Genomic DNA, 53008 nt, shown 5'->3' with positions numbered 1-53008 from the left:
CGGCACGAAGGTGCTGCACCACCCCGTGGTCGGCGACCTCACCCTCGACTGGGACACCCTCGCCAGCACCACCGACACCGACCAGCAGCTCGTCGTCCGGTCCGCCGAACCCGGCTCGCCGAGCCACGACGCGCTGCGCATCCTGGCCTCCTGGGCCGACGCCCCGGCCGACAGCCCGGCGGGCTGACGCGGTCCGGGGGCGCGGCCGACGGCCGTCAGGCGGCCGCCGCCGGGCCTCAGTGGCGGGGTGGCGGGTGGTCGGGTTCCGGAGGCGTCGGCCCTGGGGTCCGGAGCTCGCTGATCACCGCCCAGGCCACCGACACCGCCGGTACCGCGACCACCGCGCCCAGCACCCCGCCCAGCACGGCGCCGCCCGTCACCGACAGGGCGATCACCACCGGATGGATCCGCACCGACCAGCCCAGCACCAGCGGATGCAGCAGATGGCCCTCGATCTGGCCGATCACCACGATCAGCCCGAGCACCAGCAGGGCCACCACCGGGCCGCGCGCGGCCAGCGCGACCAGTGCGGCGACGGCCAGCGCGATCGGGGAGCCGATCAGCGGGATGAGGGCGGCGACGAACTCCAGGACGACCAGCGGCAGTGCCAGCGGCACCTGCAGCACGGTCAGGGCGATGCCGACCAGGACGGCGTTGGTCGCCGCGACGATCAGGACGCCCCGGGTGTACCCGGCGAAGGTGCGCCACGCGGTGCGGCCCGCCCGGCCCCACACGGGCCGGGCGCGGACGGGCAGCTGGCGCTCCGCCCAGGCCCACATCCGGTCGCCGGAGTGCAGGAAGAACACGGAGCAGAACACCGCGAGGGCGGCCGCGGTGACCAGTTCGACGACCCGGCCGGCGCTGCTGATGGCGGCACTGATCAGCGTCGAGCGGTGGGCGTCCACGAAGTCGCCGAGTTTCGCCCGGAAGTCGGTGACGGCGCCCTGCCGCAGGTGGAAGGGGGCACCGGAGAGCCAGTCGTCGAGCCGGGCCAGACCGCCGTGCAGCTCGGTGTTCAGCCGGTTCCACTCGCCGGCGACGGTCGTGCCGACCAGTGTCAGGACGCCGGTGACCAGGGCGATCGCCACCAGGAAGGCCAGCAGGACGGCGAGCGGGCGGGGGAGTGCCCGGGCCAGCAGGTCGACGGCGGGGCGCAGCACGGAGGTGATGACCAGCGCCAGGAAGACCGCGACGACCGGCAGTTCGAGGCGGGCCAGCAGCATGACGACCAGGTAGGCGGCTACGCCGATCAGCAGCAGCCGCCAGGTGTAGCCGGCGGCCTTCCGCAGGCCCGGCGGGACGCCGTCGCCCTTCGGTGACGGCCGGGCCGGCGGTGTGCGGACCCGGGGCCGCCTGACTGCGGGCGGCCGGGGCCGCCGGGCCGGTCCGCGGGTGTCCATGCGCGAGGGCCGCCTTTCCTGCGGGGGCCTGCTCGTCCGTCGGGTTTCCCCTCCGGAGCAGGCGCCCGGAACCGGGCGGGCCCGGCGACCGCCAGGGGGCGGTCGCCGGGCCGGGTGGGGTCCGGGTCAGTGCTTCCCGGCGTCCTTGACCTTCTCCACGGCCTGCTTCAGGTCGCTCTTGGCCTGCTCGCCCCGGCCCTTCGCCTCGATGGTGCGGTCACCGGTCGCCTTGCCGGCGGCCTCCTTGATCTTGCCCTCGACCTTCTCACCGGCGTTGCGCAGCTTGTCGTCGGCACCCATCGTGTCGCTCACTCCCTCTCGTGGAGTCCGGCTCTCTCGTGGACTCGGGCGTCGCTCGCCCCGACCGGCGTCTGCCCGGTTCGCCCGGTTCCACACCCGGTGGTGCGGGGTTCGTCGCGGAACCCGGTGCCGAAGGGTCCGGCGCGGGCCCGGTCGTGCCGGATTCGTCGCGGGCGGGGAGTGTCGCAACGCCCGGCAGGTGTGACCGGGCCGGAGCCGGGCAGGCGCGAACCATGCCCGAGGCGCAGGTGAGAAGGGTGCCCGCCGCCCCCGGGGCGTCGGTTCGGCCGGTTCCCGACGACCGGTCGTCGACCGGCGTCCGCGCGCTCGCCCGTGCCACGCGCCACGATGGTCGGGACGGCCCGCCGCCGTCCGGACCCGACCGGGAGCCAGCCATGCGGAGGCCAGCCGAGCAGCCCACCCGAGGGGCGGGGGAGCGGGTCCGGCACGCCGCCCCCGGTCCCGGCCGGGTGGACGGCGCCGGCCGCCCGACGGCCGACGGCACCGGGCGGATCGTCGCCGGGCCGCCCGCCCCGGGCCTCCGCGACTCCCCGAGCCTCCGCGACTCCCCGGGCTTGCGCGACTCCTCGGGGAGGCCGGGATGAACCGCTCCCCGAGTGGCCCCGTTCCCGACCGGTCCGGCGTTCCGATACCCCCCGGCCGGGGGCCCGCACCCGAGTACTCCGAGCGTCTCCTGCTCGACGGCGGCGAGGGCGCGGTGCGGCGCTGCCGCGAGTTCAGCCGCCGGATCCTGGAGGAGTGGCACTGGCTGCCCGCCGACGACGAGGAGCAGCGTGCGGTGACCGAGGACGTCCTGCTGATGGTCTCGGAACTCGTCACCAACGCCTGTCTGCACGCCCCGGGCGGCCCCCGGGAGCTGCGGCTGAGCTGGAACGGCGAGCGGCTGCGGGTCGAGGTCGTGGACGCCAGCCCGGTGCCGCCGCGGGTCCGGCCGGCCATCGTCCCGGGGCGGCCCGGGGGGCACGGCCTGCGCATCGTGGGCCGGCTCGCGAGGGCCTGGGGTTCGCTGCCCGCGGGCCGCGGGAAACTGGTCTGGCTCGAAGTGCCGTCCCCGCTCGGCCAGCGCGTCCGCGGCGGCTGACCCGGGCGGGGACGGCTGTGTCGTGGCAGCGCCGCGTGCTCCGGGCCCGGACCCGCCGGTAGGCGATCACGCGGCAGGCGGGTGCCGGGACCGCCGCGTGGATGCGTCGCGGAGGTTCCAGCCGGGACCTGGTGCGGACACCGGCCGGTGCTCAGGCCTGCGGCGGGGGAGGCGGGTTGTCGAGGAGGAGGTCGTGGCCGACGTCGGTGAGGGCGTGGCGGACCTGCTTGCCCTCGCGCTGGGTGGCGATCAGGCCGGCCGCGCGCAGGGCGGTGGCATGGGCGGAGGCGGAGGGCGGGGTGACGCCCAGCCGCTGGGCGAGCTCGGTGGTGGAGCAGGCGCTGCCGGCGATGGCGCGCAGGACGCGGGCCCGGGCGGGGCCGAGCACGGCGGCGAGGCCGTCGGCGGCCGGGGTCCGGGCCGCGGGCTCGGCGGCCGGAAGGGCGATCGGGTGCAGCAGCAGGCTCTGGCGGTCCGGCTCGGCCAGCAGGCTGATGCTCCGCTGGACGAAGTAGTTGGGCCGCAGTTCCAGGCCCCGGCCGCCGAGTTCGAAGGAACCCTCCAGCTCGCCGAGGGTGCACTCCAGCACCCCTTCGTCCCGCCAGACGGCCTTCGGGTGGAGCGTGCCGAGCATTTCGCCGATCCCGGAGCGGGCGGCGGTGCGGGCCCGGACGGCGATGTCGGCCTCCAGGGCGCGGCGGATGTCGGGCCAGTCCGGGGCGAGGCAGGCCTGGAACAGCGCCCAGGCGCCGTCGCTGACCTCGCGCAGGCCCCGGCTGCCGTCGTCGCGCAACCGGGCCAGGGCGGCCGGGAGTCCCAGGCGGTCGCCGAAGATCGCGACACCCTCCTCCACGGTCTGCTGCGGGACCGAGAGGAGCGCGTCGAGCTCGTCGGTCAGCTGGCGGCGGACGGCGTCGAGGTCCGCCACCATGAAGTCGGGGATGCCGATCGGGCTCGCGTTGACCACTTCGAGGAAGCGCACGGCCCGGTGGGGCACGTGGCGGCGGGCGTCCCGCCACCAGCGTTCGCTGCGCGACCCGTTGCCCTGGTGAACGCCCAACCGGGCCGAACCGGCCAGCAGATGGTCGAGCGGGGATATGACGAACCGGGTCCTCGCGAGGTCCGCGACCCCGAACCTCAGTGCGATCACGAACCTTCCTCCGGCTCCCCGCAGCCATCCTGACCTGCCGCGTTGTTGACTATTAGGCTCAGAGGCTAATGCATGGCCGTCCGGCCGTCCCCCTTGGCATGCTCTCTCTCGTCGGCGCGACTGAGGCCCGCTCCGGCCCCCACCACGAGGGGAGTGGGGGCCGGAGCACGATCCTCGACCGGGCGTTCGCCGAGCCGAGCGCCCGGTGTCGCCCGGCGGAGCGGCCACGGCGGCCAAGGCGGCCGCGCCGGCCGTGGTCTGACGGCCCGCCCGGGCGCAGAGGGCGTTTGCGAAGTCCCCCCGGGTCCGCGGCCTCGCAACCGCCCCTAGAAGGCCGATGAAGATCTGGGTCTGTGAAAAGAACCGCTGGACCGACCCGTCCTTGGCCGGAAACGTCCACCGGTGTGATGCGTCGGCTGCCCCGTGCCCGCTGCGTCGTAGTGCGACGCAGCGGGCACGGGGCACGCGTGGGCGGGACGGCCTACTTGTTGAACATGACGGAGCGGAACTTGAGGTTCGCGCCGCCCTTGCCACCGCCCGCCTTCAGGGTGAAGGACTCGCCGTCGCAGTCGCTGTCGGTGAACACCGTCGCGATGGAGCTGGTCCGGTTGCGCGGGGAGTGCGCGGGCGTGGCCGGCTCGGCGACCTCGTCCAGGTTGATGCACACCCGGCCCTGCGGGTCCTTCAGGCTGCCGTCGATGGTCTTGCCGCCGCTCTCGTAGGTGTAGACGAACTGGCCGGTCGCGGCGGTGGCCGACGTCGGCAGGCTGACGGTGAGGGTGAGCCCGGTCAGGGCAACGGCGAGGCAGGTACGAAAGCGCATCACGGACGTCCTTGGAGTCGGGAGCGGGGGTGTACCCACGATCTCGCGTTCGGTGAGCCGCGAGGGCCTGGATGCTGCTCTGTCGCCCGTCCGGGTCGCGTCGGTTACGCCAGGTGGCGGTGCCCGGTCGCCGGTATCGAGGCTCTCCGCCCGGTCGAGGTCCCGGGTACAGGCAGTTGATTTCGGCTGCTGACGCGCCCCGACCCGGCCCGCCGCGCCGCTGTCCGGCGCAATGCCTGCCCAATCCGGGCGTTGGGTGTCAGCATCGCTGGGTTGTGGGTACGGCCAGGTGAGGAGCTGCTGCGGTGACGGTGAGCGATGCCCCGGCGAGGCGGCGTCTCGGCGGCCGGGCGGGCGATCAGTGCTGGCTGCTGACGGGTCCGGGGCTGCTGGAGAACGGCATCGTCGGCGACCTCGCCGCGGCTCTTGAGGAGGCATTGCCCGGCCGGTTCGCGGTGTGGCGCACCGATGAGCTGCTGCTCGGGATCGAGGGCGGGAAGCTGACGCTGCGGGATCTGGGCGGCTACCTGCTGGAGGCGCCGGGTGTGGTCTACGCCCGGCTGGCGTCCCCGAGCCTGAGCACCGACCGGGAGGGCACGCTGCTGCGTCATCTGGTGGCGATGGGCACGGTGCTGCTCAACCCGTTGGAGGCGGTGCTGGCGGGGGTGAACAAGTTCTGGCAGCTGCAGCAGCTGGCCCTGGCGGGTCTTCCCGTTCCCGACAGCCACAGCTACGCGCACGCGGGGCTGGAGGATGTGATCGCGGCGGGGGTTTCGGTGCCGTCGGTGGTGAAGTCGGTGCGCGGCCAGCGCGGCGGGCAGGTGTTCCTGGCCCCCGACGCGCAGATGCTGCTGGAGGTCCACGGCAGCCTCAAGGCGGAGTACCCGTACCTGTTCCAGCGGTACGTCTCCCACTCGCACGGCCGCGACCTGCGGGTGGTGGTGGTCGACGGCCGAGTCGTCGCGGCCCAGGTCCGCTCCGCCGCCGACGGCGGGATGAGGTCTAACCTGGCGCTCGGCGGAACCTCCGTGCTCTGCCCCGGCCTGCACCCCGAGGGTGAGGCACTGGCCGTCCGCGCCGCCCAGGTGCTCGGCCTGGCGGTGGCGGGCGTGGACCTGCTCTTCGAAGCGGACGGCGGGTTCACGATCTGCGAGGTCAACGCCAACGTCGGCTGGCGCGAGCAGATGAGCGAGGTCACCCCGGCCGTCGTGGCCGCCTGCGTGGCCAGGCTGACCCGGGTGTAGCGATGGCCCACCCCCGGGCATCCGCCGCGCCGACCCCACCCGTACGGACATCGGCCTTAGCGCCGCTGCGCCGACGCAACTACCGCCTCCTCGCGATCGGCCAGGCGGTGTCGAACACCGGCACCTGGATGCAGAACATCGCCCAGGGCTGGCTCGTCCTGCGGCTGTCCCACGGCGACGGGACACAGTTGGGCATCACCACCGCCCTGCAACTGCTGCCGATACTGCTCTTCGGCGCCTGCGGCGGATCGCTCGCCGACCGCTTCCCCAAGCGCCGGCTGCTGCTGCTCACCCAGACCGTCCACGGCACGCTCGCCCTCGCCGCGGCCCTGCTCACCGCCACCGGGTCCGCCACCCTGGGCGCCGTCTACGCGCTCTGCCTCGCGCTGGGCCTGACCATGGTCGTCGACAAGCCCACCCTGCAAGCCTTCATCGCCGAAGCGGTCGAGCCCGACGACCTGCCGAGCGCGTTGGCGCTCAACAGCGCGGTGCTCAACCTCGCCCGAGTGGCCGGCCCCGCACTGGCCGGCCCCGTCATCGCCGCCTTCGGCGTCGCGCCGGCCTTCGCCCTCAACTCCCTCTCCTACGCCGTGGTCCTGGCCACCCTGCTGCGCATGGACACCCGCGCGCTGCGCCCGCCACCGGCTTCCGCGGGCGCCGGGCGGCAGGTGCGGGCCGGGCTGCGGTACGTGCGCGAGCGCCCCGAGCTGGGCCTGACACTCGTGCTGGTGGCCCTGGTCGCCGGCGTCGGGATGAACTTCCAGATCACCACCGCGCTGATGGCCACCGAGGTCTTCCACTGCCCGGACGCCGCCTTCGGCATCGGCTCCGCCGCGCTGGCCGTTGGCGCGGTGACCGGCTCGCTGCTCGCGGCCCGCGCGCGCCCCCGCGGCTGGCGGCACACGGCCGGCTACGCGCTCGCCTTCGGGACACTGGAGGCCGCGAGCGGCCTGATGCCCGACTTCCCCACCTTCGCCCTGACGCTGGTGCCGACCGGAGCGGCGCTCCTGCTCTTCATGACGGCCGCCAAGGCCCGACTGCAGCTCGCCGTCGCCCCCGCGCTGCGCGGTCGGGTCATGGGCCTCTACATGCTCGCCTCACTGGGCACCACCCCGCTGGCCGCGCCCGGCATCGGCTGGCTCTGCCAGGCGGCGGGCCCACGCTACGGACTCCTGCTCGGCGGCACCGTCTCCGCGCTCGCCGCCGTCGGGGTGGGCGTGCTGCTCGGCCGACGCCCCAAGTCCCGGCCCACCACGACGGCGGCCCTGCCGGCGTGACCGGCTCCGAGGAGCCGCAGGCCGGCAGAACCGCCGTCATGGTGCGCGTCAGCGCCTCGGGGTCAGGTACGGGAAGCGGTGAAGTCGAGCTTGCCCTCGACCCCGGCGGTGGAGACCTTCCCCGTGATCTTGGTGACCCGGGTGCCGACGGGGCAGAGCGTCCCGTTGGTGACGCCGGTCTCCCCCGCGTAGGTGGGGAAGGTGATCTGCCCGCGCCCCAGGCTGTTGATGCGCAGGACGAAGTTCCCCACCGCCGCACGCGACTCATCTGCCGAAGCCGTCACCTCCGTCCTCACCAGCGTGCTCCCCAGCGCCTGCGGCGCGATCGAGATGGCCCGCGTCGACCCGCCCGGCAAGGTCACACTCCCCTCGAACGCCTTGTCGAGTTCGCCCTCACCGACCCAGTCCGAGACCGCACCGCCACACGTGTTACCAGTGGCAGCGCCCGCCGGCACCGCCAGCACAGCCACACCCAACGCCCCAGCAAGAGCAACAGCACAAACAGAACGAGCACCAGCAGACAGCCGCCGCATCGAAGATCCCATCGTCAGTGGCCCCCCACAGCTACCTTTCGCACCCACACAAGCACCCCCCGTAGCCAGCAGCCACCGGAGCCACCCACAGCTACGCCACGTGCCGCCGACACGCCGCCCGCAGTGTCGGCAGGATCTTCATCGGCCTAGGTGCTCTTCGCCGCGCCGACGGTGCTGAGCGGCGCGGCCAGCGACTCCAGGCTGCGCCGTTCGGCCCGGACCCCGATCGCGGCCTCGACCAGCCCGGCGGCGGTCATCAGGGCGGCGCCGATGCAGAACGCGAGGGTCGTGTCGGACACCTTGCCGCTGCTCACCAGCCCGTTGAACAGCAGCGGCCCGCTGATGCCGCCCACCGCCGTGCCGACGGCGTAGAAGAAGGCGATGCACATCGCCCGGGTCTCCAGCGGGAAGATCTCGCTGACGGTCAGGTAGGCCGAACTCGCCCCGGCGGAGGCCAGGAAGAGCACCGCCGTCCAGCAGGCCGTCATGCTGACCGCGGACAGCGAGCCCTGTTGGAAGAGGGCGGCGGTGCCGAACAGCAGCAGGCCGGAGCCGATGTAGGTGCCGGCGATCATCGGTTTGCGGCCGACCGAGTCGAAGAAGTGGCCGAGCAGCAGCGGGCCCAGGAAGTTGCCGACCGCGATCACCGCGAAGTAGTAGCCGGTGTCGCCCTCCGGCACCTCGAAGTACTTGGTGAGGATGACCGCGTAGCCGAACGTCACCGAGTTGTAGAGGAAGGCCTGGCCGATGAAGAGCGCGAGGCCCAGAACCGTGCGGCGCGGGTAACTGCCCACCACCGTACGGGCGATCGTGATGAAGCCGAGCGGTCCGCGCTCGCGGATGCGGATCGGGTCCCCCTCGACCGGCGGCAGGGCGCGGCCGGTCTCCTCCTCCACGATCCGTTCTGCCTCGGCCACCACCTCCTCCGCCTCCGCGGCGCGCCCGTGGGTGAACAGCCAGCGCGGGCTCTCCGGGACGTGCCGGCGCACCAGCAGGATCACCAGGCCCAGCACCACGCCGATGGCGAAGGCGAGCCGCCACCCGACGTCGGTGGCGAACAGCGCGGTGTTCAACAGCGCGATCGAGGCGAAGGCGCCGAGCGCCGCGCCGATCCAGAAGCTGCCGTTGATGATCAGGTCGATCCGGCCGCGCACCCGGGCCGGGATCAGCTCGTCGATCGCGGAGTTGATCGCCGCGTACTCGCCGCCGATGCCGAAGCCGGTGAAGAAGCGGCAGAGGAAGAAGAACCAGGCGCTCCAGGAGAACGCCGTGACGGCGGTGGCCACCAGGTAGACGGCCAGGGTGAGCATGAAGAGCTTCTTGCGCCCCAGCCGGTCCGTCAGCCAGCCGAAGAACAGGGCGCCGCTGCACGCACCCGCCACGTACACGGCGGCCGCGACGGTGGTCACCTGGGTCGTCGAGATGCTGACGCCGCTGCCCTGCTCGGCGAGCCGGGCCGCCATGTTGCCGACGATCGTGACCTCCAGACCGTCGAGGATCCAGACGGTCCCCAGGCCGATCACGATCCGCCAGTGCCAGCGGGACCACGGCAGCCGGTCGAGTCTGGCCGGCACGTCCGTCTCGATGACCTCGCCACCGGGCGAGTCCCCGGTCTGCGGTGGCTGTTGCGACCTCTTCGCGGACGCCTTCACCGAGTCGGCCATGACACTCTCCTCCTACGCCGGAACGGGACGCCCCCGCGTCTGCCCGGCTCTCCGGCGATCACACGGGCCGACCCGCGTCCGCCGGGACCCGGCCGTACCCCCGGGCCCCGACGCGCCGTTGGCGGCCCTCGACGGGGCCGCCAACGGCGCGTCATGACCGGGCGGTCAGCGCTCCGGGAAGCGGTGCCGCTCCAGCAGGCGGGCGAAGCCGTCCCAGAAGTCCTCGTCGGCCGGCTCCCCGGAGCCGCGGACGGCGACCCCGGCCAGGTCGGTCGGATCGCCGGCCCCGGCTGCGCGGACGAGCCCGGCGCCCGATCCGAGGACCGCCACCGGCTTGCCGTGCCGCAGCGCCTCGGTGACGAACCGTACGGCGTCCGGATCGGCGGTGAGGTCGGGTCCGGTGCCGCCCGGCACGATCACGGCGTCGTAGAGGACGCCGGTGCCGTCCGGTACCACCACGGCGTCGTAGAGGACGGACGCGGTGGTGGGCAGCGGGCGGTCCACCACGAGGCGGCCGCCGTCCCGTGCGGGCAGTTCGCCGCCGTGTGCGGCGAGGGTCTCCACCGTGGCGCCGAGTGCACCCAGGTGCTCGTGCGCGGCCCGCACCTGGTCGGCGTCCGCGCCGGGGCCGACCAGCACGGCGACCTTGCGGGTGCGGATGCCGGAGCCGCGCAGGTGCTCCAGGCTCAGCGCGGGGGAGACCAGCGGCCCGGCCGCGCCGGCGTCCTCCTGCGCCGGGGCGTCCAGCTCCGCCGGCTCCGGCTCGGGCACGCCGATCCGCCGGGCGACCTCCGCGGCCAGGACGGGGTCGACGTGCACGAGGTTGCCGACGGTGCGCCGCCGCACCTCCTCGTCGACCACCTTGCCCAGCTCGAACGCGAAGGCGGCGGTGATGTGTTCCTGCTCCCAGCCGGTCATGCTGCGCCAGAACAGGGTGGCCTGGCTGTAGTGGTCGGCGAAGCTGGGGCTGCGGCGCCGGATCGTCCGGCCGTCGACCCGCTCCTGGTAGTGCTGGAATACCCCCTCCGGCAGCCGGCCGCCGCCCATGGTGAACGGGCAGCCGCCTCCCACGGAGTTGGGCGAGTAACCGTGACCGGGGTGGATGGTCTGCTGGCCGTGGCCGTCGCGGTGGTTGACCCGGACGTCGGCCAGCGGCCGGTTGACCGGCAGCTGCGAGAAGTTGGGGCCGCCCAGGCGGATGAGCTGGGTGTCGAGGTAGGAGAAGTTGCGGCCCTGGAGCAGCGGGTCGTTGGTGAAGTCGATACCGGGGACGATGTTGGCGGTGTGGAAGGCGACCTGCTCGGTCTCGGCGAAGAAGTTCTCCGGATTGCGGTTCAGGACCATCCGCCCGACCGGCCGGACCGGCACGAGCTCCTCCGGCACCAGCTTCGTCGGATCGAGCAGATCGAAGGGGAACGCGAACTCGTCCTGCTCCGGTATCAGTTGGACGCCGAGCTCGTACTCCGGGAAGTCGCCGTCCGCGATCGCCTCCCACAGGTCGCGGCGGTGGAAGTCCGGGTCGCGTCCGGCGGTGAGCTGGGCCTCGTCCCAGACCTGGGAGTGCGTTCCGAGCAGCGGCCGCCAGTGGAACTTCACGAACGTCCCGCGACCGTCGGCGTTCACCAGGCGGAAGGTGTGGACGCCGAAGCCCTGCATCATCCGGTAGCTGCGGGGGATGGCCCGGTCGGACATCGCCCACATGAGCATGTGGGTGGACTCGGGCTGGAGCGAACAGAAGTCCCAGAAGGTGTCGTGGGCGGAGGCGCCGGTGGGGATCTCGTTCGGGGCCTCCGGCTTCACGGCGTGCACGAAGTCGGGGAACTTGGCGGCGTCCTGGATGAAGAACACCGGCATGTTGTTGCCGACCAGGTCGTAGTTGCCGTGGCGGGTGTAGAACTTGGTGGCGAAGCCGCGGACGTCGCGCACGGTGTCGGCGGAGCCGCGCGGGCCCTGGACGGTCGAGAACCGGACGAAGACCGGAGTGCGCCGGCCGGCCTCCTGGAGGAAGTCGGCGCAGGTGAACTCGGCGAGCGACGCGTAGGGTTCGAAGAATCCGTAGGCGCCCGCCCCGCGGGCGTGCACCACCCGCTCGGGGATCCGCTCGTGGTCGAAGTGGGTGAGCTTCTCCCGCAGCTGGAAGTCCTCCAGCAGGGTGGGCCCGCGATCGCCGACCGTCAGCGAGTTGTCGGTGTCGTCGACCCGCACGCCCTGGTCGGTGGTCAGCGCTCCGTTCGGGTCAGGAGCCCGGGCGGCGTCCAGCGCGGCGTCCTTGGCATCGCGCCCGTGCTCCACCGGCGGCCCCGGATTCGGGGTCCCGGTGACGAGGGGCGCGTGAGGGCGGTGCTCGGGAGGTCCGGGGTTGATCGTCATGGCACGCTCTCCGTCCTGGAAGGGGCCGGGCCGCCGCTCTCCGGGCGCCCGGCCTGGGTCGGCGGTGCGGCTGCCCGATGGACGGGAGCGCAAACCGGGCGGCGCGCGTCCGGGCCCCGGCCCGGCGGAGGCTCAGCGGTCCCGGTCCCTCCGGTGGGCGTGACGGCGCAGCACCGAACGGGGCAGGACGAGCCAGCAGACGCAGAACCACGCCAGCGCCGCGCCGCTGAGCACCCAGGCCGCCGGTGAGCTGTCGGTGGCGGTGCGCAGGAGCAGCAGCAGCGCGGACGAGATGGTGAGGGCGAGCAGCACCAGGCCGAGGCCGATGAGCCGCCCGGCGACGTGGATGAGCTCGGGCTTCATGCCGTGGCCGGACATGAAGCGGTGGAACGCCACGGGGGCGATGAGCGTGCCGGTGGCGAAGGCGCCGAGCAGGACGGTGGCCACGTAGAGGTGCTTGTCGAAGTCCGGCAGTGTCGCGAAGCGGGGGGTGAAGGCGGTGGCGAGAAGGAAGCCGAAGAGGATCTGGGCGCCCGTCTGGCAGACCCGCACCTCCTGCAGCATCTCGTTCCACAGGCGGTCGGCACGCTCTTCCGGAGTCTCGTCACGCCCCCGGGCCGGTCGGTCGTGGTCTGCGGTCATCGGCGGGTCCCCTGCGGCGGTCTGGGCCGGGCGCCGACGGGGCGGCGCGGCGCGGCGAACGGGTATCGGCGGCCGGTGTGCCCTCGGCGGGACCGGCGCCGCACCCGTCTGCCCAGTCTGGCGACGGCCAAGCAGGGGCGCCACCGGGCGCGGCGGCCCGGCCCGGGCGGGCGGCGGAAACCCGCCGGGCGGCGCTCACGGGCCAGGAGCGACTGCGTCCGGGCACCGCGGCCGCGGCCTCCACCGGCCGGGTTTCGGCCGGCCCCGACGGGTCAGACGAGAGCGCGGGGCGTTTCTCCCGGTCCCCCCGCCGGCGAGTCGAGCTGCGAACGGAGCCCAGCAGATGAAGGTCTCGGACTACATCCTCGAACGTTTGCGGCAGTGGGACGTCGAGCACGTCTTCGCCTATCCCGGTGACGGCATCAACGGCCTGCTCGCCGCCTGGGGCAGGGCCGACGACAAGCCGCAGTTCGTGCAGGCGCGGCACGAGGAGATGGCCGCCTTCGAGGCCGTCGGCTACGCCAAGTTCTCCGGCCGGACGGGCGTGTGCGCCGCGACCTCCGGCCCGGGCGCGATCCACCTGCTGAACGGCCTCTACGACGCCAAGCTCGACCACGTCCCGGTCGTCGCGATCGTGGGCCAGACCGACCGCAGCGCGATGGGCGGCTCCTACCAGCAGGAGGTCGATCTCCTCTCGCTCTACAAGGACGTCGCCTCCGCCTACTGCGAGATGGTCACCGTCCCCGAACAGCTGCCCAACGTGCTGGACCGGGCGATGCGCATCGCCGCCACCAGCCGCACCGTCACCGCCGTGATCGTCCCGGCCGACGTCCAGGAGCTCGACTACCGGCCGCCGGCCCACGCCTTCAAGATGGTGCCCTCCAGCCTCGGTGTCGGCCGGTACGCGCCGGTGCCGTCGGACGCGGACCTCGCCCGCTGCGCCGAGATCCTCAACTCCGGCGAGAAGGTGGCCGTCCTGGTCGGCCAGGGTGCGCGGCGGGCGCGCGCCGAGGTCGAGCAGGTCGCCGGGATCCTCGGCGCCGGGGTGGCGAAGGCGCTCCTCGGCAAGGACGTGCTGCCGGACACGCTGCCCTACGTGACCGGCTCGATCGGCCTGCTGGGGACGCGGCCGTCCTACGAGCTGATGCGCGACTGCGACACCCTGCTGGTGATCGGCTCCAGCTTCCCGTACACCCAGTTCCTCCCCGAGTTCGGCAAGGCCAGGGCCGTGCAGATCGACGTCGACCCGTCGATGGTGGGCCTGCGCTACCCGTTCGAGCTGAACGTGGTGGGCGACGCGACGGAGACCCTCAAGCGCCTCATCCCCCTGCTGGACCAGAAGACGGACCGGTCCTGGCGGGAGACGGTCGAGGAGAACACCGCCCGCTGGTGGGAGGTCATGGAGCGGCGCGCCGCCGTCTCCGCCGACCCGCTCAACCCCGAGCACGTGGTGCACGCCCTCGACGCCCTGCTGCCGGAGAACGCCATGATCGCCGCGGACTCCGGGTCCGCCGCCAACTGGTACGCCCGCCACCTGCGGATGCGCGGGACGATGCGCGGGTCCCTGTCGGGCACCCTCGCCACCATGGGCCCCGGGGTCCCGTACCTGATCGGTGCGAAGTTCGCCCACCCGGACCGCCCCGCCATCGCCATCGTCGGGGACGGCGCGATGCAGATGAACGGCCTCGCCGAACTGATCACCGTCGCGAAGTACTACCAGCAGTGGTCGGACCCGCGGCTGATCGTCGCCGTCCTCAACAACCAGGACCTCAACCAGGTCACCTGGGAGATGCGGGCCATGCAGGGGGCCCCGCAGTTCGAGCCCTCCCAGCACCTGCCGGACGTGCGGTACGCCGACTTCGCCGTCCAGCTGGGCCTCTACGGCACCCGGGTGGAGAAGCCCGAGGACGTCGAGCCGGTGTGGCGCCAGGCGCTCGCCTCGGAGCGGCCGTACGTCATCGACTTCCGCACCGACCCGGCCGTGCCGCCGATCCCGCCGCACGCCTCGCTCGACCAGATCACCGCCGCCGCCTCGGCGGTCCTCAAGGGCGACAGCGACCGCGGGTCCATGGTCAAGCAGGGCCTCAAGGCGAAGATCCAGGAGTTCCTGCCCGGCAGCGGCAAGGAGTGAGCGCGATGACCAAGGCCCCGGCCGCGCGGCAGCTGCCCGGGCTCGTGCCCCGCGCGGTGCACGACGTACGCCACGGCCGCTTCGAGCGGTCCCTGTCGCTGCTGATGTCGGGCGGCGCCCTGGTGACGGCCGCCGAGATCTACCTGGGACGACCTGTCCGGGCTGGCCCTGGTCCGCGACGCCCTCACCGCCGACGTCGCCGCGGGGGAGCACGGCCCCGACCTCGCCCCCGCGTACACCACCACCGGCGCCGCCATCCCGGACCGGCGCACCCTGGACCTGCCGGGCTACCCGGGCGGCTTCGACGCGGCGGGCAACCACGTCAACCGGCAGTTCCAGCTCGACGCCCTCGGCGAGTGCCTGCTCCTCCTCGCCGCCGCCCGCCACGGCCGGCTGGACACCGACGGCGTCCAGGCCGCCCGGATCGCCGCCGACGCCATCGCCCACCGCCACACCGAGCCCGACGCCGGGATCTGGGCCGGGCCCACCCGCTGATTGCGCAGGCCGTCCCTGTCTGCGACAGCCTGCGCGTGGTAGGCGCGAGGACGGGGACGACGGCGTGGAGGCCACCATGGCTGAGGACCGGGACCGGGACCGGGACGCGACCCCGGGCACGGCGGGCACAGCGGGCGCGACCGTGGCGCCCGGGCGCCGCAGCGCCGCCTCGGTCGCCCTGGAGGTCTGGAAGCAGGGCCGCTCGGTGGAACTCCTGCAGCGCTCGATGGCCTTCGCCGCGCTGTTCTTCGTCACGCTGGTGCCGCTGCTGATCGTGATCGCCGCGGCCCCGCCCACCCGGAACAGCGGAATCAGCCAGTGGATCACCGACGGCCTGGGCCTGACCGGCCGCGGCGCGCAGGCCACCCGCGGCCTGTTCGCCTCCCGCGGCCAGATCCTCAGCACCACCACCGGCTTCGGCCTCGCCGCCCTGACGGTCTTCGGCATCTCCCTGATGGCCTCCGTCCAGACCGTCTACGAGCGCATCTGGCAGCTCGAACGCGGCCCCTGGCACGCCGTCTGGCGCCAGGCCCTCGGCCTGGCCGGACTGACCGCCTACATCCTCATCGCCGCCTGGAGCGGCAGCCCGTGGCAGGGCAGCGCGGCCCAGCCCGCGCTGCGCCTGGCCGCCACCGTGCTCGGCGGCGTCCTGCTGTTCTGGTGGCTGCAGCGCCTGCTGCTCGGCGCACGCGTCCCCTGGCTGTGGCTGCTCCCCGGCGCGCTGGCCACCATGGCCGCCCTGACCGGGCTGCGGTACTTCTCCCGGCTGGTCCTCGCCCCGCTGCTGGTCTCCAACGCGGTCTCGTACGGGACGGTCGGCGCGGTCCTGGTGGTGCAGTCCTGGCTGATCGGCGTGGGCTACACCATCTACGGCGGGGCGCTCGCCGGCCACGCGATCATGAGGAGGCGGGCGAGCCTGGCGTCCGACGGCGCCGTGCCGGCGGACCGCTGACGGGTGAGCGCCGACCGGCGACCGTTCCGGGGAGCCCCGGTACGCGTGGGATCGGCGGGAGCGGGCACACGCCCGCACAGCCGAGGCCGTCCGGCGGCCCGGCCCCTCGCCACCCGTACTCCCGACCCTTCCCGGTCACGTCCAGCCGAGGTGAGAACCCCTTGACCAACATCTCGCGCCTGCCCGGCGCCTTCGACCACCGTTGGAACTGGCAGCTCGCCGCCGCGTGCCGCTCCGTCGACACCGCGTTGTTCTTCCACCCGTTCGGTGAACGCGGCCAGGCACACGACGACCGGGAGGAGCAGGCGAAGCGGATATGCCGGGGTTGCCCCGTCCGCGAAGAGTGCCTCCGGCACGCCCTGGAGGTGCGTGAGCCGTACGGTGTCTGGGGCGGTCTGTCGGAGACGGAGCGCGCCGACCTGCTCGGCCCCGTCCGCTCCCCGCAGGCCGCGTGACCGGCACGCCGGAGCCGGGCCCCGGGACCGCCCGGGTGACCTCCTGATTGAGCGCCCGCGATCGGGGCAGGCGCGCCGGTGTACGGAATGCCCGATCCTGTCGATTCGGAAGGAGACCGTTGTGAGCAAGGTGAAGGAGTCCATCGACGTGGACGTCCCGCTGCACAGCGCCTACAACCAGTGGACGCAGTTCGAGGACTTTCCGCGTTTCATGGAGGGCGTGGAGGAGGTCCGCCAGACCGACGACCGGCACTCGCACTGGACGACGAAGGTCGCGGGTGCGCGCCGCGAGTTCGACACCGAGATCGTCGACCAACTCCCCGACGAGCGGATCTCCTGGCGCACCGTCGGCGGTGACGTCCAGCAGATGGGAGTCGTGACCTTCCAGCGCCTCGACGACTCCCACACCCGGGTGAGCCTGGCCATGGACTTCCACCCGAAGGGCATGGCCGAGAAGGCCGGTGACCTGCTCGGTGTCCTGGACCGGCAGGTCAAGGGCGATCTGAAGCGGTTCAAGGGCTTCATCGAGGAACAGGGCCGCGAGAGCGGAGGCTGGCGCGGCCGGCTCTCCCCCGAGGGCACCGGCGGTCAGGGCACCGGAGGTCAGGGCTCCGGCGGGCCCACGGCACTCGGCGACGCGCCGCCGCGCGAGCGGCCCCAGGCGCGGATGACCGGTGAGGGCGCACCGCCCCTGCCGGCGGACCCGGACGACATGCGACACGGCTGACCCGCCCCGATGCCCGGGCCCCGGCGCCCCGAACCACGGCGCCGGGGCCCGGGCATCGCCGGTCCGTGCCGCCACCGTCACCCGGAAGGACAGGTAGACCCATGACCGAGTACGGCTACTTCCTCTCCTGCGAGGAGTTCACCCCGGCCCAACTGCTCGACCAGGCCCGGCTCGCGGCCGAGGCCGGCTTCACCCGGCTGGCCGTCTCCGACCACTTCCACCCGTGGAACGACGCCCAGGGCAGCAGTCCGTTCGTCTGGTCGGTGATCGGCGCCCTCTCGCAGACCGTCGACCTGCCGGTCACCACCCTCGTGACGTGTCCGACGGTCCGCCTGCACCCGGCGGTCACGGCGCAGGCCGCCGCCACCTCCGCCGTCCTGCTGGGCGGGCGCTTCACGCTGGGCGTCGGTACCGGCGAGGCGCTCAACGAGCACGTGCACGGGGATCGTTGGCCCTCGTTCGACGAACGGGCCGAGATGCTGGAGGAGGCCCTGGAGGTGATGCGCAAGCTGTTCACCGGCGAGCAGGTGTCCCACCGCGGCCGGCACTACACCGTCGACAACGCCCGCCTCTACACCGTCCCCGCCGAGGCACCGCCGGTCTACGTCTCCGGCTTCGGGCCGAACGCCGCCGCCCTCGCGGGCCGGATCGGGGACGGCTTCGTCACCATGACCCCCGACCGCGACCTGGTCGGCGCGTTCCGTGCGGGCGGCGGCGCCGGCAAGCCGGTGATCGGCGGCGTGAAGGTCTGCTGGAACGACGACCGGGACAAGGCCGTCGACCTGGTGCACCGGCTCTGGCCGACCGAACTGCTGCCCGGCGAGCTCGCCCAACTCCTCCCCACCCCGGCCCACTTCGAGCAGGCCAGCGAACTGGTCACCCCCGAGATGGTGGCCGAGGCGGTGACCTGCGGCAACGACGTGGACGAGCACGTCGCGACGCTGCGGTCCTACGTCGACGCGGGTTTCGACGAGGTCTACGTCGGCCAGATCGGCCCCGACAACGAGGCCTTCTTCGACCACTACCGCCGCGAGGTCCTGCCGGCCCTCCCGCGCTGACGGGCCCGCACCGCGCCGGGGGCGCTGACGGACCGGTCCGTCAGCGCCCCCGGCCGAGCGCGCTGTCCGCCAGCCCCGCCAGCAGCGCCGCCACGTCCTCATGGACCTCCAGCGCCCCGGCGGCCCGCAGGTCCCGTTCGCTCCAGCCGCCGGACAGGACGGCGACGCACGGCACCTCGGCGGTCGCCGCGGCCTGCACGTCCCACGGGGTGTCCCCGACGAAGACCGCCTCCTCGGGCCGCGCGCCGGCCTTGTCGAGCGCCGCCCGGACGAGGTCGGGGGCGGGCTTGCTCGCGTCGACGTCGTCCGCACCGGTGACGGCGGCCACCACGTCGTCCGCGTCGAGGACTTCGCGCATCACTGCGAGGTCCCGCCCGGAGGCCGAACTCGCCAGCACCACCGTCCACCCCCGGGCGGCGACCGCGCGCAACAGCGCGGCCGCCCCGTCGAAGGGCCGCAGCACGGGCCAGAAGCGGGCGTAGAGCGCCTGGTGGGCCGCGCTCAGGTCACCGTCCCCGGACCGGTCCCGGTCCCGGCCGAGGACGTGGTCGAGCAGCTGGTCGCCCCCCATGCCGATCGACGCGTGGATGCGCGCCATCGCCGGGGTGTGCCCGTACTGCGCCAGCGCCTCGGCCCAGGCGAGGGTGTGCAGGTAGTTCGTGTCGAGGAGGGTGCCATCGACGTCGAACAGCGCTGTCGGTGCCATCGGGCGCCTCCTGTCCGTCACGGTTCGCTCCGCCGCCGACGCTACGGCGGCCCCGGGCCGAACGCGACCGGGCCGGGCGCGTTTGACCTGCGCGGCGCCGGACAGGCGACGGTCATGACTGCATCGAGGCGCACCGATCGGGCCGTGGTGGTGACCGGCGCGAGTGCCGGAATCGGGCGCGCCTGCGTCCGGGCCTTCGCCGAGCGGGGCGACCGGCTCGCGCTGGTCGCCCGCGGCCGGGCGGGCCTGGAAGCGGCGGCCGCGCAGGCCCGGGAGGCCGGTGCGACGGTGATCACGATCGAGGCCGACACCGCCGACCCCGACGCCGTCGAGACCGCCGCCGAGCGCGTCGAGAACGAACTCGGCCCCATCGACGTGTGGGTGAACGACGCCTTCACCTCCGTGTTCGCGCCCTTCACCGAGATCACCCCGGAGGAGTTCCGCCGCGTCACCGACGGGCGCGCGGGGCACGGCGCCGCGGCGCTCGTGGCGTCCCCCGGCGCGTCCCTCGGCCCGAGCCGTCCCGCCCGCCCGCTTCGGTGAGCCCGGGACGGTGGCCGGGCGACGGGTGGGCCCGCGTGCCGTCGCCCGTGTCCGCGCACGGCGGGTGATAGGCAGAGGGGCATGACCCTCTCACACCCCGCCGCCCGGAGCGACGGTGCACGCGGGCGGTTCGAGCGGCTCGCCGAGGCCGCCTCCAACCTCACCAGCTCCCCGGCGTTCTCCGTGTTCTGCGTCCTGCTGGTGGCCGCCTTCGTCGCGGTCCACGCGGCCGGACTGTCGACGGAGTGGCAGATCCTCGTCGGCGACACCATGACCGCGATCACCCTGCTCCTGCTGGCGCTGCTCAAGAACGCCGAGCGCCGCGCCGAACACGCCATCCAGCGCAAGCTCGACGCGATCGCCGCCGCCCTGCTCGAACAGCACGAGGGCCACGAGGGCGAGGCCCACCTGGCGCTCCGCGAGGCCATCCGGATGGAGGAGCGGCTCTGAACCCCCGCCCGGTCCGGGCGGCCACCGCGCCCCCGGCCCGGCCCGCCCGCCGGGCGGAGCCCCGCAGCGAGGGGCACCATGGGAGGAGTACCGCCGTTCGGCCCGGGCGCCCGCGACGCGGTCGCGAGGCACGCGAGCGCCGACCCGACAGACCCTCGCCCCTGGAGGTCACGTGAGGTCACCTCAACTCCTGGCCCAGCCCCTGGGCGTCTACCTGAACGACCACCTCACCGGAGCGTTCGGCGGCGCCGCACTCGCGCGCCGGATGGCCGACTCCCATGCCGACAGCCGGCGCGCCGCCGAACTGCGCGAGCTGGCCCGGCAGGTCGAGGAGGACCGCGACGAACTCGTCCGCATCATGAACCGGCTGGGCGTGCCGGTACGGCACTACCGCACCTGGCTGGGCATCGCCGGCGAACGCATCGGGCGGCTCAAGCCCAACGGCACCCTGGTCCACCGCGCCCCGCTGTCCGACCTGGTCGAGCTGGAGATGATGCGCACCGGGGTCGCGGGCAAGACCGCCCTCTGGCGCGCGCTGCGCGCCATCGCCGACGAGGAGCCCCGCCTCGACCGCGACGACCTGGACCGGCTCATCGCACGCGCCACCGACCAGGCCCGCACGCTGGACGGCTGGCACCGCCTGGTCAGCGCCGAGGTGCTCGCCGGGGGCGGCGCCGGATCCGGCGGGCCGGCGCCGCTCTGAACGCGGGGGCGTGGAACTCCGGACCGGGGGAAGACGCCTGCCACCACTGGTGACACCGACCTTGGAGGCTGTTCGGGATGGTTCCTCTGCTGCTCGTCCTGCTGCTGGTCCTGATCCTCTTCGGAGCCGGATTCGCGCTGAAGGCCCTCTGGTGGGTGGCCCTCGCGGTGCTGGTCATCTGGCTGCTCGGCTTCGTCGCGCGCGGCGCGAGCAGTTCGGGCGGCCGGGGCCGCTGGTACCGCTGGTAGACCTCGGGCCCGGCACCGGGCGCGGCCCGCCGCTCTCCGTGCCGGGCCTTGCCGCGGCCTTGCTGCGAACCGGTGGTGTCCGGAACGGGTGGGAATGTCCTCGCCCGTCCGGGGGAAGACGTGGCCCGGACCGTCCTTCCCCCCGACCCCTTGGGAGTGCACTGTGGCAGGCGACGACTTCGTCATCGACGTGAGCCGGATCCGGGACGAGGCCCGGAAGAAGATGGCCGAGGGCGCGGTGACCAGCACCTACGGCCTCGACACCGAGAAGGTGATCGCCGTTCTGAACGACGTGGTCGCCACCGAGGTGGTCTGCTGGCTGCGCTACACGCGGCACGCCATCTCGGCCACCGGCATCGACCGGGCCCAGGTGGCGGCCGAGTTCACCGAGCACGCCGCCGAGGAGATGCAGCACGCGCTGCGGGCCGCCGGACGCATCGCGCAGCTCGGCGGCGAGCCCGACTTCGACCCCAGCACCCTCGCCAGTCGTGCCCACACCGACTACACCACGCCGGACGAGAAGGACCTCACGGCGATGCTGGAGCACAACCTGCTGGCCGAACGCATCGTCATCTCCACCTACCAGGAGATCGCCCGCTGGCTCGGGGACCACGACCCGACCACCCGCCGCCTCATCGAGTCCATCCTCGAAGAGGAGGAGGAGCACGCCGACGACCTCACCGACCTGCTCGCCATCTGATTCCCGGCCGGCGGGCCGCCACCGGTGGATTGGCCGGCCCGCCGACGGACAGACGCACAGCATGGAACGGCCGACGGCCGACGGCGGTCGTGCGATCCGGGGAGACTGCGATGATCAAGATCCTCTACAAGCCGCTCGGGCTCCTGTTCGGCGTTCTCGGCGGGCTGATCGCGGGGGCCCTGTTCAGGCGCCTGTGGGCGCTCCTCGGGCACGAGGAGGACGCGCCGGAGGCCACCGACCAGGAGCGCACCTGGCGGGAGGTGCTGACCGCGGCCGCCCTGCAGGGAGCGCTGTTCGCCCTCGTGAAGGCCGCGGTGGACCGCGGCGGCGCGGTCGGCACCCGCCGCCTGACCGGCACCTGGCCCGACTGACCCGCGGCCCGGCGAAGCCGTCCGGGCACGGGCCGCCGGCGACACAGGAGGACAGACCCATGAAGGAGTTCGACCGCGAGCGGGCCCACCGGAAGTCCGAGGACCTCTCCCACCTCAAGGACGAGGTGGACGAGAAGAACACCGAGCACATCGATCGGGCCCGCCAGGTCCCGGGCGACGGCGGTGACCGCTCCGACGGCGGTGACCGCTCCGAGGACGGGGATGGCGACGCCGCCGAGCAGGCGTCGCGGCGGAGCGTCTGATCCGACCGCCCCCGGCCCTGCCCGATCGGGCAGGGCCGGGGGCGGTCCGCATGTTAGGGCCGCGGTCGGTCGGGTAGACGAGGCCCAGCGAGGGGAGGGCACCGGGGGCCGAACGGACCGAAGGGACTCCCGACATGCTGCTGCTCGGACTTCTGCTGATGGCCGCCGCCGGCGCGTTCACCGGCCTGCTGATCGCGGACAACCTCAACGGCGGGCCCGACTACCAGGTCTCCGTCCTCGGATCCGACCTGGTGACGCTCAACAGCCTGGCGATCTTCCTCGCCGGGGTGGCGCTCGCCCTGCTCTTCTGCCTCGGACTGGCCCTGATCGTCCTCGCCCGGCGGACCCGCCCGGTGCGGCTCGGCGCCCACCGCAGGGGCCGCCCGGAGGGCTACCCCGCTCCGGTCGAACCCGTCCCGTCGCGGCCGGTCGCGCCCGCGACGCCCGTCCAGCGCGACGACCCCCGCCGACCGGCCGACGCGGCCGGCCGACCCGAGCCCCAGACCTACGCGCTCGACCCGCAGGCCCTCACCCAGGAGCAGCAGGCCTACCCGCCCGAGCCGCAGACCTACGCGCGCGATCCGCGAGCCGTCGCGCCCGAACAGCCGCAGGAGGAGGAGCGGACCGCCGAGCCCGGACGGGGCGGCCGGATCCGGCACCTCTTCGGCCACTGACCGCGTCCTGGTGACCCACGGCAGGCCACGATCCGCAGGTTAGCCGGCCCGCATCGCGGGCACCCGCACCGGCGGACATGAACGGCTACGCGAGGAGACAGACGCGATGGAGCGGCGGGACCAGGTGGCGTTGGCCGGAGTCGACGGCGGCATCGGCGGTACGGGCAGCCACGGTCGCGAATTGGTGGCTCTGGTGCGACGGCTCGGGCTCGGGCTGCGCAGCCGGGGCTGGGAGATGGTGCGCGGGGTACGCCCGCGCACGGTGCTGGGCCTGGGACTGGCCTCGCTCGCCCTGCTGGCGGTCGGGTTGCTGCCCGCCCCGGCGACGGTCTTCTGGGCGTTCACCGGCGGCTGGGCGCTGATCCTCGCGGCGTCCTTCGCCGTGCTGCGCCTGTGCGCCGAGGGCCACCGGAGCGGACGGTGAACGCCCTGCCGCGGTCCCGCGGCCCGCTCTCCGAGGCGGTGCTCGACCTCGTCACCGCCGGACCGCCCGCTGCGGGGCGGCTCCTGACCGAACCGGGCCCGCTCACCGACCCGTGGGGCGAGGACCACCAGCTCGCCCTCCACCTCTGCTACGAACTCCACGACCGGGGCCTGCCGGGCGTCGACCCCGAGTGGGAGTGGGATCCCGGCCTGCTCGCCCTCCGCCGCGACCTGGAGCGGGCCTTCCTGGCGGCTGTGCGCGCCGAGGTGGAGCCCGTACGGCCGCTGCCGGAGGCGCTGGAGAGCCTGCTGACCGAGCCGCCGGACGGCTCCGGGCCCTCGCACTTCCTGCTCGCCGAGGGCGAGCGCTGGCAGGCCCGTGAGTACCTGGTGCACCGCTCGGTCTACCACCTCAAGGAGGCCGACCCGCAGCTGTGGCTGGTGCCCCGGGTGCACGGTCCGGCGCAGGCGGTCCTGATGGCGATCGCCTACGACGAGTACGGCGCCGGGCGCCCGGACCGCGCGCACGCGCTGCTGTTCGCGCGGATGATGGCCGACCTGGGCCTCGACCCCGAGTACGGCCACTACATCGACCTGGTCCCCGCGCCCGCGCTGGCCGTGGTCAACCTGATGATGCTCTTCGGCCTGCACCGGGCGCTGCGCGGCGCGGGGGTCGGCCACTTCGCGGCCCTGGAGGTCACCTCCTCGCCCGGCTCGGCCCGGCTCGCCACCGCGCTGGAGCGGCTCGGCGCGGGGCCGGACGGCACGCTCTTCTACCGCGAGCACATCGAGGCGGACGCCGTCCACGAGCAACTGGTGCGGCGTGGCGTGGTCGAGGAACTGGTCTGCGCCGAGCCCGGGTTGGCGGCCGACATCGCCTTCGGGGTGGCCGCCGCCGGGGCGGTCGACGACCGGTTCGCCCTCCATCTGCTCGACCACTGGCGGGCCGGCCGCAGCTCACTGCGCTCACCCCTGCCCGACTCACCCCTGCCCGGCGGCGTCGGCGCGGCCCCCTCCCGCGGCTGAGCCCTCCCCGAGCGAGCCCTCCCCGGCGGCGCGCTCCCCGGCCGGGACCGAGTCCGGCCGGGGAGCGCGCCGCCGTCGGTGGCTGGTGTCGCAGAACGGGTAGCGGCGGCTCCGCCGGCAGGCGCAGAGCGCCACCACCGGCCGCTCCGAGCGCCGCACGGTGCCGTCCGGCAGTGTGACCTCGACGGGGCCCTCGACCAGCAGCGGCCCGCCCGCCACGATCGTCACCCGGGTGAAGTCGGCCGCGCGCGGCTCACCGCTGCCGGACACCGCGCACCACCGCCAGGTCCTCCGCGCGTTCGCCGGGCGCGATCAGCCCCAGCCGTTCGAACAGGCCGGCGCGCGCCGTCATCACCGGGCCGAACGCCTGGCGCCGCCGCGCGGCCACCGAGGCGCGCAGCCCGGACCGCCGCAGCGCGGTCAGCGTCGCCGGGACGTCCGCCAGGGAGGACTGCACGATCAGGAGCACCCCGCCGGGAGCGAGCAGGCGGGGCGCCTCGCGGCAGATCCGGTCCAGCACCAGTCGCCCGTCCCGCCCCGCGTCCCAGGCCAGGGCCGGCCCGCGCCCCGGAGCGTCCGCGGCGTCGTCGACCGGCACGTACGGCGGATTGGCGGTGATGAGGTCGAACCGTTGCCCGGCGACAGGACGCAGCAGGTCCCCGCGGCGCAGCCGGACGCGACGCCGGTGCAGCCGGGTGTTCAGCCAGGCGGCCGCGACGGCGCGGCCCGACAGGTCCACGGCGGTGACCCGGGCGCCGGACCCGGCGGCGGCCAGTGCCACCGCCCCCGTGCCGGTCCCGACATCGAGTACCCGGCTGGTGGGGCCCAGCGGCTCGCGGCGCAGGCTGGAGATGAGCAGTTCGGTGTCGCCCTGGGGCGGATAGACGCCCGGCGGTCTGATCAACAGCATGCCGGGCGGCTGCCCGGATCAGCGCCGCCCACACCTCGCCGGCCCGCTCGGCCTACCGTTGTCCCCCGTCCTCCGGGGGCGCCTCCTCCTCCTTCTCCTCGGGCCAGGTGCTGGTGTCACGCGGGGTGACGTAGGGCTCCCGGTCCTTGGGGAAGCCACCGGCGATGGCCCGCTGACGGGAGAGCTCGGCATCGAACTCCAGGCCGAGCAGGATCGCGAGATTGGACAGCCAGAGCCAGACCAGGAAGACGATCACGCCGGCGAGGGTGCCGTACGTCCGGTTGTAGGACGAGAAGTTGGCGACGTACACGGCGAAGCCCGCCGAGGCGGCCAGCCAGATCAGCACCGACAGGACGCTGCCGGGGGTGACCCAGCGGAAGCCGCGGCCGCGGACGTTGGGCGCGGCCCAGTACAGGACCGCGATCATCAGGATCACCAGCACCACCAGGACGGGCCACTTGGCGTAGGACCACACCCGTAGCGCGGTGCTGCCCAGCCCGAGCGCGCGGCCGACCCGGTCCGCGATCGGCCCGGTGAAGACCACGATGACCGCGCTCGCGGCGAGCAGCACCATGAGGAGGAGGGTCAGCCCCAACCGCAGCGGCGTGACCTTCCAGATCGGGCGCCCCTCGGCGATGTCGTAGACGGCGTTGGCGGCGCGGATGAAGGCGCCGAACCCGGAGGCCGCCCAGAGCGCGGCCACCAGGCCCAGCACGGCGAGGACCGAGCTCGGGCCGCTGTTGTCCCTGAGCTGGTCGACGGCGTTGCGCAGGATGTCCCGGGCCGGGCCCGGTGTGAGGTGCTGGAGGTTGTCGAGGATCGCGTCGGTCGCGGAGCGGCCGATCACACCCAGCATCGCCACCAGGACGAGCAGGGCGGGGAAGATCGCCAGCACCCCGTAGTAGGTGAGCGCCGCCGCCCGGTCGGGGAGCTCGTCCGCGAGGAACTCCCCGCCGGTGCGGCGCACGACGGCCCGCCACGAGCGGCGGGGCAGATCGGACGGGCTCCGCGGGGCGGCGGGGGCGCTGTCCGGTCCGGCCGGCTCGGGGCCGGTGTCCGGTCCGGAGCGGCCGGTCGGCCCGGGCGGGGGTGGGGTCTCGGGGCCGTCGGACGGGTGGGTGGGCTCGGGCGCGGGTTCCATGCGGCGCGCCTGCCCCGGACCGGCTCCCTCAACCGCTGCGGCCGCCCCGCTGGTGCCGGCGGCCGCGGCGCGTGCGGGAAGCCCTGCTTCCGGACAGGTTCCCTCCCGGCCGGGCGGCATGGCCCGCCCCTGCCTGGGCAGGTTCTCTGAGCACGGCAGGTGGCCGGCTCCACGAGCCGGCGATCGTGCGTGGCCCTCGTCCTGCCTCGTGGCCCCGTCTCCTGACCGACTCCGACTGGCCTCCTTCCTGCTGGCCCTCCTCCTGTTCCTACTGGCCCTCTTTGCGACTGGAGAGACCGATGGCGATGACCGGCTCCGCCCCCGGGGACTCCCCGCTCACCTTCGGTGTCGAGGAGGAGTTCCTGCTGGCCGACACCCGCAGCCGGGCCGCCGCGCCCCGGGCGGCCGAGGTCATCGCCGACGCGCGGCCGGTCCTGGGCCCGCGCGTGCAGGGCGAGTTCTTCGCGAGCCAGCTGGAGATCCGTACCGACCCGGCGTCGACCTCCGCCGACCTCCGCGCGCAACTGGCGGCCGGCCGGCAAGCGGTGGCGGCCGTCGCGGCCCGGCACGACTGCCTGCTGGTGGCGTCGGCCACGGCGCTGCTCACCCGCCACCCGCTGCCGATCACCGACGCCCCCCGGTACCGGGAGATCGCCCGGCACATCGGCCCGCTCGCGACCGGCGCCGGCGGAGGCGAGCTGAGCGGCCTCCACGTGCACCTCGGCACCTTCGACCGGGCCGAGGCGCTCCGGCTGAGCCACCGCCTGCGCCCGTGGCTGCCGGTGCTCCAGGCGCTGATGGTCAACTCCCCCTTCGCCGACGGCCGGGACCGCAACTGCGCCAGCTGGCGCGCCCTGCAGTACGGGCGGTGGCCCACCGTCGGCCCCGCGCCGGTGCTCGACGAGCGGGGCTACGACGCACTGGCCGACCGGCTGGTCACCGACGGCACCGTCCTGGACCGGCGGATGATCTACTGGTACGCGCGCCCGTCGGAGCACCTGCCGACCCTGGAGATCCGGGTCGCCGACGTCAACGCCGACCTCGACGCCACCCTGTTGTTCGCCGTGCTGCTGCGCGGCCTCGCGAGCTCGCTGCTGTACGAGGCCGAGCGGGACGCCCCGGCACCGGACGTCACCGACGCCCAGCTGGCCGCGGCCCACCGGCAGGCCGCCCTGCACGGCCTGCGGGGGACGGGCGTCGACCCGTCCGGAACGTCCCGCCCGATGATCCAGCTCCTCCACCTGCTGCTGCGCCGCGGCACCCCCGGCCTGGAGGCCCACGGTGACCTCGCCGAGGCCCGCGCACTCCTCGGCGCCGTCCTCGCCACCGGCACCGGAGCCGAACGGCAGCGTGTCTTCCACCGCCGCCACGGCTCGCTCCACCACGTGGTGGACGGCCTCGCCGCCCTGACCGCCCGCGCCTGAGGGGCCCCGGCCCCGAAGGCCCGGAGAGCCTCGGGGAAGCCCCGCCGGGGCGTCCTCCGGCCTGCTCCCGGGCGTCCGGCAGGACGTCAGCGTCGGCGGTAGGTTCTCCGCGGTGACCTTGATGGAGACAGGGGGCCTGACGTCCATGACGGACGGGGCGCGGATCCGCTGGACAGCGCTGGGCGACACGACTCGGACGCCGCCCGTGGTCATGCTCCACGGGGGCCGGGCCTTCCGGACCAGCTGTGCGAACGCGACCAGGCCGGACCGGGGGACAGGCCCGGATGGCCGGTCAGTGCCGGAGCTTGTGCCAGGTGCGGCGGGCGGTGGCGAGTTGCTCTCCGGTCCCGGCGCGTTGGAGGGCGTACAACAGGCCGTAGCCGAAGGTGGGCTGGCCGGCGTCGCCCGCGGCGGCCGCCACCGGGAGGAGGGCCTGTTCGGCGACGACGCCGTCCTGATGGGCGCCGAGAGCCTTCTGGATCCGCTTCATGCGCTTGCCGAAGCGTCGGCCGGCCGTACCGGCCAGCGGCGACAGGCTCTCCGCGGTGTAGCGGGCGCGCTTGGCCGCCTTGCGGGCGCGGTGCAGCGCCTGGTCACGGTCGGTACCGGCGGGCAGGTCCAGCGCGCCGCGCAGCCGTCGCCCGGTACGCCGCTGCTCGCGCTTCAGCGCGCGGCGGGCCTGCCCGGCGCCCCGCTCGGCGCGTGCCCGCAGGGGCGGCGCCGCGGCGAATTCGTCGAGGGCGTCGAGCAGCGCGTAGTACCGGCGCCCGTCCATCGTGTGGACGGCGGCGCGGTGGGCGCGGGCGTAGCGGTGGTCGAACCAGGCGGAGATCCGCTCGGCGACCTCCCCGGGCCGGGCCACCGGCGGCAGGTCCCCCGCCTGGGTGCCGAGCCGTTCGCCGAGGACTTCGGCGTCCCGGGCCTTCCCCAGCACCTTCCCGAGCCAGCGCAGTTCCTCGGCGAGGTGGTCGGTGGTGGCGCGGTCCAGCAGGCGGCGGTGCGCGGTGAGCGCGCTGCGCAGCCGGCGGACGCTCACCCGCATCCGGTGCACCGAGTCGGGCCGGTCCAGGCGGACGGCCGGGTCGAGGTCGTGGAGCGTCGCCGTCTGCTCCCGCAGGTAGGCGGTGAGGACGGCGCCGACCGACCCGGCGGGCGGCACGGTGGGCCGCCGGTCCGGTGGCAGGCGGTCGGCCAGCAGCCGGCCGAGCTTGGACGGCGCGGCCGTCCGGCGGAGTCCGTCCTCGCGCAGCCGGCGATCGACCGCGTCGAGGAGGTCGGGCCCGCCGTCGACCAGTTCCACCTCGGTCTCGGTCCAGGTGACGAGTTCGGTGCGCGGCCCGGACCCGTCGGGCCGGGCCGCCGCCTGCGGGCCCCGGGGCCGGCTCTCGTCGAGGTCCTGGCCCTCGTCGAGGTCCTGGCCCTCGTCCAGGAGTCGGCCCGGGTCGAGGATCTGGGCGGACACCTCGTCCTGGGCCAGTTCGGCCAGGGTGCGGTGTCCGGCGTCGAGCAGCAGGGTCCGGTCCCGGCGGGTGCGCAGGTGGGCGACCGGCGCCAGCCGGCTGCCCCGGGCGGCGCCGCGGGTGCGGGTCACCAGCTCCTCCGGGGGCCGGCGGGCCGTCCCCGCTTCGAGTGGAAGCCGCAGCTCGGTGCGGTGCCCGTCGGGGTGCGGGATCTTGAGGTGCCAGCCCGCGTCGTGCCCGCCGGTCCGCCTGCGCACGGTGATGCCGGCGCGCAGGAGCCGCAGGTCGGGCGTGTCGTAGTAGACCGCGTCCAGGATCTCCGCGGTGCCGGCTACGATCTCGGCCACGCCCGGCAGCCCGTCGGGGGCCAGCGCCCGGCTCGGGGCTCCGTCGTAGCTCTGTTCGGTCTCCTCGTGGACAGTCGCCATGGAGGTCGCCTGCCCGGATCGGGCGCACTCAATCGCGCGGTCCCGGTGGTCCGGAGGCCCTGTCCGGACCCGCCGGATACAGACCCGCCGCGAGCCCGGGCGCCCCGAGCGGTGGCGGCCTGCCGAAACCGGCGGTGCGCGGCGGCCCGCCGGTGCTAGCGTCGCGCCATGTCCAAGGCTGAGATCGACACGCTGACCGCCGAGTTCTTCGGGTCCTTCGACAACCGGGAGGGCCGGGCCGCCGATGTCGCCCGGGTCCGCCGGCTGATGATCCCGGGCGGCGTGATCGTCCTGACCGGTCCGGCGTTCACGGTGTACACCGTGGAGGAGTTCGTCGAGCCCCGCGAGCGGCTGCTGACCGAGGGCCGGCTGGTCGAGTTCTCCGAGTGGGAGGTCTCCGAACGCACCGAGATAGCGGGCGACATCGCTTCACGGTTCGGCGAGTACCGCAAGTCCGGGATCCTGGACGGAGAGCCCTTCGAGGGCGGCGGCACCAAGACCATCCAGTTCGTCCGGACCCCGGAGGGCTGGCGGATCGCGGCGTTCTCCTGGTTCGACGCGGTCTGAGCGCGGTGGTGGTCTGAGTAAGGGGACGGCCCGCGCGCGGGGGCGGCCGGGCCGGGACGGCCGTGGTACCGCCCGAGGGCGTCAGGAGACCGCCTTGAGCCGGCGGCCGGACCGCGCCTTGCCGACGGCCTCCTGCAACTCCTCACGGTTCATGGTGGAACGGTGGGGGATGTCCAGCTCGGTGGCCAGCTTGTAGAGCCCGGCCTTGGTGAGCTCGGACAGCTCCGACGCCTCGGCCGCGCCGGCGGGCTTCGAGGTGGAGCCGCCGGAGGCGGTGCTCTTCTTTCCACCGGTCTTCTTTCCACCGGTCTTCGCGGGTGCCCGGTCCTTATCGGAGGACGCGGTGCTCCGGGAGGACTTCCTCGTCGCCTCCGCGGAGTCGCCCTTGCCGGCGCTGTCGAGGCTGCGGCGCAGGGCGTCCATGAGGTCGATGACGTTGGTGGCCTCGGGGGCCGGGCCGCTGGACACGGCGATCTCGCGGCCGGCGAGCTTGTCCTCGATGAGCTGTTTGACCTGGTCCTCGTAGGTGTCGTGCCACTCGCCCGGGTCCCAGTCGACGGCGAGCATGCCGATGAGCTGCTCGGCGGTCTTGATCTCCTGGGTGGACAGCTCGACCTTCTCGGGGAGGTCGTCGATCTCCCGGCGCGGGTCGCGGACCTCGTCGGCGAAGTGCATGGTGTGCAGTTCCAGCAGGCCGTTCTCGGAGCGGATGGCGGTCAGGTACTCCTTGCCGCGCATCGCGAACATCGCCAGTCCGACCTTGCCCGCGTGGTCGAGGGACTCCACGAGGAGGGCGTAGACCTTCTGGTACTCCTTGCCCTTGGGGCCGAGGTAGTAGGTCTTGTCGAAGAAGATCGGGTCCACCTCGGCGAGGTCGACGAAGCCGGCGATGTCGATGGTGCGTGAGCGGCCGGGGGAGATCTGCTCCAGCTCGTCCGGCTCCACGACGACGTACTCGCCCTCGGCGACCGGGTAGCCCTTCACGATCTCGCCGAAGTCGACCTCCCTGCCGGTACGCTCGTTGACCCGCTTGTTGCGGACGCGGTCCGAGGTGCCGCGCTGCAGCTGGTGGAAGCGCACGTCGTGGGACTGCGTCGCGGTGTACAGGGAGACGGGAACGGTGACCAGGCCGAAGGTCAGGACTCCGGTCCACACGGGTCGGGCCATGGCGGCTGTCCTCTCTCGCCCCCGTCGGCGGCCCGCCGGCGTCCGCGCCGGGCCGGTGCTCCGCGTGCGGTGACGGGCCTGCGGGCGCCGCCGCCTACTGGGCCCCGCCCGGAGGCACGACGACGCCCTACCTGGTGTGTGGACAGCCGCTCACCTGCTCAAACCCCGACGGGACAGGTATGACGGGCCGTGTTCGATCCCGCTGCCCAGCGTGCTCACTCCTCGTCGGGCACGATGTGCATGGCCGCCTCCTCGGCGCCCGCGGCGCCGCCGTCGATGCCGACGTCGGAGGCGAACATGCCCTTGGTGGTGTGCGCGTGAGCCCCCTCGTCCGGTGCGACGAGCCGTCCCGCCCGACGGTCGCCGGCCTCGGCGTCCAGCAGCTCGCCCTCCCCGCCCGGCAGGTCGCCGATGCCGTCGCCCTCGCCGTCGGCGACCTCGGGCAGCTCCCGGGCCAGCCGGGCGTCGAGGCTCTCGCCCTCGCGCTGTTCCGCCGGGGTGGTTCCCGCGCCGGTCACGCCGAGCGGCTTCTCCGGCGGTGAGTACCCCTCGTCGAGGATGTCGTCGTACGTGCGCTCGTCCAGTGCGTCCTGGAGGTCGAGCGGCGTCGCGTCCTCCTGCTCGTCGTCGCCGACGGGCTGGTAGACGTCGTCACCCCTGCTGTGGTCAACCATGAACAACTCCTGACTCCTGTGGTCCGGGGCTGGGAACCGGACGCGCCGGCTGCCCGGGGCGCCCACCCCCTGGTGCGAAGTGGGGCGCGCGCCCCGGTCTGAGCCCCTGTCAGGGCGCCTGGGTGTCCGCCGCCGGCGGCTCGGGCTCCTCGTCGTCGCCGTCCTCCGCCTTGGCGCGGACGTCCGCCGGGGTGGGGGCCACGATCGAGCGCTCCTCGGCGGACCGCTCGCGGGTCTCCTCGTCCGGCTCCTCGGTGTCGTCGGGTGTGGTCATGGCCGCGGTCCTCTCTTCGGTGTGTCCGACAGCAGTACCAAGCGCTTGCCCGGAGTGCCTGCTCCCACGCCGGGTGTGATCCCGCTCAAGCGAGCTATATGGTCAAGGTTTTGTTAGAAGCTATCACTAACACTATTGACCCTCAGGGTCGTTCTGCGTTACAACTTCTAACGAACACGTGAGCATCTATCTATCTCAGCCTGGCATGCGTGGTGCCGCCGTGCACTCCGCCGATCCAAGGAGACCCTCATGGCCGCCACGGTCCAGTCGCCCCACGCCCGCGAAGACCGGCAAGAAGACCGGCACGAAGGTCGGCGTGGAGGTCGGCGTGGAGACCGGCCCGTCCCGAGGTCGGTGACGTTCGCCGCCTGGGCGGTTTCGCTGCTGGTGGTGGGCCAGTTCGCGCTGCTCGCCGTCCTCCCGGTGGTGCTCGCCCTCGTCGGCGCCCTCCGGTCCGTCCGTGACCGGGCGGTGCGGCGGGCGGTCTTCCTGCTCGCCGCCGTGTACGCCGCCCCACTGGTGGTGTGGCTGGTCCGGCCCGACGGGGCGCAGAGCCTGTCCAAGGACATGCACCCCGGGTTCGCCGGGCTGATCGTGGCGGCGTCCGCCGCCCTCCTCGCCACCCTCCACCGGGCCCGGAAGCAGCGCCGCCCCGGCCGGTGACGTGCCCCACCGAACACCGCCCGCCGCGCCGGGCCCGACGCCCGCCGCGCACCCGATGGGCCATGTCCGCCTTACGACCGATCAAGGGGATTCCCATGTCCGGCATTCGCGGCACCGGCCTCCGTGCCGCCCTGTGCACCGTCCCGCTCGTCGTCGGCCTGCTCGGCGCGGCCGCCCTGCCCGCCGGGGCCGCCACCGGGCCCGGCTCCCGGCCCGGTGCGTCCCTGACCTGCGGCGGGAAGGGCGTCGACCCCGACGCACTCGTCCGCCACCGGACCGAGACCATGATCCACGCGCCGCTGGGCGTCGTCTGGACGCTGCAGACCGACGTGGAGCGCTGGCCGGCCTGGCTGCCCCCCGTCACGACGGCGGACCGCCTCGACGACGGCCCGCTCCGCAGGGGTTCGGCCTTCCGGTGGACGACGCCGGTGCCCCCGAACCCCTCGACCCCCGCCACCAACCTGGTGATCACCTCGACCGTCGAGCAGCTCAAGCGCGACTCCTGCATCCGCTGGACCGGCCCCGCGATCGGTGCGGGCCTGCACATCGACGGCGTCCACGTGTGGAGCTTCGTCAAGGTCAGGGGCGGTGTCCTGGTGCGCACCGAGGAGACCCACATCGGGCCCCAGGTCGATGCGAACGTGCCCGCCGCGACCGAGATCCTCGCGCAGGGCCTCGAATCCTGGCTGCGCGACCTGAAGGGCACCGCCGAGGCCCGAGCGCACGGCCTGTCGTCCTGAGCGGCCGTACGAGCTCGGCCGTACTGAGCCTGCCGGCGAACCGCCGTCCGGCCCGCGCTCCGGAGCGCGGGCCGGACGGCGGTCGCGTGTCCGGCCCCCGGCGGTCACGAGAGCCCCGGGACCTTGCTCGCGCCCGCTCGCCGACAGATTGCCTTGTCTTGACAAAGAATCCTGTCGGAAGCATTCTGGAGGGGTGCTGGACGTCGCTGTGATCGAAGAACCCGCCGCGGCCGAGGCTTCCCTGGACCCGATCCGGTCCCGGATCCTCGCCGCCCTGGCCGAGCCCGGCTCGGCCACCATGCTGGCCGGCCGCCTCGGGCTGCCCCGGCAGAAGGTCAACTACCACCTGAAGGAGCTGGAGCGTCACGGGCTCGTCGAACTCGCCGAGGAACGGCGTAAGGGCAACGTCACCGAACGGGTGTACCGCGCCACCGCCGCCTCCTACGTGATCTCCCCGCTCGCCCTGGCCGCCGTGCGCCCGGACCCGGCCCGCTCGCCCGACCAGCTCTCGGCCCGTTGGCTGCTGGCCCTGGGGTCACGGCTGGTCCAGGAGGTCGGGCAACTGCTGACCGGCGCCTCCCGGGCCGGCCGGCGGGTCGCCTCCTTCGGCATCGACGCGGAGGTGCGGTTCGCCTCGGCGGCCGACCGGGCGGCCTTCGCCGACGAGCTGTCCCGGACCGTGGCCGCCCTCGTCGGCCGCTATCACGACGAGAGCGCGCCGGGCGGCCGGACCCACCGGGTGGTCGTCGGGCTGCACCAGATCCCCGACCCGGCCGGGCCGCCGGGCGCCACCGGGGCGCCCCCGGCGACGAACTCCGAAGCGGCGGAGGAGGACCGACGATGACGCACCCGTTCGAGATCGAGCTGGAGACCACGCTGCCGGCGAGCCCCGAACAGGTCTGGGAGGCGATCGCCACCGGCCCGGGGATCGACTCCTGGTTCATGGGCCGCAACGAGGTGGAACCGCGTGAGGGCGGCACGGCGGCCATGGAGACCGGCGGCCACCGGGAGGAGGCCCTGGTCACCGCCTACGAACCCGGCAAGCGGCTGGCCACCCGCACGTCACCCGGCGAGGACGGCCGCTTCATGGCCTTCGAGTACCTCGTCGAAGGCCGTGGCGGCGCCGCCACCGTCCTGCGCGTCGTCCACAGCGGCCTCCTCGGCGACGACTGGCAGGACGAGTACGACGCGCTGCGCCGCGGCTGGCCCTTCCACCTGGGCACGCTGGCCCAGTACCTGACCCACTTCGCCGCCCGCACGGCCGTCCCGGTGTTCGCCGCGGCGCCGACCGGCCGGCGGACGGCGCAGGACGTCCGGGCGGCCCTCGCCGGCGCCCTGTCGCTGCCCACCCCGGTGACCGTCGGCGCCCGGGCGCAGGCCGAGCCGGCCGGCCTGCCGCCGCTGGACGGCGAGGTGGTCTGGGCCGACGACGAACGCTTCGGGCTGCGCACGGCGGACGGCCTCTACACCTTCCACCACGGCGCCGGAACGGCGTTGATGTTCCACCACCTGTTCGGAGCGGACACCGACGGAGCCGAGGACGCCTGGCGGCGGTGGCTCGTACGAGTACTCGGCTGACCGCCGCCCGGATATCCCGACCACACCCGAGAACGACACCGAGGACCACCATGCGCACTCTCATCAGCACCGCGTTCGTCTCCCTCGACGGAGTCGTCGAGGCGCCGGGCGGCGAGCCCGGCTACCGCAACTCCGGATGGACCTTCAAGGACGTCGAGTTCCTCCCCGAGGCCTTCGAGATCAAGGGGCGCGAGCAGGAGGAGTCCACCGCCATCCTGCTGGGCCGCACCAGCTACGAGGCCTTCAGCCCCGTCTGGCCGGACATGGCGGAGTTCGCCCGCTACCGGACGATGCCGAAGTACGTTGTCTCGACCACGCTCACCGAGGACAAGCTGGTCACGAACTGGGGCGAGACCAGCATCCTGCGCTCGCTGGACGAGGTCGCCGCGCTCAAGGAGACCGAGGGCGGCCCGATCATCGTCCACGGCAGCGCCACCCTGAACCACGGCCTCTCCGACGCCGGCCTGATCGACCGCTACCACCTGCTCGTCTACCCGCTGCTGCTCGGCGCCGGCAAGCGCCTGTTCAGCACCACGGACAAGGACGCGCAGAAGCTGCAGCTCGTCGAGCACGAGGTTTACTCCAACGGCCTCCAGAAGCAGATCCTCGACGTCCTCCACTGACCCGCCACCCTCCCGGCCCGGCGGCCCCCGCCCCGTCCCGCCCGGCGGCCCTCGCCGGGCGGGACGCGGTGGACCCCGGGGGCTACCAGGGGACGGCTTCGCCGTGGAGGTCCAGGAACTGGAGGCCGGGGGTGCCGGCCTGGGCTTCGAGGACGTCGACGACGGCGGGGATGCTCTCCCGGGGGTCGAGCGGCGCGTCGAAGCCGCCGAGTTCCGTCCGGTTGTGGCCGGGGTCGATGAGCAGCTTGGTCCGGCCGTCGCCGGCCTGGCGGGTGGCGTAGCTGCGCATCAGCTGGTTCAGGGCGGCCTTGCTGGCCTTGTAGAGCTCGTAGCCCTCCTCGGTGTTCCGGGTGATGCTGCCCTGGTCGGAGGACATGACGGCGACCGTGCCGCCGGGTACGACGAGGTCGTGGAGGGCGGCGAGGGCGCGCAGGGGGCTCAGCGCGTTGGTGATCATCACCTCGGTGAACTCGTGGGTCGGGACCTCGTCGATCGGCAGGTTGCTCAGGTTGATCGCGGCGTTGACGAAGAGCAGGTCGAGCCGGCGGCCGTCCAGGCGCTCGCGCAGGGCGGACAGCTCTCGCGGGCTGGTCATCTCCAACGACTCGATCCGCAGCCGGCCGTTCCGGGCGTCGGCGATCGCCCGCAGTCCGGCGCTGTCCCGGCGGGTGGTGGCGATCACCTGCCAGTCGCGTCGGGCGAGTTCGTCGGCGAGGACGAGCCCCAGGCCCCGGGAGGCTCCGACGACGAGGGCCCGGCGGGCGGATGCGGTGGGTGTGGCGGACACAGGCGCTCCCTGATGGTTGGGGGACTCAACCTAGACGAGTCGTTGCGTCTAGACAACAGGATTCGGGCCGGTCCCGGTACTGTGTCCCGCATGCCCGCCACGAGCTCCGCGCCCCGCAGACCCCACTCCGGCAACCGGCGCGACGAGACCGCACGTCAGGCCGTGCTCCACGCCGCGGACGACCTGCTGGTCGAGCACGGGTTCGGCGCTCTCACCATCGAGGCGATCGCGCGCCGCGCCGGGGTCGCCAAGCAGACGATCTACCGCTGGTGGCCCTCCAAGGTCGAGATCCTGCTCGACACGCTCATCGAGGACACCGAGAAGCAGCTCCCCGTCCCGACCGAGGAGGCGCCCACGGCGGAGACCGTCCGCGCCTACCTGGCCCGGTTCGCGGAGTTCCTCGCCGTCGACCCGGCCGGCCGGGTCCTGCTCGCGCTGCTCGCCCAGGCGCAGCATGATCCCAGGACGGCCGAGCGCCTCCAGGAGCGCTACCTCGGCCCTCGCCGCGGTCGGGAGCGCGACCTGGTCGTCCGCGGGATCGACGCGGGCGCGTTCTCGCCCGGACTCGACCCCGACGCCGTCGTCGACGGCCTCGTCGGCCCGGTCGTCTACTGCGCCCTGACGGGGTCGCGCGTCTCCGCCGCCCTGGTGGACACCCTCGTCCAGGACCTGCTGAGGCCCCGCGCGGGCTGAGTGCCCGCCCGACCGGTTCCGCCCGGGTGCTACGCCGGACCCTCCGGCCGCTGCCTCGGCCGTGCGGCCGCGTAACCGGCCGCGCTGCGGACCGCGGGGCCGACACCCGCCCGGAGCCCGGCCTTGTTCAACGAGCGCAGGGCCACGAGCAGGAAGCCGATGTCATCCAGCAGGATCGGGTCGGGCAGCAGGTCCACCGGGCTGATCAGATAGGCGATGGACGCCCAGAAGAGCACCTTCTTCGACATCGGGATGCCGGCCGAGCCCAGCAGTCTCCGGGCCCGGACCAGTTTGACCACCAGGACGACCGCCACCACCACGGTGACCGCGACGATCCCGCCGGCCACCCACCAGAACACGCTTCCGCCGTCCACCCCGGCCACCTTTCGCTCGAACCGACCGCTCCGACCGTTCCCCAGGAACCTGCCCCGCTTTCCGCGGACCGTGCACACCACCGGGCGAACTCAAGCATCGCACCCGTGGCGCGGTCGCCGGGGCGGCCACCGATCCGGCGGCCCCGCGCACGGCAGGAGGACACGCGGCATGAGGTGGCGCGGCGCGGGTAGGCGGGCGGTCGCGCACCACCTGAGCGGGCGGGGGAGTCGTGACGAAAGAGCTGATCGACACGGAAGCGGGGGACGGGCCCCGGGGCGGTACCCGGTGGGCCCTGGCGGCACGGCTGCGACGTCGCGGCCGTCCGGCGCAGCCCGACCGCGGGGAACCGCCGATCGGTGAGTCGGACGGTGCGCAGGAGCGGGCGCCAGAGCGGCGGTCCTGGACCTGGGCGGTCGGCCGGTGGCTCATCCTCCTCGCCGCCTTCCTCGCGATGGTCGGCTTGGCCGTCCTCCTGGCCCGCATCACGCTGGTGCCCGAGCCCGGGGCCGTGGGCCGGGTGCACAGCAACCTGCGCCCCGGCGACTCGCTGCGGCACTACCTGCTGCACGCCGTCACGCTGGACGCGCTGCGCCAGGTGGGCGGGAACGTGCTGCTCGGGGTGCCGTTCGGGCTGCTGCTCCCGGTGCTGTGGCCGAGGGCCCGCGGACTGTTCCGGGTGCTGATCAGGACGGCGGCGGTCATGGTGCTGGTCGAACTGGTCCAGGGCGCGCTCATCACCGGGCGGGCCTTCGACATCGACGACGTCATCCTCAACACCCTCGGCGCGCTGCTCGGCTACCTGGTGCTGGGGCGGCGGCTGGTCCGGACGGTCCACCCCGGGCCCCGGACGCACCTTCGCCAGGACAACAGCCCTGAGGGTCAAGGGAATTGACCGGGCCTCGGCCGGTTTGCCGAAGCCGCCACGGGCTAAGCGGTGGCCATGAGAGGAATGAATTCGGCCATCAGAGCAGCGGCCCACATCGTCGCAGGCATTCTCGTCGTCTGGGTCATCCTGGACCTGCTCAGCGCCAATCAGGGAAACACCGTCGTCGGCTGGTTCCACTCCGCGGCCGACTGGCTCGCCGCCTGGTCGCGCGGGCTCTTCACCGTCTCCAGCCAGACCGTCCAGATCCTGCTCGACTACGGCATCCCGGCGATCGTCTACGCGGCGATCGGGAACCTGGTCGCCCGCCGGGCCGTGGACTAGCGTCCGGCTCCGGATCAGGAACCGCCGGGCGGCGCGGCGGCCTCCAGATCGGCGATGCCGCCCGCCATGATCGTCCGCACGTGCTCGGTGATGTGCGCCGCTGGCCAGTCCCACCAGGCCACCGCCAGCAGGCGGGCGACGTCCTCGGCGCCGTAGCGGGTGCGGATGAGACGGGCCGGGTTGCCGCCGACGACGCCGTAGTCGGGGACGTCGCCGGTGACCACGGCGTCGGCGGCGACGATCGCGCCGTGGCCGATCCGCACCCCGGGCATCACCGTGGCGCCGTGGCCGAACCAGACGTCGTTGCCGACCACGGTGTCGCCCCGGTTCGGCAGCCCGGTGAGCAGGTCGAAGTGGTCGGCCCAGGAGCCGCCCATGGTGGGGAAGGGGAAGGTGGACGGGCCGTCCATCCGGTGGTTCGCGCCGTTCATGAGGAAGCGCACGCCCGTGCCCAGCGCGCAGAACTTGCCGATCACCAGCTTCTCCGGCCCGTAGTGGTACAGCACGTTGCGCGTCTCGAAGGCGGTCGGGTCGTCCGGGTCGTCGTAGTACGAGTACTCCCCGACCTCGATCAGCGGGGACTTCACCAGCGGTTTGAGCAGCACCACCCTCGGGTGCTCGGGCAGCGGGTGGAGGACCGTGGGGTCGGCGGGCGCGGCCATGGGGTGGGGCTCCTCGTCGGCAGGGGGTGTCCGCTCCATGATCGCGGAACGGCGCGTCCCGGACCCAGTCGTTTACCCCCTGGGACCGGCAGACGTTGCCGGAGTCCGCGGGCTCCGCGAGGTCGGGGGCGGCTCCGGTGCACGACAGCCCGAGCCGGTCGGGCGGTGCTCCGGTGTGCGCGCGCAGAGGTGGGCGCACACGCGGGCGCGGGCGCTCCGGGGGGAGCGCCCGCGCTCTTCGGGCTCCGTCCGCGCCGCCGGTCAGTCCGGCGGCTCGTCCTCGTTCTCGGCCCTGGTGGTCTCCGCGGCCGAGCCGTTCCGGTCGGCGGTCGGCCCTCCGGCCGGGGTCCGGCCCTCCTCGCCACCGGCCGCGGGGATGTCGGGTGCCTCCGTGCCCTCGGCGGGCGGCAGGTCGGGCACCTTGGGCGCCGTGCGGGGGTCGCTCACGGCGGGCTCCTCTCGCTCCGTTGCAGCTCCCGGGCGTTCCGGGTCCCTGCGCGGATGCCCACCGGGCGGTGCTCCATGCCTGCCCCGCCGGGGTTTCGGGCGCGGCCGGCCGCCTCCCGCCGACCGCGACGGCCCCGCGCACCGTCAGAGCGCGCTCCGCGCGCCGGTCGCCAAGGCGGCCAGCAGGCAGCCGAAGCCGGCCGTCGCGGCGACCGTCCGCACGGTGTTCCAGCCCACCCAGCTGCTCTCGAAGGTCTCCCGGACGGCCGCCAGGTCCGGGATTCGGTCGAGCGAACCGGCCGCCGCCAGCTGATCGTTGAGCGGGACGTTCACCGCGCCCGTGACCACCAGCACCACCGTGTAGAGCACCGCCGCCGCGATCAGCCAGGGCAGCAGCCGCCGGTCGCCGCCGCGGAACTGCAGCACCACGGCGAGCACGGTGAGCGCGAGCGCGCCGAGGAAGACCAGCATGAACCAGCCGTTCAGGATGGCCACGTTGATCCGCTGCATGGTCTCCACGAAGGTCCGGTCGTCGGCCTTGCCGAGCCCCGGCATGACGGAGCAGGAGAAGGCGAAGAACAGACCCGCGCTCAGTCCCATGGCCAGGGTCGCCGCCAGCAGTACCGCACTTCTGAATCCCGCCATCCCACACACTCCCCGTAGTGAACGCCCGCTGTCCGACACCCCTGAGTCAACCGCCCCGGCGGGTGCCCGCACCATCGCCGAGCCACTCGACCGCATACGCGGGCGTCCACACCCGGCGTCTACACTCGGGCGCCATGGACGCACTGGCCGGACTGCTGGCGGGGCCGAGGGCCCGGGGCGCCTTCCTGATCCGCTCGGTCCTCACCCCGCCCTGGGCGATCCGGGTCGAGGACCGGGCACCGCTCACCCTGATCACACCCGTGCGCGGCACCGCCTGGGTGCTGCCCGACCACGGCGCCGCCGTCCGGCTCGCCACCGGGGACGTGGCGATCGCCCGGGGCCCGGACGCGTACGTGCTCGCCGACACCCCCACCACCCCGCCCCGGGTGGTGGTCCACCCCGACCAGAGCTCCAGCACCCCGGCCGGCGACGGGCTGTGCGAGACGATGGCGCTCGGTACCCGCACCTGGGGCGATGCCACCGACGGCCCGGACGTGCTGCTCAGCGGGACGTACCAGCTGCGCGGCGAGGTCAGCCGGGGCCTGCTGGAGGCGCTGCCCCCGCTCCTGGTGGTGACCGCGGACTCCTGGCACTCCCCGCTGATCGACCTGCTCGGCGAGGAGATCGGCAAGGACCTGCCGGGGCAGGACGCGGTACTGGACCGGCTGTTGGACCTGTTGCTGATCGCCACCCTGCGCACCTGGCTGGCCCGGCCCGAGTCCGACGCCCCGGCCTGGTACCGCGCCCACACCGACCCGCTGGTCGGTCACGCGCTGCGGCTGCTGCACGGCGACCTCGCCCGCCCCTGGACGGTGGCGGGCCTGGCCGCCGAGGTCGGCGTCTCCCGGGCCGCGCTGGCCCGCCGGTTCGCCGAACTGGTCGGCGAACCGCCGATGTCCTACCTCACCGGCCGGCGGCTGGCGCTGGCCGCCGACCTGCTGCACGACCCGGCCGCCACGCTCGGCTCCGTCGCCCACCGGGTCGGCTACGGCAGCCCGTTCGCCCTCTCCACCGCCTTCAAGCGGGTGCACGGCGTCAGCCCGCAGGAGCACCGCTCGGCCGGACCGGTCGCCGCCGGGGGCTGACCCCGGGGCGACCGGTCCGCGAGGTGCTCCCGCCGGCGCGGTGCTTCCGCTGACGCGGTGTTCAGGGACGCGCCGCTCAGAGCGCGGTGGGCTCCAGGACCGGCGCCTGGTTCGCGGTGCCCGGGTCCGTGCCCTTGCCCCCCGCGGCGGGGCGCCGGGCCGGGAGCAGCAGGGCCGCCACACCGGCGAGTGCCACCGTCACGGAGCCGAGCACGACCGCCGGGTACAGGCCGTCGACGAAGCGCTGCGCGCTCTCGTAGCCGCCCTGGGCGGAGAAGACCGACGACATGACGGCCACGCCGAGCGCCCCGCCCACCTGGCGAAGCGCGCTGTTGGCCCCCGAGGCGATGCCCTGTTCCTGCGGGCGGACGCTGGACATGACCAGGTTGGAGGCGGGTGCGAAGAACAGGGCCATGCCGACGCCGCTGATGATCAGGGCCGGCAGCTGGGCGGCGTACGAGGTGTGCGGGGTGGCCACGGCCGCGATGTAGCCGAGGCCCGCGGCCTGGAGGAACAGGCCGGCCGCCACCACCGGACGGCCGCCGAACCGGTCGGAGAGGATGCCGGCGAAGGGGGAGACGAGCATCGGCATGCCGGTCCAGGGCAGCATCCGCAGCCCGGCCTCGGTCGGCGAGTAGCCGAGGACGCCCTGCATGTACTGGCTGATCAGGAAGATCGAGCCGAACATGCCCAGGAACATCAGCAGGCTCGCGGCGTTGATCGCGGAGAAGGCACGGGACCGGAAGAGCCGCATGGGGAGCATGGGGTTCCTGGCGCGGATGCCGTGCACCACGAAGGCGGCCAGCAGCGCGGTGCCCGCGACCAGGCCGGTCAGCACGGAGGAGTCGGTCCAGCCGTCGGAGGGGGCGCGCACCATGCCGTACACGATCCCGAAGAGGCCGCCGCTGACGAGGAGGGTGCCGGGGATGTCGAGCGTGGCGCCGTCGCCGTGGGACTCGGCGAGGCGGAGGCGGGCGAGCGGCAGGACGGCGAGGCCCAGCGGGACGTTCAGCCAGAAGATCCAGTGCCAGGAGACGTGTTCGGTGAGGCTGCCGCCGATGAGCGGACCCAGGGCGACCCCGAGTCCGTTGACGGCCCCGAGGATGCCGTAGGCCATCCCGCGCTTCTCGGGGGGCACCGCGGCGCTGAGCAGGGTCAGGGTCAGCGGCATCATGACGGCCGCGCCGACGCCCTGGACGGCGCGTGCCGCGATCAGGGAGTCGATGCCGGGCGCGAGGGCCGCGGCGGCGGAGGCGACCGTGAAGACGGTCATACCGGCGAGGAAGAGCCGCCTGCGGCCGAACCGGTCACCGAGCGCCGCGCCGAACATCAGCAGGACCGCGAAGGTGAGCGTGTACGCGCTCACGATCCACTCCAGGCTGTCCAGCCCTCCTCCGAGGTCCTCGCGGATGGCGGGCAGGGCGGTGGTGACCACCAGGTTGTCGAGGGCCGACATGAATCCGGCGGTACCGGTGATCACGAGGGCCCAGGTGACACCCCCTCGGCGTGCCGTCTGCTGCTGTGACATTGCTTCCCCCCAGCGGTTGATGCGTGTTCTGGATGTAGTTATCGCTTACTAACTTTGCGGCCCGTGACAGACCCCGGATGCCGCGGCGGCGCGGGCCGCCCCGGCGGATCCGGCCGCGCCTACGCCCGCGCCTACGCCCGCGCCTACGCCTCCGGCGGGACTACGACCTGGTCGAGGCGGATGCCCTCCCAGACCCGGTGTCCGGCCGGGAACCCCATGGCCATCAGGGTGTTGATGAGCATGCCGTAGGCCAGGAACCTCGTGGTCTCGTCGCCGTCGGCCTCCAGCGGGAGGTTCACGGCGTCCCAGAGCCGCGTCCAGGCGGCCCGGACGGTCTCGCCGAACCCGCTGTCCCCGTCCGCCTCGACGGAGGCCACGGCGATGTAGGTCTGCATCTGCATCTGGAGCTTCTCGGGGTCGTCCGCGATCAGCCGCATGTACGCCCTCGCCATGGCGCGCATGGCTTCCTTGCCCGCCAGCCCCTTCGCGGCCTCCTCGAACACCCGGCCGGTGTCCTCGATGCAGCGGAGCGAGGCGGCGACGAAGATCGCTTTCTTGCTCGGGAAGAGCCGGAACAGGTAGGGCTGCGAGACGCCGACGCGCTTGGCGATCGCCTCCGTGGAGGTGCCGTGGTATCCGCGCCGCGCGAACTCGGCGATCGCCGCGCGGACCACGCTCTCGCGCCTGTCCTCTGCGCTCATCCTGACCATGCGGGCAAGTTAGTGGGTAATCACTAACTACGTCAACGGGTCCGGTGCGGGGCGCCAGCCGATCGAGCGTCCGAGCCGGTTGGACGGCGCCGCCGCTTACGTCTACATTCCTGTCGTCGTATGCGATGGCCCGGAGCGCCGCACCTCGGCCCCCGGGAGAGTGCCGACACCACTGGGAAGGTGCACGTGAGCGCGATCACCGTCGGACAGGCCGTTGTCCTGGGAGTCGTGGAGGGGGTGACCGAGTTCCTGCCGATCTCCTCCACCGGCCATCTGAAGATCACCGAGGGGCTGATGGGCATCCCGGTCGACGACGCCTCCGTCGTCGGTTTCACCGCCGTCATCCAGGTCGGCGCCATCGCGGCCGTGCTGCTCTACTTCCTCAAGGACATCGTGCGGATCGTCTCCGCCTGGGGCCGCGGCCTGGTGAACCGCGAGGAGCGGTACCACCACGACTACAAGTTCGCCTGGTGGGTCATCTTCGCGACGGTTCCGATCGTCGTGGTCGGCCTGGCCGCCAAGCCCCTGATCAAGGGCCCGCTGGCCTCGCTCTGGGTGGTGGCCGGCTCCCTGATCGTCGGCAGCGGCGTGATGTGGGCGGCCGACCAGATGGGCCGCCACAAGCGCGGCGAGGACGACACCGGCTTCAAGGACGCGATGATCGTCGGCTCGGCGCAGATCCTCGCGCTGCTGTTCCCCGGCTTCTCGCGCTCCGGCGCGACGATGTCCGCGGGCCTGATGCTCGACCTCGAACGGGTGGCCGGGACCAGGCTCTCCTTCTTCCTCGGCATCCCCGCCCTCACCGGCGCCGGCCTGTACGAGCTGAAGGACGCCCTGGGCGCCGGGGTCAGCACGACGCCGCTGGTCGTCGGCACCGCGGTCTCCTTCGTGGTCGCCTACGGCTCGATCGCCTGGCTGCTGAAGTACGTCGCCAAGCACTCCTTCAACGCCTTCGTCGCCTATCGGATCGCCATCGGCGTGATCCTCCTCGGCCTGCTCGGCTCGGGGGTGCTGACCGCCTGACCCGTGGCCCGGTGCCGGGACGCGAGTGCGGGCCCGCCCGGCCGTCTCGGGCCCGCCACGCCGTAGCCGGCGCGGCCGGGCCTCCACGGCGGTGAGCGGGCCCGGCACCGGAACGACCCCGGCCGCGTACTTTAATACTGGACAAAGTAAATTATTTGCGAGTACGTTGCGGTGGTGTTCCCGAATCACGCGCAGCCGCTGGTCACGGCCCCGGCCGAGACCGCCGTCCTCGCCCTCCTGCTGGCCGGGAGTCCGCTCAGCAGGGTCGAACTGGCCCGTCGAACGGGCCTGTCCTCGACCGCCGTCACCAAGGCCGCGAGGCCGCTCATCGTCGACGGCTATCTGCACGAACTCCCCCCGGAGCGTACCGCGCCCGGGGCCGGCCGCCCGGTCAACCCGTTGGCCGTCACGGTGGACCGGGAGTTCTTCGTCGGAATCAAGATCAGCGGCGAGGCCCTGTTCGGCGTGGTCTGCGACCTGCGGGCCGGTCTGCGGGTCACCGGCGGCCGTCAGCTGGGCGAGGACCGCAGCCCGGAGGCCGTCTGCGGGCTGCTGGGTGAACTCGTCGAGGAACTCCTCGACGCCGACCCGGTGTTCCGGGAGCGTACGAGGCGCCTCGGGGTCGCGGTCTCCGGTGACGTGGACCGGTCGGCCGGCCTCGTCCGGTACTCCGTCCTTCCCGGCTGGCGCGACGTCCCGCTGGCGGACGAACTGGCGAGGGCGACCGGGCTGAGCGTCACGGTGGAGAACGACGTCAAGGCCCTGACCGCCGCCGAGCACTGGTTCGGCGAGGGGATCGGGACGGAGAACTTCGCGCTGGTCACGATCGGTTCGGGGGTCGGTTCCGGGCTGGTCGTCAACGGCCAACTGGTCACCGGGGCCTACGGGGTCGCCGGCGAGCTGGGGCACATCAGCATCGACCCGGACGGCCCGCCCTGCCACTGCGGCGGGGTCGGCTGCGTCGAGGTCTTCGCGGCCGGCGGCGCCATCCTCGCCTCGGCCCGCGGTGCGACCGGCCGCGCGGACCTCGACTTCGACGACGTCGTCCAGCTCGCCCGGGCCGGCGACCGGGCCGCCCGGGAGGCCTTCGCCACGGCCGGCCGGGCCATCGGGGTCGGCATCGCCACCCTGGTGAGCCTCCTCGGACCCGAGCGCGTCGTCGTCACCGGTGAAGGGCTCGACACCTACGACCTCTTCGGGATCCACATCAGGGAGGCGTACGCCGCGCACTGCTTCAAGGCGGCGGCGAAGTGCCCGCTGACCCTGCGTCCGCTTCCGTGGGAGGAGTGGGCCCGGGGCGCCGCCGTCCTGGGCATCCAGGCGCTCCTCCCGTAGCGCGGGCGACCGGGCCGGTCCGGCTGTCCGCGGGGCGCTCCGGGGCGGCGAAGGTCGCCCCTTGCCGTAATGAGGCGTGTGCAACTATTGTCGTACGCAGTAGGGCGTGACTGCAAGTATATGGATGGCGCCGCCGCCTCATTCAGGAGACCCGACATGAGCACCACTCTCTTCACTCCGTACACCCTGAGGTCGCTGACCGTCCCCAACCGTGTCTGGATGGCGGCGATGTGCCAGTACAGCGCCGTGCCGGACGGCGACGGGGCCGGTGTCCCGACGGACTGGCACTTCACCCACCTCGCGGCCCGCGCCACCGGCGGCACGGGGCTGATCGTCACCGAGGCCACCGCCGTCAGCCCGGAGGGCCGCATCAGCCCGTACGACCTCGGCATCTGGAACGACACCCAGGTCGAGGCGTTCCGGCGGATCACCGCCTTCCTGAAGGCGCAGGGCACGGTTGCCGCGATCCAGCTCGCCCACGCCGGCCGCAAGGCCTCCACCGAGCGCACCTGGGTCGACCGCGGCCGCGCCATCGGCCCGGACGAGGCCCACGGCTGGACGCCGGTCGGCCCGAGCGCCGTGCCCTTCTCGTCGGCGCACACCACGCCGGAGGAGCTGACGGAGGAGCAGATCGGTGTTGTCGTAGGGCAGTTCGCCGACGCCGCCCGCCGGGCGCTCGACGCCGGCTTCCAGGTCGCCGAGATCCACGGTGCCCACGGCTACCTGATCCACCAGTTCCTCTCGCCCCACAGCAACCACCGCACCGACGCCTACGGTGGCTCCTTCGAGGGACGGATCCGCTTCGCGCTGGAGGTCGTCGACGCCGTCCGGGCGGTGTGGCCGCAGGACCTGCCGCTCTTCTTCCGGATCTCCGCGACCGACTGGCTCACCGAGGACCCGCAGGACGACCGCGAGGGCTGGACGTCGGAGGACACCGTCCGGTTCGCCAAGGAGCTCCAGGCCCGTGGCGTGGACCTGATGGACATCTCCACCGGAGGCATCGCCCCCGACGCCAGGATCACCGCCGGCCCCGGCTACCAGGTGCCCTTCGCCGAGGCGGTGCGCAACGGGACCGGCATGCCGGTGGCGGCCGTAGGCCTGATCACCGACCCCGCCCAGGCCGAGGAGATCCTGGCCGCCGGCCGGGCCGACGCCGTCCTGCTCGGCCGCGAACTCCTGCGCGACCCCTACTGGCCCCGCCACGCCGCCATCACCCTCGGCGCCCCCCTCCCCGCCCCGGTCCAGTACCACCGCGCCTGACCCCGGCCCCCGGCCGGTCAGTCCGACGGGGGGCGGCTGCCCCAGTCGAGGCGGAGGACGGCGAGGTCGTCGGTGTGGCGGCCGGCGTTGAGGGCGTGGGTCTCCTTGATGAGGAGGTCGACGTGGGCGGCCGGGTCGGCCGGGGGCAGGGTGCCGATCAGTCGGAGCAGGCCGTCGACGCCGAGCCGTCCCTTCGTCGTCCCGTCGTGCCCCTCGGTGAGGCCGTCGGTGTAGAGGGTGAGCGCGCCGTCGGCCGGGAGGGGGATGACGGTCGGGGTCCAACTGCCCAGTCCGGGGGCGATGCCCAGGGCGATGCCGTGGGCCGCGGTCAGCTCACGGGTGCCGTGCGCCGTGGTGAGCAGGGGCTCGTGGTGGCCGGCCAGGTGGAGGGTGGCCGTGGTGGCGTTCTGGTCGAGCGTGAGGAGCGTGCAGGTGGCGAAGAGCACCTGGTTGCCGCGTTCGGCGATCAGGATGCGCTCCATCAGGTGGAGCAGGCTCTCGCCGCGGTGTCCGCCGAGTACCAGGGAGCGCCAGGCGATCCGCAGCAGCACGCCGAGTGCGGCGGCGTCGGGGCCGTGTCCGCTGACATCGCCGACGACGGCGTGCAGCAGTCCGTCGTCGCCCTCCACGACGTCGAGGAAGTCCCCGCCGAGCAGGGCCGTGGTGGCTCCGGGCAGGTAGCGGGCGGTCACCGTGACCGTGGAGGTGCCGAGGATCGGCGGGGGCAGCAGCCCCCGCTCCAGGCGGGCGTTCTCCTCGGCCCGCAGGCGGGCGGCCTGGGCCTCGATGCTGGCGCGCTCGGTCTGGCTGCGGTACACGGCGTAGCGCACGGTGCGGTGCAGCAGGTCCGCCTCGACCTTGCCCTTGACGAGGTAGTCCTGGGCGCCGGCGGCCATCGCCTCGGTGCCCGCCTGGGCCTCCGCCAAGCCGGTGAGGACGATCACCGCCGTGTGGGGGGCGACGGCGCGGACGGCGGTGACCGCGGCGGTGCCCGTGGCGTCGGGCAGGTGCAGGTCGAGGAGGATGCAGTCGGCCGGGTGGGCGGCGAGGGCGGCGCGGGCCTCGGCGAGGGTGGGCCGGGTGGTGAGTTCGAACCGCAGCCCGGTGTCGTGGAGGAGCTCCTCCACGAGCAGGGCGTCGCCCTGGTCGTCCTCGATGAGGAGGACGCGGTACAGCGGTTCGTCGGGGGCGGCGCCGGGGGTGGCTGCCACGGCCGTGCTCATCGTGCCTGCTCCGTGTCGGATCGGGCCGCGGTCTCGCCGGTCGGCGGGCCGGGGCGCTGCGGCGGTTCGGGTGCCAGGGTGAAGGTGATGCGGGCGCCCTCGCGGTGGTCGGGGTCGATGGCGATGGTGCCGCCGTGGAACTCGACGATCTTCTTGCACATCGCCAGCCCGATGCCGCTGCCGGAGTAGGCGTCCTTGGTGTGCAGCCGCTGGAAGATCACGAACACCTTCTCGGCGAACTCCGGTGCGATGCCGATGCCGTTGTCGGTCACCGCGAAGTGCCAGAGCGCGTCCTCCCGGACGGCCGAGACGTGGATCTCCGGCGCCACGCCGGGGCGGCGGAACTTGACCGCGTTGCCGATCAGGTTCTGCCAGAGCATCCCCATCTGGGTGGGGTCGGCGACCAGGGTCGGCAGCGGATCGTGGGTGATCTTCGCGTCGGCCTCCTCGATGCCCACGCTCAGCGCGGCCAGGGTCTGTTCCAGCACCTGGTCCAGGTCGACCTCCTGGTGGGCGTGGTGGAGCCGGCCCACCCGGGAGAAGTCGAGGAGGTCGTTGATGAGGACCTGCATGCGGTTCGCACCGTCGACCGCGAAGGCGATGTACTGGTCGGCCTTGGCGTCGAGCCGGCCCCCGTAGCGGCGCTGGAGGAGCTGGGTGAAGCTGGAGACCTTGCGCAGCGGCTCCTGGAGGTCGTGGGAGGCGACGTAGGCGAACTGCTCCAGCTCGGTGTTGGACCGCTGGAGGTCCGCCGCCTGCTCGTCCAGGCGCAGCCGGGCCTCCTCGGTGAAGGCCAGTTCCCGCACCAGGCGCCGGCGCATGGAGTCGATCTCGCCGCTCAGGTGCCGGAGGTCGGCGGGGCCGGTCGGGGTGATGGGGTGGTCGAAGTCGCCGCCGCCGATGGTGCGGGCGTCCGCGACGAGTTGGTCCAGCGGCTCGGTGATGCCCCGGCGCAGCCCCTCGAACACCAGGGCGGCGAGGGCGGCGATCAGCACGGCGACGGCGCCGAACACCCAGTTCCGCAGCCGCATCATGGCGGCGAGGTCGCTCCGCGCGGCGTCGCGGTCCTCGCGCAGCCGGTCCTCCTGGCCGCTCAGGGCGGCCCGTACGTCGTCGAAGGCGTTCTTGCCCTCCAGGGCGCTGCCGGCCGCGAGCGGCGAGGGCGTGCCGGGTGGTGCGGCGGTGATCGGCCGGGCGATCCGCTCCTGCCAGCTCGTCACGGCGTCCTGCACGGCCTTCAGGTCGGCGAGGCCGGAGGGGTCGTCGTGGAGCAGTTCCGTCAGCTGTGCGGTCTCCGTCCGCTGCTCGGCGAGCCCCTGCTGGTAGGGCGCCATGAACTCCGGGGTGCCGGTGAGGCCGTAGCCGCGGATCCCGGTCTCCTGGTTGAGCAGGGCCGACTCCAGGCGGAACGCGCTGGCGAGCGCGGGGGAGCGCACGTCCACCAGGTCGGTGCTGATCGACTGGGTGCGGGACAGTACCCACGCCCCCGCCACTCCGAGCAGGGTGAGGATCACCAGGGACGCGGTGACTCCCACCCGGAGCCACCGCCGGGTCGTCCACGTGGCAAGGCCCCCGCCGGACCTCCGGTCACTGTCGTCGCCGGTCATCGTGTCAACTCCTCGCTCCGCCCGATGCCTTCGATCGGATGTGGCGAGGCCACTCTAGAGGGCGGACGACAACGGTTGTTGTCGTGGGGTTGGTTCTGGGCCTAGAGTGCCTGACATGCCCGGCAAGAACTTCGTACTGCGTACCACCTCGCAGGAGGCGGCCGCGATCGCGGACGCCGCGATGGGGGACCTCGCCCGGCGGCTGGCCGGGCGGCTGACGGCGGTCCCCGCCGCTCCCGCGGTGAGCGACACCGCCCAGGCGCTGAGCCTGCTCCACGTACTCGACCACCTCCGGCAGGCCACCGAACGGCTCCAGCGGGAGGCGGCCGGCGACGCCGCGCGCGCGGGTGCCGGCTACCCGCAGATCGGCGCCGCCTGCGGCATGACCCGTCAAGGTGCCCGCCGGCGCTGGCCGGGGCTTTTCCACCACCCGACCGAGAACCCGCGGAGCACCCGATGATGACCACCGCCCGCCCCTTCGATGTCCTGCTCGTGGAGGACGACGCCGCCGACGCGATGCTCATCGAGGAAGCCCTCTCCGAGCGCGGGGAGCGCAACCTGGTCCAGGTCACCGACGGCGTCGCCGCCCTCGAATACCTGCGCGCCCCGGACAGCGTGCGTCCCGACCTCATCGTCCTCGACCTCAACATGCCCCGGATGAACGGGCGCGACCTGCTGAAGGTCCTGAAGAACGACGACGACCTGCGGACCATCCCGGTGGTCGTGCTCACCACCTCCACCGCCCCGGACGACGTCACCGGCGCCTACAGCAGCCACGCCAACGCGTACGTGGCCAAGCCCGTCAACCTGGACGAGTTCGAGCAGGCCGTCCAGACCATCGACGCCTTCTACCTCGACACCGCCACCCGTCCCCGCCCCTGAACGTCCCCGCCCCTGAACGGGCCGGGGACCGCAGTCGCGGACATGGTCGTGCCCGGGCCCGCCCGGGGCACGACACGGGCGGACCCGGGCACGACCATGTCCGCCCGTCGACGCCCGTCAGGCGATGCGGCGGGCGCCGTCGGCGGGAGTGGCCGCGAAGCTTCGCGGCAGGGCGTGGCCAGCGGCCGCGAAGGCCGCGGTGACGGCGGCGGTGACGCGGTCGGCGTCGTCCCGGTGGACGAGCGCGATGACCGAGCCCCCGAAGCCGCCGCCGGTCATCCGGGCGCCGAGGGCGCCGGCGGCCACGGCGGTGTCCGCGGCGAGGTCGGTCTCGGGGCAGGAGACCGCGTAGTCGTCGCGGAGCGAGGCGTGCCCGGCGGTGAGGACCGCGCCGATGCCGGCCAGGTCGCCGGCGTCGAGCAGGGCGGTGGCCTGCCGCACCCGGTCGTCCTCGGTGACCACGTGGCGGACCAGCGGCCGCAGTTCGGCCGGCAGCCGGTCGAGGGCCGCGGGCAGGGCGTCGGCCGTGAGGTCGCGCAGGGCAGCGAGGCCGAGCAGCTCGGCGGCCCGCTCGCAGCCGGCCCGCAGCTTCGCGTAGGCGCCGTCGGCGAGGTCGTGCTTGACCCGGGTGTCGATCACGAGCAGCCGCAGGCCGGCGCCTTCGAGGTCGAGCGGCACCTGGCGGCTAGTGAGGTCGCGGGTGTCCAGGAGGAGCGCGTGGCCCGCGCGGCAGCACAGGGAGGCGGTCTGGTCCATGATCCCGCAGGGGACGCCGACGTAGGCGTTCTCGGCGCGCTGGGCGAGCAGGGCGAGCTGCATCCCGTCCAGGCCGAGGTGGTACAGGTCGTTGTAGGCGGTGGCGACGGCGCACTGCAGGGCGGCGGACGAGGAGAGGCCGGCGCCCTCGGGGACGTCGCTGTCGATCAGCAGATCGGCACCGGCGACGGCGTGGCCCGCGTCGCGAAGGGCCCAGACGACGGCCGCGGGGTACGCGGTCCAGCCGGTGGTGGTCCCGGGCTCCAGCTTGTCGAGGTCGAGGGTGGTGATCTCGTCGCCGCCCCGGGTGCTGTGCAGGCGCAGCAGGCTGTCGTCGCGGCGGCGGGCCTGGACGCGGGTGGTGTGGGGGAGGGCTACGGGAAGGACGAAGCCGTCGTTGTAGTCGGTGTGCTCGCCGATCAGGTTGACCCGGCCGGGGGCGGCCCAGGTGCCCTCGGGGTCGGCGGAGAACAGCGTCCGGAAGGTGGTCATGCGGGGTGCTCCAGGGTGAAGTTCCAGGCGTCGGCGACGATGTCGTCGAGGTTGGTGCGGCTGGGGGTCCAGCCGAGCCTCTGGTGGGCGCGCTCGGCGGAGGCCACCAGGACGGCGGGGTCGCCGGCCCGGCGCTCGGCGGTGACCACCGGGATCTCGCGGCCGGTGACGCGCTTGACCGACTCGATGACCTCGCGGACCGAGAAGCCGCT

At 73.6% G+C, this 53008-nt stretch carries 59 protein-coding genes and 3 pseudogenes (1 of these 62 cut by a window edge); 35 read left to right on the top strand and 27 right to left on the bottom strand.

The features are described 5' to 3' along the window. Positions 1–187: pseudogene (locus ACZ34W_RS20315) on the top strand (MmyB family transcriptional regulator); its annotated part reaches 38 nt to the left of the window's first position; the annotation flags it as partial. Positions 188–236: 49 nt separating this feature from the next. On the opposite strand, the gene ACZ34W_RS20310 reads toward ACZ34W_RS20315, so the two are convergent. Further along, positions 237–1400: an AI-2E family transporter gene (locus tag ACZ34W_RS20310; protein WP_465605936.1), complete on the bottom strand. Its 1164-nt coding sequence runs from the start codon at positions 1398–1400 to the stop codon at positions 237–239. 126 nt (positions 1401–1526) lie between these two features. Then, the gene (locus ACZ34W_RS20305) at positions 1527–1712 is read right to left on the bottom strand and encodes a CsbD family protein (RefSeq protein ID WP_329485648.1); all 186 of its coding nucleotides are present in this window, start codon (positions 1710–1712) and stop codon (positions 1527–1529) included. A 589-nt stretch (positions 1713–2301) separates the two neighbouring features. Here ACZ34W_RS20305 and ACZ34W_RS20300 point away from each other — a divergent pair. Continuing rightward, positions 2302–2802, top strand: a complete 501-nt coding sequence (locus ACZ34W_RS20300; RefSeq protein WP_465605933.1) for an ATP-binding protein — start codon at positions 2302–2304, stop codon at positions 2800–2802. 151 nt (positions 2803–2953) lie between these two features. On the opposite strand, the gene ACZ34W_RS20295 is transcribed toward ACZ34W_RS20300, so the two are convergent. After that, complete coding sequence (locus ACZ34W_RS20295) at positions 2954–3952, bottom strand: ArsR/SmtB family transcription factor (RefSeq protein WP_329485646.1); 999 nt, start codon at positions 3950–3952, stop codon at positions 2954–2956. A 481-nt stretch (positions 3953–4433) separates the two neighbouring features. After that, on the bottom strand, positions 4434–4775 hold the full coding sequence (locus ACZ34W_RS20290; protein ID WP_465605930.1) for a hypothetical protein: 342 nt from the start codon (positions 4773–4775) through the stop codon (positions 4434–4436). A gap of 305 nt (positions 4776–5080) precedes the next feature. On the opposite strand from ACZ34W_RS20290, the gene ACZ34W_RS20285 reads away from it, so the two are divergent. After that, on the top strand, positions 5081–6019 hold the full coding sequence (locus tag ACZ34W_RS20285; protein WP_465605928.1) for a RimK family alpha-L-glutamate ligase: 939 nt from the start codon (positions 5081–5083) through the stop codon (positions 6017–6019). A gap of 2 nt (positions 6020–6021) precedes the next feature. Beyond that, positions 6022–7296, top strand: a complete 1275-nt coding sequence (locus ACZ34W_RS20280) for an MFS transporter (protein ID WP_465605926.1) — start codon at positions 6022–6024, stop codon at positions 7294–7296. 62 nt (positions 7297–7358) lie between these two features. Here the strand turns inward: ACZ34W_RS20280 and ACZ34W_RS20275 are convergent, their stop codons facing one another. The 4 genes from ACZ34W_RS20275 to ACZ34W_RS20260 all read right to left on the bottom strand — a co-directional run bounded on the left by ACZ34W_RS20275 (position 7359) and on the right by ACZ34W_RS20260 (position 12505). Next, positions 7359–7547 carry a hypothetical protein gene (locus tag ACZ34W_RS20275; RefSeq protein ID WP_465605924.1) on the bottom strand — a complete coding sequence of 63 codons (189 nt, stop codon included), beginning with the start codon at positions 7545–7547 and terminating at the stop codon, positions 7359–7361. A 428-nt stretch (positions 7548–7975) separates the two neighbouring features. Then, the gene (locus ACZ34W_RS20270) at positions 7976–9493 is read right to left on the bottom strand and encodes an MFS transporter (RefSeq protein ID WP_465605922.1); all 1518 of its coding nucleotides are present in this window, start codon (positions 9491–9493) and stop codon (positions 7976–7978) included. A gap of 165 nt (positions 9494–9658) precedes the next feature. Further along, positions 9659–11863 (bottom strand): catalase, encoded by a 2205-nt coding sequence (locus ACZ34W_RS20265; protein WP_465605920.1) that lies wholly within the window; start codon positions 11861–11863, stop codon positions 9659–9661. 132 nt (positions 11864–11995) lie between these two features. After that, entirely contained in the window at positions 11996–12505 is a 510-nt protein-coding gene (locus tag ACZ34W_RS20260) for a DUF6328 family protein (RefSeq protein WP_329485643.1), read from the bottom strand. Between the two features lie 343 nt (positions 12506–12848). Here ACZ34W_RS20260 and ACZ34W_RS20255 point away from each other — a divergent pair, with 343 nt between their 5' ends. The 5 genes and pseudogenes from ACZ34W_RS20255 (at position 12849) to ACZ34W_RS20235 (ending at position 18323) form a co-directional block, all read left to right on the top strand. Beyond that, positions 12849–14636 (top strand): thiamine pyrophosphate-requiring protein, encoded by a 1788-nt coding sequence (locus ACZ34W_RS20255; protein ID WP_465605918.1) that lies wholly within the window; start codon positions 12849–12851, stop codon positions 14634–14636. Between the two features lie 571 nt (positions 14637–15207). Beyond that, the gene (locus ACZ34W_RS20250; RefSeq protein WP_329485640.1) at positions 15208–16083 is read left to right on the top strand and encodes a ribonuclease BN; all 876 of its coding nucleotides are present in this window, start codon (positions 15208–15210) and stop codon (positions 16081–16083) included. A 161-nt stretch (positions 16084–16244) separates the two neighbouring features. Beyond that, entirely contained in the window at positions 16245–16538 is a 294-nt protein-coding gene (locus tag ACZ34W_RS20245; protein WP_329485639.1) for a WhiB family transcriptional regulator, read from the top strand. A 121-nt stretch (positions 16539–16659) separates the two neighbouring features. After that, positions 16660–17124 (top strand): annotated as a pseudogene (locus tag ACZ34W_RS20240) (SRPBCC family protein); the annotation flags it as partial. Positions 17125–17366: 242 nt separating this feature from the next. After that, the gene (locus tag ACZ34W_RS20235; RefSeq protein WP_352295459.1) at positions 17367–18323 is read left to right on the top strand and encodes a TIGR03557 family F420-dependent LLM class oxidoreductase; all 957 of its coding nucleotides are present in this window, start codon (positions 17367–17369) and stop codon (positions 18321–18323) included. A gap of 40 nt (positions 18324–18363) precedes the next feature. Here ACZ34W_RS20235 and ACZ34W_RS20230 read toward each other — a convergent pair whose 3' ends face one another. Next, complete coding sequence (locus tag ACZ34W_RS20230; RefSeq protein ID WP_329485637.1) at positions 18364–19029, bottom strand: HAD family hydrolase; 666 nt, start codon at positions 19027–19029, stop codon at positions 18364–18366. 114 nt (positions 19030–19143) lie between these two features. On the opposite strand from ACZ34W_RS20230, the gene ACZ34W_RS20225 reads away from it, so the two are divergent. The 10 genes from ACZ34W_RS20225 to ACZ34W_RS20180 all read left to right on the top strand — a co-directional run bounded on the left by ACZ34W_RS20225 (position 19144) and on the right by ACZ34W_RS20180 (position 24430). After that, positions 19144–19572: an SDR family NAD(P)-dependent oxidoreductase gene (locus ACZ34W_RS20225; protein ID WP_465605915.1), complete on the top strand. Its 429-nt coding sequence runs from the start codon at positions 19144–19146 to the stop codon at positions 19570–19572. Between the two features lie 81 nt (positions 19573–19653). Beyond that, a complete protein-coding gene (locus tag ACZ34W_RS20220; protein ID WP_352295463.1) occupies positions 19654–20022 on the top strand; it encodes a low affinity iron permease family protein in 369 nt (122 codons plus the stop codon). Between the two features lie 172 nt (positions 20023–20194). After that, positions 20195–20725 (top strand): hypothetical protein, encoded by a 531-nt coding sequence (locus tag ACZ34W_RS20215; protein WP_465605912.1) that lies wholly within the window; start codon positions 20195–20197, stop codon positions 20723–20725. A 77-nt stretch (positions 20726–20802) separates the two neighbouring features. Beyond that, positions 20803–20973, top strand: coding sequence for a hydrophobic protein (locus tag ACZ34W_RS20210; protein ID WP_329485634.1), 171 nt, complete (start codon positions 20803–20805; stop codon positions 20971–20973). Positions 20974–21196: 223 nt separating this feature from the next. Further along, entirely contained in the window at positions 21197–21673 is a 477-nt protein-coding gene (locus tag ACZ34W_RS20205) for a ferritin-like domain-containing protein (RefSeq protein WP_352295512.1), read from the top strand. A gap of 110 nt (positions 21674–21783) precedes the next feature. Then, positions 21784–22044, top strand: a complete 261-nt coding sequence (locus ACZ34W_RS20200; protein WP_329485633.1) for a DUF4235 domain-containing protein — start codon at positions 21784–21786, stop codon at positions 22042–22044. 59 nt (positions 22045–22103) lie between these two features. Next, positions 22104–22307: a hypothetical protein gene (locus ACZ34W_RS20195; protein WP_465605910.1), complete on the top strand. Its 204-nt coding sequence runs from the start codon at positions 22104–22106 to the stop codon at positions 22305–22307. Between the two features lie 134 nt (positions 22308–22441). After that, a complete protein-coding gene (locus tag ACZ34W_RS20190) occupies positions 22442–22981 on the top strand; it encodes a hypothetical protein (protein WP_465605908.1) in 540 nt (179 codons plus the stop codon). A gap of 106 nt (positions 22982–23087) precedes the next feature. After that, the gene (locus ACZ34W_RS20185; RefSeq protein WP_465605905.1) at positions 23088–23405 is read left to right on the top strand and encodes a hypothetical protein; all 318 of its coding nucleotides are present in this window, start codon (positions 23088–23090) and stop codon (positions 23403–23405) included. Further along, positions 23402–24430 carry an iron-containing redox enzyme family protein gene (locus ACZ34W_RS20180; RefSeq protein WP_465605903.1) on the top strand — a complete coding sequence of 343 codons (1029 nt, stop codon included), beginning with the start codon at positions 23402–23404 and terminating at the stop codon, positions 24428–24430. Before ACZ34W_RS20185 ends, ACZ34W_RS20180 begins: the two co-directional genes overlap by 4 nt. Here the strand turns inward: ACZ34W_RS20180 and ACZ34W_RS20175 are convergent. Genes ACZ34W_RS20175 through ACZ34W_RS20165 form a run of 3 tightly spaced genes read right to left on the bottom strand, consistent with a single transcriptional unit; the run spans position 24386 to position 26481 of the window. After that, positions 24386–24700: a CDGSH iron-sulfur domain-containing protein gene (locus tag ACZ34W_RS20175; protein ID WP_465605901.1), complete on the bottom strand. Its 315-nt coding sequence runs from the start codon at positions 24698–24700 to the stop codon at positions 24386–24388. The two genes, ACZ34W_RS20180 and ACZ34W_RS20175, sit on opposite strands and share 45 nt — an antisense overlap. Further along, positions 24684–25340, bottom strand: coding sequence for a HemK2/MTQ2 family protein methyltransferase (locus ACZ34W_RS20170; RefSeq protein ID WP_329485626.1), 657 nt, complete (start codon positions 25338–25340; stop codon positions 24684–24686). Before ACZ34W_RS20170 ends, ACZ34W_RS20175 begins: the two co-directional genes overlap by 17 nt. 52 nt (positions 25341–25392) lie before the next feature. Beyond that, positions 25393–26481 (bottom strand): YihY/virulence factor BrkB family protein, encoded by a 1089-nt coding sequence (locus ACZ34W_RS20165; RefSeq protein ID WP_465605898.1) that lies wholly within the window; start codon positions 26479–26481, stop codon positions 25393–25395. A 299-nt stretch (positions 26482–26780) separates the two neighbouring features. Here ACZ34W_RS20165 and ACZ34W_RS20160 point away from each other — a divergent pair, with 299 nt between their 5' ends. Continuing rightward, entirely contained in the window at positions 26781–27905 is a 1125-nt protein-coding gene (locus ACZ34W_RS20160; RefSeq protein WP_465605896.1) for a carboxylate-amine ligase, read from the top strand. 292 nt (positions 27906–28197) lie between these two features. Here the strand turns inward: ACZ34W_RS20160 and ACZ34W_RS20155 are convergent, their stop codons facing one another. Further along, a complete protein-coding gene (locus ACZ34W_RS20155) occupies positions 28198–29793 on the bottom strand; it encodes a CYTH and CHAD domain-containing protein (RefSeq protein WP_465605894.1) in 1596 nt (531 codons plus the stop codon). 168 nt (positions 29794–29961) lie between these two features. Here ACZ34W_RS20155 and ACZ34W_RS20150 point away from each other — a divergent pair, with 168 nt between their 5' ends. Beyond that, on the top strand, positions 29962–30360 hold the full coding sequence (locus ACZ34W_RS20150; RefSeq protein WP_329485622.1) for a nuclear transport factor 2 family protein: 399 nt from the start codon (positions 29962–29964) through the stop codon (positions 30358–30360). Between the two features lie 81 nt (positions 30361–30441). On the opposite strand, the gene ku is transcribed toward ACZ34W_RS20150, so the two are convergent. The 3 genes from ku to ACZ34W_RS20135 all read right to left on the bottom strand — a co-directional run bounded on the left by ku (position 30442) and on the right by ACZ34W_RS20135 (position 32475). Then, positions 30442–31527 carry a non-homologous end joining protein Ku gene (gene ku, locus ACZ34W_RS20145; RefSeq protein WP_465605891.1) on the bottom strand — a complete coding sequence of 362 codons (1086 nt, stop codon included), beginning with the start codon at positions 31525–31527 and terminating at the stop codon, positions 30442–30444. A 215-nt stretch (positions 31528–31742) separates the two neighbouring features. Then, positions 31743–32201, bottom strand: a complete 459-nt coding sequence (locus tag ACZ34W_RS20140; RefSeq protein ID WP_465605889.1) for a DUF5709 domain-containing protein — start codon at positions 32199–32201, stop codon at positions 31743–31745. Positions 32202–32310: 109 nt separating this feature from the next. Then, a complete protein-coding gene (locus ACZ34W_RS20135; protein WP_352295488.1) occupies positions 32311–32475 on the bottom strand; it encodes a hypothetical protein in 165 nt (54 codons plus the stop codon). 354 nt (positions 32476–32829) lie between these two features. Between ACZ34W_RS20135 and ACZ34W_RS20130 the strand changes: the two genes are divergently transcribed. From ACZ34W_RS20130 to ACZ34W_RS20110, 5 genes are all read left to right on the top strand, one after another. After that, entirely contained in the window at positions 32830–33138 is a 309-nt protein-coding gene (locus ACZ34W_RS20130) for a hypothetical protein (protein ID WP_465605886.1), read from the top strand. A 95-nt stretch (positions 33139–33233) separates the two neighbouring features. Then, on the top strand, positions 33234–33878 hold the full coding sequence (locus tag ACZ34W_RS20125) for an SRPBCC family protein (protein WP_465605884.1): 645 nt from the start codon (positions 33234–33236) through the stop codon (positions 33876–33878). 193 nt (positions 33879–34071) lie between these two features. Then, positions 34072–34722 (top strand): ArsR/SmtB family transcription factor, encoded by a 651-nt coding sequence (locus tag ACZ34W_RS20120; protein WP_465605882.1) that lies wholly within the window; start codon positions 34072–34074, stop codon positions 34720–34722. Next, positions 34719–35456: an SRPBCC family protein gene (locus ACZ34W_RS20115; RefSeq protein ID WP_465605880.1), complete on the top strand. Its 738-nt coding sequence runs from the start codon at positions 34719–34721 to the stop codon at positions 35454–35456. Before ACZ34W_RS20120 ends, ACZ34W_RS20115 begins: the two co-directional genes overlap by 4 nt. Positions 35457–35506: 50 nt before the next feature. Then, positions 35507–36079: a dihydrofolate reductase family protein gene (locus tag ACZ34W_RS20110; RefSeq protein WP_396490269.1), complete on the top strand. Its 573-nt coding sequence runs from the start codon at positions 35507–35509 to the stop codon at positions 36077–36079. Positions 36080–36161: 82 nt separating this feature from the next. Here ACZ34W_RS20110 and ACZ34W_RS20105 read toward each other — a convergent pair whose 3' ends face one another. Next, positions 36162–36866, bottom strand: coding sequence for an SDR family NAD(P)-dependent oxidoreductase (locus ACZ34W_RS20105; protein WP_352295500.1), 705 nt, complete (start codon positions 36864–36866; stop codon positions 36162–36164). Positions 36867–36956: 90 nt separating this feature from the next. Here ACZ34W_RS20105 and ACZ34W_RS20100 point away from each other — a divergent pair, with 90 nt between their 5' ends. Further along, positions 36957–37559 carry a TetR/AcrR family transcriptional regulator gene (locus tag ACZ34W_RS20100; RefSeq protein WP_329485612.1) on the top strand — a complete coding sequence of 201 codons (603 nt, stop codon included), beginning with the start codon at positions 36957–36959 and terminating at the stop codon, positions 37557–37559. Between the two features lie 29 nt (positions 37560–37588). Here the strand turns inward: ACZ34W_RS20100 and ACZ34W_RS20095 are convergent, their stop codons facing one another. Then, positions 37589–37933, bottom strand: a complete 345-nt coding sequence (locus ACZ34W_RS20095; RefSeq protein WP_352295504.1) for a YkvA family protein — start codon at positions 37931–37933, stop codon at positions 37589–37591. Between the two features lie 230 nt (positions 37934–38163). On the opposite strand from ACZ34W_RS20095, the gene ACZ34W_RS20090 reads away from it, so the two are divergent. Next, a complete protein-coding gene (locus ACZ34W_RS20090) occupies positions 38164–38826 on the top strand; it encodes a VanZ family protein (RefSeq protein WP_465605877.1) in 663 nt (220 codons plus the stop codon). Positions 38827–38883: 57 nt separating this feature from the next. Then, a complete protein-coding gene (locus ACZ34W_RS20085) occupies positions 38884–39141 on the top strand; it encodes a hypothetical protein (protein WP_465605875.1) in 258 nt (85 codons plus the stop codon). Between the two features lie 14 nt (positions 39142–39155). On the opposite strand, the gene ACZ34W_RS20080 is transcribed toward ACZ34W_RS20085, so the two are convergent. The 3 genes from ACZ34W_RS20080 to ACZ34W_RS20070 all read right to left on the bottom strand — a co-directional run bounded on the left by ACZ34W_RS20080 (position 39156) and on the right by ACZ34W_RS20070 (position 40895). Further along, positions 39156–39803 (bottom strand): CatB-related O-acetyltransferase, encoded by a 648-nt coding sequence (locus tag ACZ34W_RS20080; RefSeq protein ID WP_465605873.1) that lies wholly within the window; start codon positions 39801–39803, stop codon positions 39156–39158. Between the two features lie 261 nt (positions 39804–40064). Then, positions 40065–40250, bottom strand: coding sequence for a hypothetical protein (locus ACZ34W_RS20075; protein WP_329485606.1), 186 nt, complete (start codon positions 40248–40250; stop codon positions 40065–40067). Between the two features lie 144 nt (positions 40251–40394). Next, the gene (locus ACZ34W_RS20070) at positions 40395–40895 is read right to left on the bottom strand and encodes an anthrone oxygenase family protein (RefSeq protein ID WP_465605871.1); all 501 of its coding nucleotides are present in this window, start codon (positions 40893–40895) and stop codon (positions 40395–40397) included. Positions 40896–41029: 134 nt separating this feature from the next. Between ACZ34W_RS20070 and ACZ34W_RS20065 the strand changes: the two genes are divergently transcribed. After that, on the top strand, positions 41030–41980 hold the full coding sequence (locus ACZ34W_RS20065; RefSeq protein WP_465605869.1) for an AraC family transcriptional regulator: 951 nt from the start codon (positions 41030–41032) through the stop codon (positions 41978–41980). 76 nt (positions 41981–42056) lie between these two features. Here ACZ34W_RS20065 and ACZ34W_RS20060 read toward each other — a convergent pair whose 3' ends face one another. Together ACZ34W_RS20060 and ACZ34W_RS20055 are read right to left on the bottom strand one after the other, a co-directional pair. Continuing rightward, a complete protein-coding gene (locus ACZ34W_RS20060; RefSeq protein WP_465605867.1) occupies positions 42057–43508 on the bottom strand; it encodes a DHA2 family efflux MFS transporter permease subunit in 1452 nt (483 codons plus the stop codon). A gap of 143 nt (positions 43509–43651) precedes the next feature. Further along, positions 43652–44218, bottom strand: coding sequence for a TetR/AcrR family transcriptional regulator (locus ACZ34W_RS20055; RefSeq protein WP_465605865.1), 567 nt, complete (start codon positions 44216–44218; stop codon positions 43652–43654). A 186-nt stretch (positions 44219–44404) separates the two neighbouring features. Between ACZ34W_RS20055 and ACZ34W_RS20050 the strand changes: the two genes are divergently transcribed. From ACZ34W_RS20050 to ACZ34W_RS20040, 3 genes are all read left to right on the top strand, one after another. Continuing rightward, positions 44405–45241, top strand: coding sequence for an undecaprenyl-diphosphate phosphatase (locus ACZ34W_RS20050; protein ID WP_465605863.1), 837 nt, complete (start codon positions 44405–44407; stop codon positions 45239–45241). A gap of 174 nt (positions 45242–45415) precedes the next feature. Continuing rightward, positions 45416–46576 (top strand): ROK family protein, encoded by a 1161-nt coding sequence (locus ACZ34W_RS20045; RefSeq protein WP_465605861.1) that lies wholly within the window; start codon positions 45416–45418, stop codon positions 46574–46576. Between the two features lie 156 nt (positions 46577–46732). Continuing rightward, the gene (locus ACZ34W_RS20040; RefSeq protein WP_465605859.1) at positions 46733–47836 is read left to right on the top strand and encodes an NADH:flavin oxidoreductase/NADH oxidase; all 1104 of its coding nucleotides are present in this window, start codon (positions 46733–46735) and stop codon (positions 47834–47836) included. 17 nt (positions 47837–47853) lie between these two features. Here the strand turns inward: ACZ34W_RS20040 and ACZ34W_RS20035 are convergent, their stop codons facing one another. Further along, the gene (locus ACZ34W_RS20035; protein WP_329485598.1) at positions 47854–49059 is read right to left on the bottom strand and encodes a PP2C family protein-serine/threonine phosphatase; all 1206 of its coding nucleotides are present in this window, start codon (positions 49057–49059) and stop codon (positions 47854–47856) included. After that, positions 49056–50666 (bottom strand): sensor histidine kinase, encoded by a 1611-nt coding sequence (locus ACZ34W_RS20030; RefSeq protein ID WP_465605856.1) that lies wholly within the window; start codon positions 50664–50666, stop codon positions 49056–49058. Before ACZ34W_RS20030 ends, ACZ34W_RS20035 begins: the two co-directional genes overlap by 4 nt. Before the next feature lie 115 nt (positions 50667–50781). On the opposite strand from ACZ34W_RS20030, the gene ACZ34W_RS20025 reads away from it, so the two are divergent. Together ACZ34W_RS20025 and ACZ34W_RS20020 are read left to right on the top strand one after the other, a co-directional pair. Next, a complete protein-coding gene (locus ACZ34W_RS20025; RefSeq protein WP_329485595.1) occupies positions 50782–51126 on the top strand; it encodes a hypothetical protein in 345 nt (114 codons plus the stop codon). Then, positions 51123–51548 carry a response regulator gene (locus ACZ34W_RS20020; protein ID WP_329485594.1) on the top strand — a complete coding sequence of 142 codons (426 nt, stop codon included), beginning with the start codon at positions 51123–51125 and terminating at the stop codon, positions 51546–51548. Before ACZ34W_RS20025 ends, ACZ34W_RS20020 begins: the two co-directional genes overlap by 4 nt. A 117-nt stretch (positions 51549–51665) precedes the next feature. On the opposite strand, the gene galK is transcribed toward ACZ34W_RS20020, so the two are convergent. After that, on the bottom strand, positions 51666–52796 hold the full coding sequence (gene galK, locus ACZ34W_RS20015) for a galactokinase (protein ID WP_465605853.1): 1131 nt from the start codon (positions 52794–52796) through the stop codon (positions 51666–51668). Next, positions 52793–53008, bottom strand: a pseudogene (locus ACZ34W_RS20010) (UDP-glucose 4-epimerase GalE); the annotation flags it as partial. The gene galK and the pseudogene ACZ34W_RS20010, both read right to left, overlap by 4 nt.

It is taken from the genome of Kitasatospora sp. NPDC022856 (genome assembly GCF_055561235.1).
This window is presented reverse-complemented; position numbering and strand designations above follow the sequence as displayed.

Excerpts from the sequence above, each read along its gene's own strand:
- ACZ34W_RS20035 (WP_329485598.1), bottom strand. The coding sequence starts at position 49,059 with ATGAGCACGGCCGTGGCAGCCACCCCCGGCGCCGCCCCCGACGAACCG.
- ACZ34W_RS20280 (WP_465605926.1), top strand. The coding sequence starts at position 6,022 with ATGGCCCACCCCCGGGCATCCGCCGCGCCGACCCCACCCGTACGGACA.
- ACZ34W_RS20290 (WP_465605930.1), bottom strand. The coding sequence starts at position 4,775 with ATGCGCTTTCGTACCTGCCTCGCCGTTGCCCTGACCGGGCTCACCCTC.
- ACZ34W_RS20265 (WP_465605920.1), bottom strand. The coding sequence starts at position 11,863 with ATGACGATCAACCCCGGACCTCCCGAGCACCGCCCTCACGCGCCCCTC.
- ACZ34W_RS20210 (WP_329485634.1), top strand. The coding sequence starts at position 20,803 with ATGGTTCCTCTGCTGCTCGTCCTGCTGCTGGTCCTGATCCTCTTCGGA.
- ACZ34W_RS20190 (WP_465605908.1), top strand. The coding sequence starts at position 22,442 with ATGCTGCTGCTCGGACTTCTGCTGATGGCCGCCGCCGGCGCGTTCACC.
- ACZ34W_RS20125 (WP_465605884.1), top strand. The coding sequence starts at position 33,234 with ATGTCCGGCATTCGCGGCACCGGCCTCCGTGCCGCCCTGTGCACCGTC.
- ACZ34W_RS20140 (WP_465605889.1), bottom strand. The coding sequence starts at position 32,201 with ATGGTTGACCACAGCAGGGGTGACGACGTCTACCAGCCCGTCGGCGAC.
- ACZ34W_RS20195 (WP_465605910.1), top strand. The coding sequence starts at position 22,104 with ATGAAGGAGTTCGACCGCGAGCGGGCCCACCGGAAGTCCGAGGACCTC.
- ACZ34W_RS20300 (WP_465605933.1), top strand. The coding sequence starts at position 2,302 with ATGAACCGCTCCCCGAGTGGCCCCGTTCCCGACCGGTCCGGCGTTCCG.
- ku (WP_465605891.1), bottom strand. The coding sequence starts at position 31,527 with ATGGCCCGACCCGTGTGGACCGGAGTCCTGACCTTCGGCCTGGTCACC.
- ACZ34W_RS20080 (WP_465605873.1), bottom strand. The coding sequence starts at position 39,803 with ATGGCCGCGCCCGCCGACCCCACGGTCCTCCACCCGCTGCCCGAGCAC.
- ACZ34W_RS20170 (WP_329485626.1), bottom strand. The coding sequence starts at position 25,340 with ATGCTGTTGATCAGACCGCCGGGCGTCTATCCGCCCCAGGGCGACACC.
- ACZ34W_RS20205 (WP_352295512.1), top strand. The coding sequence starts at position 21,197 with ATGGCCGAGGGCGCGGTGACCAGCACCTACGGCCTCGACACCGAGAAG.
- ACZ34W_RS20065 (WP_465605869.1), top strand. The coding sequence starts at position 41,030 with ATGGACGCACTGGCCGGACTGCTGGCGGGGCCGAGGGCCCGGGGCGCC.
- ACZ34W_RS20225 (WP_465605915.1), top strand. The coding sequence starts at position 19,144 with ATGACTGCATCGAGGCGCACCGATCGGGCCGTGGTGGTGACCGGCGCG.
- ACZ34W_RS20185 (WP_465605905.1), top strand. The coding sequence starts at position 23,088 with ATGGAGCGGCGGGACCAGGTGGCGTTGGCCGGAGTCGACGGCGGCATC.
- ACZ34W_RS20115 (WP_465605880.1), top strand. The coding sequence starts at position 34,719 with ATGACGCACCCGTTCGAGATCGAGCTGGAGACCACGCTGCCGGCGAGC.
- ACZ34W_RS20165 (WP_465605898.1), bottom strand. The coding sequence starts at position 26,481 with ATGGAACCCGCGCCCGAGCCCACCCACCCGTCCGACGGCCCCGAGACC.
- ACZ34W_RS20060 (WP_465605867.1), bottom strand. The coding sequence starts at position 43,508 with ATGTCACAGCAGCAGACGGCACGCCGAGGGGGTGTCACCTGGGCCCTC.
- ACZ34W_RS20260 (WP_329485643.1), bottom strand. The coding sequence starts at position 12,505 with ATGACCGCAGACCACGACCGACCGGCCCGGGGGCGTGACGAGACTCCG.
- ACZ34W_RS20155 (WP_465605894.1), bottom strand. The coding sequence starts at position 29,793 with ATGGCGACTGTCCACGAGGAGACCGAACAGAGCTACGACGGAGCCCCG.
- ACZ34W_RS20030 (WP_465605856.1), bottom strand. The coding sequence starts at position 50,666 with ATGACCGGCGACGACAGTGACCGGAGGTCCGGCGGGGGCCTTGCCACG.
- ACZ34W_RS20255 (WP_465605918.1), top strand. The coding sequence starts at position 12,849 with ATGAAGGTCTCGGACTACATCCTCGAACGTTTGCGGCAGTGGGACGTC.
- ACZ34W_RS20235 (WP_352295459.1), top strand. The coding sequence starts at position 17,367 with ATGACCGAGTACGGCTACTTCCTCTCCTGCGAGGAGTTCACCCCGGCC.
- ACZ34W_RS20150 (WP_329485622.1), top strand. The coding sequence starts at position 29,962 with ATGTCCAAGGCTGAGATCGACACGCTGACCGCCGAGTTCTTCGGGTCC.
- ACZ34W_RS20135 (WP_352295488.1), bottom strand. The coding sequence starts at position 32,475 with ATGACCACACCCGACGACACCGAGGAGCCGGACGAGGAGACCCGCGAG.
- ACZ34W_RS20200 (WP_329485633.1), top strand. The coding sequence starts at position 21,784 with ATGATCAAGATCCTCTACAAGCCGCTCGGGCTCCTGTTCGGCGTTCTC.
- ACZ34W_RS20025 (WP_329485595.1), top strand. The coding sequence starts at position 50,782 with ATGCCCGGCAAGAACTTCGTACTGCGTACCACCTCGCAGGAGGCGGCC.
- ACZ34W_RS20160 (WP_465605896.1), top strand. The coding sequence starts at position 26,781 with ATGGCGATGACCGGCTCCGCCCCCGGGGACTCCCCGCTCACCTTCGGT.
- ACZ34W_RS20040 (WP_465605859.1), top strand. The coding sequence starts at position 46,733 with ATGAGCACCACTCTCTTCACTCCGTACACCCTGAGGTCGCTGACCGTC.
- ACZ34W_RS20055 (WP_465605865.1), bottom strand. The coding sequence starts at position 44,218 with ATGGTCAGGATGAGCGCAGAGGACAGGCGCGAGAGCGTGGTCCGCGCG.
- galK (WP_465605853.1), bottom strand. The coding sequence starts at position 52,796 with ATGACCACCTTCCGGACGCTGTTCTCCGCCGACCCCGAGGGCACCTGG.
- ACZ34W_RS20310 (WP_465605936.1), bottom strand. The coding sequence starts at position 1,400 with ATGGACACCCGCGGACCGGCCCGGCGGCCCCGGCCGCCCGCAGTCAGG.
- ACZ34W_RS20100 (WP_329485612.1), top strand. The coding sequence starts at position 36,957 with ATGCCCGCCACGAGCTCCGCGCCCCGCAGACCCCACTCCGGCAACCGG.
- ACZ34W_RS20085 (WP_465605875.1), top strand. The coding sequence starts at position 38,884 with ATGAATTCGGCCATCAGAGCAGCGGCCCACATCGTCGCAGGCATTCTC.
- ACZ34W_RS20020 (WP_329485594.1), top strand. The coding sequence starts at position 51,123 with ATGATGACCACCGCCCGCCCCTTCGATGTCCTGCTCGTGGAGGACGAC.
- ACZ34W_RS20250 (WP_329485640.1), top strand. The coding sequence starts at position 15,208 with ATGGCTGAGGACCGGGACCGGGACCGGGACGCGACCCCGGGCACGGCG.
- ACZ34W_RS20070 (WP_465605871.1), bottom strand. The coding sequence starts at position 40,895 with ATGGCGGGATTCAGAAGTGCGGTACTGCTGGCGGCGACCCTGGCCATG.
- ACZ34W_RS20270 (WP_465605922.1), bottom strand. The coding sequence starts at position 9,493 with ATGGCCGACTCGGTGAAGGCGTCCGCGAAGAGGTCGCAACAGCCACCG.
- ACZ34W_RS20220 (WP_352295463.1), top strand. The coding sequence starts at position 19,654 with ATGACCCTCTCACACCCCGCCGCCCGGAGCGACGGTGCACGCGGGCGG.
- ACZ34W_RS20110 (WP_396490269.1), top strand. The coding sequence starts at position 35,507 with ATGCGCACTCTCATCAGCACCGCGTTCGTCTCCCTCGACGGAGTCGTC.
- ACZ34W_RS20230 (WP_329485637.1), bottom strand. The coding sequence starts at position 19,029 with ATGGCACCGACAGCGCTGTTCGACGTCGATGGCACCCTCCTCGACACG.